The sequence below is a fragment of the Bacillus cereus group sp. Bce019 genome, assembly GCF_051781745.1.
GTDB lineage: Bacteria > Bacillota > Bacilli > Bacillales > Bacillaceae_G > Bacillus_A > Bacillus_A cereus.
The window spans coordinates 115,343-173,013 of sequence record NZ_JBPWJX010000003.1 but is presented as its reverse complement, the minus strand read 5'-3'; the positions used below and the strand labels follow the sequence as shown (position 1 = coordinate 173,013).

The window sequence follows — 57,671 nt, the reverse complement described above, 5'->3', positions numbered from 1 at the left end:
CTCAAAAAGGATCAAATACTACTTTAGTGAAAAAAAGACTCAAAGCAGCTAGTATCGGCTTAGCTATGTTAGAAAGTGTTTGGAAGCAAGAAACTCATCATTATACTCAGGAAGATTTAGCAGAAGCTCGTAATGTTCTGATTGGTTTGCTTCCATCAATTGAAAAGATTTACGTTAAGTCAAAGCTTGGGAGTCCTCAAAGAACACTTTTAGAAAGAAGAATAAAATCATTGGAACTTTCTATTCAAGCAATAGATACTTATTCTAGTAAATAACTCATTTAAAGAGTCTTATTACAAAAGTGTAGCAAGGCTCTTATATCATTCTATCAAAATTTAATATCCTTACTGCCACATTGCAGCAAGGGCAAAACATCTTGATCTACCTCATAATTATTCTTAAACTTCACATCTTCAAGAACATTTCATTGTCTTTAATAAAAATCCATGCATTAAGTAATCTTCAATCGCAAAAACACTCAATTATTTAATTTACGAAAATGGAATACCGCCATGTATTGCTGTAGATTATGTTAATCAGCTAGAAGAACTAACTTTTGAAAACGATATTCCTTGGATTGAAAATCAAATTTCATCTATAAATTCTAATGCAACTCAACTTCACTTTTATATGGTAGCAGGACAACTTGAAAACAAACCTCTTTTAACGGCCAACAATCACTTGTATAGAGTTTTAAAAGATAAAGGGTATAAAACCCCTTATAAAGAGTTTCAAGACGGTCATGATAGCGTGTGAGGTTAAAAAAGTTGTTTGATGGATTGAAAGCTTTGAAATAGATAAAAACCAGACTTTAAAATAAAAAGGAGAGAAAATCTATGAAGCAGGAAGAACTCGATAAAAAACTAAAAAAACAAGAGATTTTAGTAAAAGATGAGAAAGTTTGGTCTTATACGTATGAGGATCATATTAGTTCTATCGTTAAACAAGCAGAACAGAAAGGAGCTTTTGATCATTTACCTGGTAAAGGGAAACCTCTTAATCTTGATAAAGATCTTTCGTACAATCCTGAAAAGCAACTTTATAGAACTTTAGCAAATAATCATGTTTTACCTAGGTGGATTGAGCTTTCAAAAGAAATTGATGATTTAAAAGAAAAGCTAAAAGAAAATACAAATACTGCAGAAGCAGCGGATTTAATTCGAACTATTAATAAAAAGGTATTAGAACATAATCTACTTTGTCCACCAAGCGCGCAAAAAATGAGGGTGAAAATGGATTTTTAACGATTTTCAATTAAGCTATCGCTTACTATATAATTAAGTTAGGCATTTTCAATTCATTACTAAAAGGAGGCAAATATAGTGAAGAATACGTATCAACTTCAAATTCCGAAAGAACTAGAACAGTATCGTAGTATTTTAGAAGAAAGTGTGAAACCGTATGTTAAAGTGTCTGGAACATTAGCAGAGACAACGCTTTTTGAAAGTAAGTTTGGTGGATATCCGTATTTACCTATAGATCAAGAGCATCCTAAAGACTCAAACGGACAACCTATGATGCTACTTGCGCAGTTAAACCTTGAAGAAATACCAAACATTGAACATATGCCTCAACATGGAATGTTACAGTTTTTCATAAGTGCTGAAGAAGATCTTTTTGGAGCAGATTTTGATCATCCCACAAGCCAAAAAGACTTTCGAATTGTTTATCATTCTACAATCACAGCGGATTTAACTAAGGTGATTACTGATTTTAGTTATTTAAACACTTTAGATTTAGAGAATTTTATCATACCCAAAGCAGCAAAACTAAAGTTTGAGTTGGCATATCAACCAGTAACACCAAGAGATTATCGATTTGAAATGATTTTTAATGATAACATTGATTGGGAAGAAATTGTTGATGAAGAAAATAATACAGAATTAGGCGAACTGTATGATGATTTATGTAAGGATCAAGGACATAAAATTGGTGGTTATCCATTTTTCACACAGACAGATCCAAGGGAATGGGAAGAAAAATACCAGCAACATGACATATTATTGATGCAAATCGATACAGACGATTCATTAAATATTATGTGGGGCGATTCTGGGGTTGCTAATTTCTTTATACGTAAGGAAGATTTGTTAAATCTAGATTTTTCCAATGTCATTTACAATTGGGATTGTTACTAGAAGATATAAATAAAATAATAGCAAACAAAAAATCTTCCTGAAGGTGAGGAGGATTTTTTTATGTTAAAAATAAGCGTTATGTTAACTAGAATAAAAAACAATGAGTGTAATGAAAGTCAAGCCTAAATAACAGAAATAACAACAAATAATGTAAAGTTGTAAAACATGTGCAAATAGCAATTAATTCATTAAGTAAAACATAAAATAAAATTATTAATTTATATTTTGTATAGAAATAATTTTTCTGTATAAAAATTTCTTGCCAATCAAAAATGTTTTTAATTCGTTAAATCTTAAGCGATTATTGATTAAGATTTGCTGTGATGAATTTATAACAAATAAAAACGATAAAAACTGAAGAAATTTGTTTAGATAAGATTTAATGTAAATCTCACCAAAAATCTCCGTTTCGTCTCATTGAGTATAGTTTACTTGGGTTTTGATACCTGGTATTGCTTTGTTTCTATAACTGCCTATAATATATATTATGTCTACTAGAAAAAAGTAATAAACTTATTATAGATTAGTTCCATTTGGTATACTTCCCTTTTCTTTATTTATTAGTGAATAGTTCGTTGATGCAGGATTAGTGTAAATAATCATTAATAAAACATAATAAAAAGCAACTTGTTTAATTATTAAATTTAAACAAGTTGCTTTGAATTTGACTAAACTATATTTATAATTTGTTTGCTTTAGCAATTACTTTGATTTCAATTAATAATTCATCGTGAATTTTAATTTTATAATTGAACTTGTTTGTGAATTATTCGATTATCATTACAATTATTCTTTTTCTTGAAAAATATTGTATTTACGCTTTAAATGTAAACCTTTATCTTTATAAATCCACCGTGAAAATTTATTAACATTATTTTTACCACTTAGGTAAATACGATATTGTTTTTCTTTGTCAACAAAACTTAATTGGAATTTATTATTCTCAAGGATATCTTTAAAAGAATTCATAAAATTATATGATCCACCAACAAAACTAACAAAGTATTTGTGAGAGTTAACATGACCATCCCCATCAAAATACCCACGAACAAAATGATGCAAATATTCTTCTGGTACAAAAGGAAATTCAATGTTAAATGATTTACATGGCATAATTCCGTGTATGTTCATAAGGTCGTCTTTTATTGTTTTGCTATTAATATTTAGCATATATACGCCTGTTTTTTTGTTTTGATAAAGTGGCTGGTTTGTTTTTAGTTCTTTTTTTATATCTTCTAAAATATAACTTTCTTTTTGAGATATACTGACACATTGATTTTCTTTCTGTATAACACCATCTGCTGCTATAAACCCTAAAATATAAGCCATATTGTTTGACCACGTTTTAAAATAATCTTCTGTTATGTCATACTTTCTCTTCCAACTCCCTATAGCGCGTCTTGGTACGTTATTGTCTGATAAAACCATACGAATATACCTTGCAGACACATTAGCAAGCATGGCGATTTCTGAGGTGCTCTTCCCTTCAGTATACAAATGCATGATTTCAGATTTTGATAGTTTACATTTTGATTTCTTTTTTCGCTCTATGTGCACTTACATCCTCTCCTTCCTTTCTTTTATTAGAGACATATTTTCTTCTATAACATACAACGAAACGTATGTTCTTTGTTGCGTATAAGAAGGAATTTACTAAATAAAAACAATTTACATGTACTTAATATTTGTTTTAGCTGCCACTGTGCAATTTGTACTTTATAGATACAAATAATGAATTTGACGAATTTATGAAATACAAGGCAATTTAGATGAAAGGTAAAATAATATAGTTTAAACTACAAATAGCTACAATAACAACATACGTAAATTGTTAATCGTAAAAAGGAGAACGAATGAATAAGAAATATACAAATCAAATTCATACTGATATGAGTTTTAAACCGAAAGATATTATAAGTTTAATGACGGATTACTTTAAAATAAAATCAAAGCTGCGTCCTATAAAGGATTTGCCTATCGTTTTATCAAATAAAGATAATGAATCGTTAGAGAGTGTTACATGGTTTGGCCATTCTGCTTCTCTTTTGAAAATAGAAGGTAAAAAACTATTATTAGACCCTATGTTTGGAGATGCCTCTTCCCCATTCCCTTTGTTTAATAGTAAACGCTATAGTGGTACTTTTTCTTTAGAACGTGATGACCTTCAAGAAATTGATGCGATTATCATTTCTCATAATCACTATGATCATTTGAATTACAAAAGTATTATGCAGTTAAAAGATCGCGCAAAGCACTTTTATGTTCCAACTGGAGTTGCACAATACCTTATTAAATGGGGTGTTTCACCTAGTAAAATTAGTGAGCATAATTGGTGGGACGAAATTACATTTGATAATATTAAGTTAGTTTGTGCTCCTGCAAGGCATTTCTCGGGACGTGGTATGACAGATAGAGATCGTTCATTATGGTGTTCATGGCTTATTCTTGGTCAAGAGACTAAAATTTTCTTTAGTGGTGATAGCGGTTATGCCCCTCACTTTAAGGAAATTGGTGATAAATACGGTCCATTCGATCTTACATTAATGGAATGCGGGCAATATGATCCGAGGTGGTCTGCTATTCATATGTTGCCTGAAGAAACGGTACAAGCTCATATTGATGTTAAAGGAGAATTACTTCTTCCGATTCATTGGGGTGCCTTTACGTTAGCATTACACGAATGGAGTGACCCGATAGAACGTGTTACGAAAGAAGCTAACCGTTTAGGAGTTAAAATTACAACGCCTCAAATTGGTGAATCTATTACGTTAAAATCTACAAATTATCCTTCATCCGCTTGGTGGAAGGAAATTTAATTTTAAAATATAAAAAGAGCGAATCCTCTTATAAAGAATTCGCTCTTTTTTCTGTATTTAAACTTATTTCACAATATTGGATTTCCCACTATCTAAAACTCTATTTGCTGGTACACTGGACATTTCAACCACTGTATTCATACTCTTATCAGTCAGTTCAATGAGTTCGGTTTCATGTTTTATTTTATTTAAATCCCACACCATCCCATGAAATTCATTATGCTGACCACTTACCTGTATAATGCTTTTTGTTTTATTTGAAGGCTGTATTTGAAGATTTGTAAATTGATTCCCACTAATTTCATTTGGCGTAGTTACTTGACTATCCATATAAATCATATTTACACAGTCTTCTAAAGAAAAGTTCATAAAACGATTGGCATTTATCCAAGCTTGTCCGGTGCTCGGTTTTTTTGCTACTAATTTTAGTCCGGTTTCCATTCCTACAATTTTAATGTTTTCGAAGTTAACAAACGAAATTTCATTTTCTTTTCCAGCAGAGTATAAAGAAATTCCGGTACCTTTATTCGTTTCCGTCCAATTGATAATATTTATATCTTTTATTTGTGTTTTGTTCCAAGTGTTATAATATTTATTTTTACCGTCTAAATAAATAACTTCAGAGTTAAATTTAGGATCGTCAATAGCTATATACGCTCCTTCAATGGATGCGTTGTTCTCCAGTTCTAGAACTCTAAAGTTTCCCTCAACTACAAATTGGGATCCATAACCAAATAATAATTTCACACCTTTTTTAACAATGATTGGTGACGTAATTTTATACTTCTTATCATCAAGTAATACCGTTTTAATTTTACTAGATTCTGCTTTATTAATAGCAGATTGTATTTTTATTGAATCATTTTCCCCTTTAAAGTTTTCTACATACAAGTTAGTACTTTTAGCTGCATAGTCTTTTTTGTTGTATTGATAAAAAGCAAAAATAATTAAAACTATACCAATGAGTAAAACAATTATTTTCTTCATCATACTCACCCCATATCGATTAATCTATGGCTTTTATATTGAGGTTATTATTTTACTTTGTATTTCAGATTACCATTGCTGCTTTGTCTATGAATTATATTATGTAGGAATTAGTAAACTGTTTGCTTTACTAATACATCATTCTTATAATGTATTGATTTATGATTTCATAAAACAAAAGTCTGCTTGTACATAATGTAATTCCTTCCTCTATCCCTAATAAGCTCTTACTGGTGATATAAGATGTACTGCTGCAGATTGTTCTCCTGCTTCAATCAATATCGGTCTCATAGAACCGCCAAAGCTTAAAGTAATCGTTTCTTCTTTTATTGCTCGTAAAGCATCAACCATAAAACGCCCATCGAAAGATATATTTAATTGTTTTTCACCTTGAATTGCATCTATTTGTTGCGTTTCGGATATTTTCCCAATTTGAGAAGCATTTGAAGAAATTTTAATTGTGGATTCGTTTATGATTTCTAAGTTAACATTGTTATTGGCCCATTCACTTGCTAATAAACTTGATCGGTCTACACCTTGTAATATCTTTTTTCTATCTACGTTAATAATCGTTTTAAAATCATTTGGAATAAGGTTAGAAATATTAGGATATTTCCCTTCAATTAGTCTTGAATATAATGTAGTTGTTCCGAACGTAAATATAATATGACTCTCCGAAAGGTAGATATATACGAATTCCGAATTGCTGTTCATTAATTTTAGAAGTTCATTAATGGTTGCGCTTGGTACAATACAATTTGCTTTTACATCTGAGGAAAGTAGCGTTTCACGTATCGCTAGTCTATGTGAGTCAGTTGCAGCACAAATTAACTTATTATTAGATAACTCTATATGCACCCCAGTAAGAACAGGTCTAGATTCATTTTTTGCTACTGCAAAAAATGTTTGTTTAAATACTTCAATCAATTGCTCTGTCTCTACTTTGATTTCTGCATGATTGTCTATAAGTGGTACATTCGGAAACTCATCTGCAGGAAATCCATTTAAACTTAATGTGATTTCTTCTGATTGTATCTTAATAATTTGCTCATTCTTACTTTTTATTGCTATATCACTTGGCATTTTCTTTATTATTTCAATGAAATACTTTGCAGGTACAACAATAGTTCCTGCCTTTAAAATAGTTGCAATCTTTTCGTCTTCAATTAAAACAGGAATGAATTTTTCAATAAAAATATTCGAGTTACTTGCAATTAAAGTAATTCCAGATTGATCTGCAGTTATTTTTATACCAGATAATATAGGAATTAAAGATTTTGTTGATATTGCTTTGTTGACTTCTGAAAGTGCTTGAGTGAATTGTTTGTGATTAACGATAAACTCCATTTTTTCCCCGCCTTACATGAGATAATATTTTTATGAAGATTGATGAACGATTGTTCCGTTAAAAAAATAAGGTACTGTTTCTTTCTTTTGTAATAAATCTAGTAAATGTTCTGGTATGCGTAAATATGGAGCTGCTATATGTAATTCCATCCAAGTAATCTCTTCAATTTCTTTTGGCCTTGATATATTTGTTTCCCCGCCGATTATTTCACCTGAAAAATTAAAGAATATTGCATGGTGTCCTCTCTCTTCGAAAAAAGCTTCGCTAATGTAACAAATACCATTTACAGTTATATGTAGACCGGTTTCTTCTTTCACTTCTCGAATGACTGCCTCCTCTAACGTTTCTCCTAATTTAACTGCACCACCTGGTAGTGTGTAATAAGAACCATTCTTCCCTTTGTTTTTTACCATTAAGATCTTTTCATTTGTTTTATCGTATAAAAGCGCATATGTAACATTTACTTTTTTCATCTAAGTCCACCTTCAATAACGAGAATTTTCTGTCTTTGTTACATTCTACCATTTAATCGTTTTAAAATATAAAAAAATTAATAGAGTATTTCATTTATCTATCCTTAGTAAAGGTAATAATCGATCCCCCTTCATTTCTAAATAAAAAGAACGTATTTTGAAAGTAATTATTCAACGTACGCTCTTTATGATTTGATTGATTCATTTTGGGATTCTATATATTTTCTAACCTTTTTTCCAAATAGTATCGATTATGCCCTTTAGGGTGATTTTCACTTACTCCAATTACTTTATATCCATGTTTTTTATAAAAAGCAGGTGCCTGAAAGCTAAAAGTATCTAAATTGATTAGGCTACACTCTTTTTCAATTGCAAATTCTTCAATACATTTTATTAACTTGGTTCCATAACCTTCGTGTCTATATTCTTCTGTTTTACTATTTTCATTTTAAATATCACGCTCCTTTTAAAGTATCTATTCAATTTAATAATCGTAATATCCTGTCTAACTTAATTGTCGTAGTGCACGGTTTCATTTCACTAAAACTTAAAAAAGCCGTACTACATTTTATTTGTAGTATGGCTTTTTACCACGTTTGATTCTTTTTACTTAAAAATTCCGTTAGTTTGAACGTATAAGTACAATAATTCAATTGTATTACTGCGAAAAAGAATGAACATTCCTAAACCAATTAGAACGATTGGAACGCTAATATGACAATTTCTCTCAAGTACTTTAGCTAAAATAGGAGCTCTTAACAATGTGTAGCTAATAGAACACCATATTGCTATCATGCAAAAAAAGATAATTAATGTAACGATATTTGCTTCCAAGGATTGACTAGTGAACATTGGTATATAAATTGAGATATTATCAGCTCCATTAGCTAATGTAATCGCAGCTACTTTAAATAATGAACTAGAAGCTTTATCAATGACTTTATTACTTTTGTTAGAACGAAGCGAGAATAGTCCTTTAACACCCATATAAATTGGCACGAATCCTAATACCCCAATCCACGAAACAGGAATGAAAAAAGAGCTTAAAGACCCAACGATACTTAGAAAAATAATCATACTAAACCCCACATATTGTCCAATAGCAATATAAAGTTTTTTTCTCATAGCTTTTTCGCGGACAGCTCTATCTTCTTTCCTAAGTACTTCTGTTCTTACTTGTGAAAATAAAACAAGCAGTATAAAAATATCATCAATATTTGTTGTAGCGAATGCCACAACAGAAGAAATTATGGTTGTAATCAATATAAGCCAACTACTTTCATTGTAAACTTATAAGAAAATAATGATCTATGAATGAAGTGCACGTTCCATCACAAAGTTGGTTAACTGTAATTTTCTATATGTTTTTTAACAACATGTTAGTTCCTTTATAAAACAATATGAATATTCTACGCATCTGCTACTTAGTTCATCAAGAAATAAACAACTTTATTACTTCTCAAATCATTTCATTTTAAATTAAATAACTCTATTCTCTACACAAAAAAGAGCCCTATATTAGGACTCTTTTTTGTATTAAGCTACTTTCCGATGTAAATGTTTTAGTTCATTTTTCTTCTCTGCATTTGGTGGACGGATTAATATTGAAATAATGAAGGAAATAACACTTAAAACACCGATTATAATGAAAGTTGGTTGAAATCCCCCGAGTATCGCTCCAATAAATGATCCTGCAAGCGCACCAAATCCGAAACCTTGATAGACAATCCCGTAATTTGTACTATGGTTTTTTAATCCAAAGAAATCTCCGACAATAGCTGGGAATATGGTTATATTACCACCGAAGCAAAAGGCGACACTTGCTACACAAGCAAAATAGATTCCATAATTTAGCGGAATAAAACTTAAAGTAAAGACTGACAAACCTATGATAATAAACGTTGCAGAGACAATTTTCATTCGGCCGATTTTATCTGATAACGTCCCAAGAATGATTCTACCTACTGTATTAAAGATTGCAATCATAGCAACGGCGTTTGCAGCGGTTGCTGCGCTAAGTCCGACGAGTTGTACACCGATATCTTTTACCATACTGATTAAATACAAGCCACCCATACACGAGGTGAATAACATAAAAAATAGCAGATATACTTGTTTCGTTCGCATCATTTCACGCGGAGTATAGTCATTGTGTAATGTTTCAGTTACAGCATTACTTACAATTGCCTCACGTAAGAAGAACGATCCAATTAACACTAAAAGTAACACGATAATACCCCAATATAAGAATGCTTGTGATACACCAAGGTTATCGATAAGATTTCCGTTTATATATCTAAAGATTAAGCTGCCCATTCCATACGCTGATACAGATATACCTGAAATAAGCCCTTTCCGATCTGGAAACCATTTAATTAAATTAGATAGTGATGTAATATAAGCTGTTCCATCCGCATAACCGACAACGACACCAGCTAATAAATATAATAGTGGTAAGGAAGAAACTTGTGAACTAAGTATTAAGCCGAGTCCTAAAACAATTCCTGCAGTAGCAATAAGTTTCCGAAGTCCTAATTTTTTCTGTAACTTTGCTGCAAATAAAGTTGAGAATGATAAAGAAAAACTTGTTATAGAGAAAGTTATCGCTACTGAATTGAGATTCCATCCAAACTTACTTACAAGGGGTTGATTAAATAAACTCCATGTATAAATTGTTCCAAGGCCAATTTGAACAATTATTGTACCTAGAACAATTAGTAACGGATTTATAGAAGTTTGTTTCATACTAACTGTCCCCTTCTTTTATCTTGACATGAATTTTCACAGTTAGTATATCCATCGTAAATTGCAAGATACTGTACGGAAAATGGTAATTAAGTTCATATACACAAAAAGACACTTCATAAAGAAGTGTCTTTTGCAGGTTATATCAGATGTTTCTAAAGAAAGCTTTGTTAAGATAAGCCATTTTCAAATGCTTATGTATATATGTTATCAAATAATTTCTCATATGTGATGAGACTTAAGACGTATTTTTCATTCATCATATAGTCGGATGAAAAATTAATATTCGATTTCATCAAAATCTTTCGGCTGCGGTACAGTTTGCATATTAGCTGCATCTTTTGGATCGCTATAAATCGCATTTTGCTCTGTATTTACATCTTTTATATTTTGTTTTTTATTTTTGTTCACTTTATCTTTCACTTTCAATCACTCCTTTTTGTTATAGGAGTAATTATGCCCTATTACCGTTACTAAATGTATCAGCGACTAAATTACTAAATTCACGTAAATAATATAAGTAATTATCACCGCCGTAGTTATATCTTTTGTTATACATTTTTGCAACAACTACATTATATTCAGGTATTACTAAAATAGTCGGTCCAGTAATCCCTAATATTTGATACGACCCTTTTGGAACACGTTCACCAAGTTCGCTTAATTGTGCAGGCTCATTTTGGATGAACCAAAACAATCCATTTTGTGGTAGCTCTTTGTTTATATATGTTGGACTCTGCAAACTCGTAGCGATTTTTATAACTTCTTTTGGAACAATTTGTTTATCATCTATCATACCTTGATTTAAATGAAGATTGCCCCAATGCGCAAATTCTCTAGCTGAGACAAATAATTTTTTTCAGTACCGTCATCTACCGTACCAATTTCACGAATTGCGTCTTCATTTGGATTATTAACAACGTCAACTAAATTTTCATCTCGCTGAACTCTCCAACCTGTTTCTTGAAAATTAGCAGGTTTAAACACACGCTCCTTTAACAATTCAGGAAAACTTTTGTTATATAGCTGATAAATAAGACGTGTCATCATTTTTACATTAATATCTCTATACGCCCATGATTGTCCCGGTTCAAATTCACGAAAAAATGTCCTGTCATTCGTTTCTTCTAATCCGTGCGAATGTGTTACTAAATGTCTTATCGTCGTTTTACCAAGCAATGCAGGATCAAAGTCTTTAAAATATTTTATCGCTTCATCATCAATAGAGTTTATTTTCCCCTCGTAAAGCGCATACGCTATCATTAATCCTAAATAACTTTTTCTAGCAGAAGCAACGTTAAATTGTGAAGATGCTGTTACTTTCTTACTTGTAGATGTATTTGAGTGATAACCACTATAATGCTCTAGTACGATTTTATTATCTTTTATAATACAAAGTGCTGTAGCAGAACTATGATTTTTTTCTTTTATATCCTCTACCCAAGAAATCAACTTATCATATGTATACAAATAAATCCCCCTTAATACACATAAACATTACAGCTTGAAAGAAAAGTGCAAAATAGTTTTCACACCTTTCTTTCAAGTAAAATAGCTTTGATGTTCTATACTTAAATGATCCACCAGTTCCAGCAATTAAAGCAACCGAAACATCCTGCACAACCTATACACCCGCCGCAACGACCTGCACATCCACCGCATCTACCGCCACATCCACCGCAACGTCCACCACAACCTCCGCATCCGCCGCAACGACGTGCATCGTCTTGAATATAGTAGTATGGATATTGACTTTGTTGTTGATCCCAATACACAATATTGCCAGTTTGATAATCATTAAGGTTTAATGATTGTAGTTCTTGTTGAAACTGATTCATTATGAAACCCTCCATTTATAAATGTAAATTTCGTCCAAATATTAAAGTTAATAAATTCTTGTAAACAAAGTAGAAACAAGACTATAGACTAAATGCGTACATCAACAAAATATGAACTTACACTAGGTGATGTACCTTGTTTTTTAGCCTATTTTCTTTATATTCATTTGATGGACGTATTTACTATAAATAAAGTGATTTAAAAATTACTAATCCAACAATTTAGTAGTTCATCATTTACCTTTCTTTTTAGTAATTCCTTCACTAAAGGCATTGGCATGATTTCATAATGATTTAAGGCTTCTTTATTATAATCTATCCAGTGAAATGCTAAATGAGACTCGCTAGATTTCGGTGTTAAGTCCGTATGTAAATCTTGTGACTCTACTTCAAAAATGTGGTTAATTTCATGATGAAGCACTTCTTTATCTTGCCATTGATTTTCTATGACGCCTAAAAATTGTTGTATAATACAGTTTACTCCAAGTTCTTCTCTTAACTCTCTTTTTAATGCATTCTCTGCTGATTCTCCAATTTCAACATGGCCACCAGGTAAAAAATAATGATGGTCAATATATTCAGCAACTAATAATTTTTCATCTTTTATCATGAGTGCTCGTACAATATGATGAAATTTACTTTTCAATTGGTATTCCTCCTAGTTATTCAATGTATAGTTGCTCAAAATAGTCATTTAGTATTGGTATAATATAAATCATAGGTGTTTCATACGGATGAATATCATTAATAACTTCAAGAGCATCTTTTACAAGTTCTCGTTTACACTTTATTTCAACTTTACATTCTTGCCCTTCGCATATTCGCCCAATTTCTCCATTAAAAGGAGATGCCTCGTCTAAAGGTCTCCAATATCCTTTCACTGAACTATAGGAAAGACAATGGTCATATTCGCCCGTTTTACATGCTCCAATTTTATTTAATTCATCCCTTAATGTTTCAATATATTCTTCAGGAATGAACACTTCAATTTTCACTTCAGTAAATTGCATATTTCATTTCACACCTTTACTTCCTAATAGTTAAACAAATAAACGATATACTTGCTCACCATCATACTCCTGTCCTAATGATATGAAACCATATCGTTCATATAATCTCTTTGCAGAGATATTATCTTTATGTACGGTTAATCTAATTTCTTTACACGCCTTAAACGTATTTTTTATTAAGTATATACTTTCTTGTAATGCCGCTTTTCCATAACCGTTACCTTGCTGCTTTCGATCGATAATAAATCCGTTTATCCAATACATATCAGTTGTTTCTTTTACAACAGCATGCATAACAAAACCAACCATTAGATCACCATTGTATATCGCAAATGGTAGGTACTCTACAGCGTCCCCATCTGGTTTTATATATACTTTAGCAAGTGAAACTGCTACAGATGGAACAAATTTCGTCTGATTATCTTTAACTTGTAACTTTAAAGCATCTTCCCAATTCTCTCTCGTAACAACCTTTAACTGGATATTCAATATGGTAAGCTCCTTTATATAGAGGATGTATGTTTATATTCAACGTAGCGAAATAATTCCCTTTTTCGACAACAACTTAATACTTTTTCCAAGAAATACTCTCCCCTCACCAAAACATAGAGTCATCAATAACTATGTATATGAAAAAAGCAAGTATATCTATGCGAATTTTAGAATGGATAATGTTTTACAAAATATTAAAAAGGAACTAGCGTATGCTAATTCCTTTCTTAAGTAACCATTCTCAATTTTAATTAATTATCGTATCCTTCATAAATTGCATCATTTATTTGATTTTGTATTTTTTTATCATCAGGTACAGGTTTCCACCAATTTCCTGTAATAAATAACATAGTTAATAAATTATAACTATCACTAAAATAGCTTTCTCTCTTATTCTTCATCCAATCCCAACCACTATTTACCCACTTTTGATTATTGCTATTTGTTATACTTGCAGCAATAAATGGCGAAACGAATACAGCAGTTGAATAACTACCAATATTGGATCCGTTTAATTGATAACCATCCACAATTTTAGAAGGATTTCCATTCGTTTTATTTTGAATCCATGAAGATACTTTATCAGAAATGACTTTACTTCGCTTCTCGCCGTACATCGCATAGTCCATTACAATTCTTAAAGGTACTCGACTAGCATTATAATAATATGCATTTGTATATTCTGACTCATTTAAGAAGTCTTTAGGTGCGGGTTGTGGTGGGTTTTTTACAACAAAATCTGAAATAAGTCCTGTATTTGGAGAGTACTTATTACTAAATTGCGTATAAACATCGTACAAATTATTAATAACAGTAAGCCAAGTTTTATCACCTGTAAATTCATAGAATGCTCTAAGGTGTGACATCATCCAATCAGATGGTCTCGTATCAAGCGAACTTTTAGAATCCCAATCTCCTAAATTTAGTCGGTTATTATTTGTAACATTACTAGCTTTAATACCTTTTGTAATCATGTCTTGTGCTTCTTTCAAATAATTAACTGTTCCATTAGATCCCCACTGCTTATGAGCAAGAAGAAGAGAATACGCAATATCTAAATCTCCATCAGTAGCAGAATCAAAATGACCTTGTGCTTTTTTACTATCTGCGACAACCCATCCCATTAAATTAGGATTTTGAGAACTTTTAAAAGTTCTTGCTGTTTTAAATAAACCGTCATAGATTTTTTGAGCATTCGAATCATAACCAGCCATTAATACTGTAATTATCATCCCATACCCTTGACCTTCTGAAGTTCCAAGTGGCTTAAACCCATCCGCATCCCCCGTAATCTCTCCTTTTACGTAATAACCACCAGGTAAAGAAGATAAATCATTTTTCAAATATTTCTTTTTCCAATTATCGTAGTAACTTCTTACAGAAGCATTTAAACTTTCCTGTGTAACATGATTCGGTTTTATAACACCTGCATAATTAACTTGCTGGGGAAATGGTTTCATCTCCTTTGCAGCAGCTACTTGTTGATTAACTACGGGAATAGAATTTTGTATTGAATTGTCTGTTACACTTGCTGCGAAACTAGAATTAGAAAAACTAGCTAGTCCGATTCCTACAATAGAAATACATGTGAAAATATTTCTTTTTCCATTCATTATGTTGTCAGCTCCTTTTAAAATGCTTACTACATAAAATGTAACATACAATATTTAACTACAATACAAAATATTATATTTATCAACATAAGAAAGAAACTATATAAAAAAGTATCATAAAATTATTATTGAATTACATTATACGGATTGATTATTTGCTAAATTCCTATGTTTTTCTTTTCTTAATACTGGTATATGAGCAATCACAATTCCAAGTATAGTAATTCCTCCGCCAATTATCGAAACTAAAGTTGGCACTTCTCCTAACCATATCCAAGCAATGAAACACGCAGTTATTGGCGTTAAATATAGAGAACTTGTTGCTTCAGAAGCACCAGCACGAGATATAATATAAGCCAATGCAATATACGGGAGTACTGTTGGAAAGACACCTAAATATATAACGCTCAAGTTAACTTCAAGAGGAGCTGCTAGTATTTCTTGATAAACTCCGGGTAAGAAAATAAGCATACATACAGTACTAGACAAAATTGTATATATGGTAAATGGTAAGAAGCCGTATTTTTTTAAGTAAGATGTTTGGAAAACGAAAAATAGACTTTCTGAAATCGCCGCTAATAATATAAATAATCCCCCGCTATTCAATTGAATAGCATCGCCTTGGCTAAATGAAATTAAGGCAATTCCTGCAAAACTCATTACACCACCGATCCAGCCATTTAATTTCATTTTTTCATTCAAAAAAACAGAAGCAAGAATTGCCGTCACTATTGGAGTGACTGAAATAATTAAACTTGCAGATCCAGCATTTACTGTTTTTTCGCCGTAATTTAATGCGATGTGATAAATAGTAAACCCTAAAGCACCAAATATAAAAATTGCTGGGATATCCTTTAAATCCGGTAATCGTAGTTTGTATATAAATGAAAATAACAAAAGTATAAATGAGGCGATTAATAAGCGTAGTAAAGTAAGGTGTTCAGGCGTATAAGATTCAAGCCCCAGACGAATTGCTGGAAAAGCAGTTCCCCATATAAGAATTGTAAAAGCATGAGCACATATAATGCGTAAATCCCATTTTTTATTATGCATGTTTTCTCTCCCTCCTTAATAAACCAACCATTTTTAAATTACCAATTATTTCTTTTCATCATATTTAATAGTTGATACAATGTCTTCAACCAGTTATTTATCGGAAAAACCAACCACTTTGAATCTTTTAAATTAACGAAGGAGTTTTTTATATGACAACCGATAAAAAAGTGCCCAAATATCGGCAGATAATAGACTATATGAAAGAAAAAATTGAAAACGGAGAATGGCCAATTGGAAGTAAAATCCCTAGTCAGCGGCAGTTAGCAAAATTATTTCATGTAAATCGAAGTACTGTAATAAATGCGCTAGATGAACTTATGGCAGATGGTTTAATTCAAGGACAAATCGGAGCAGGAACAATTGTAACAAATAATACATGGTCATTATTAGCAACTAATCCCCCGCCCGATTGGAGTGAATATGTAAAGGCCGGTATTCATAAACCAAGTAAGTTAATGGTGCGAGAAATAAATGAAGCAGAAGCAAATAAAACGCTTATCCATCTTAGTAAAGGTGAACTTGCACCTCATCTTTTCCCGCTCGAAACTATGCAATCTATAATTAAAAACGTCAGTGAGGAATTAGATTATTTCGGATACGAAGAACAAAAAGGTTTTTATCCGTTACGTGAAGCAATAAGCAAATACGTAAAATCATTTGGAATACATGCATCACCGGGTTCTATATTAATAGTCTCTGGTGCACTCCAAGCATTACAATTAATATCAATTGGTCTTTTACATAGAAAATCAACTGTTTTACTTGAACAACCTTCTTACTTATATTCACTTCATGTTTTTCAATCAGCAAATATAAATTTATCCGGTATATCAATGGATCATCACGGTATTTTACCTAACGACTTATTAAAACGAATTAAATATAGTCAAAAGAATAATATTTTATATTCAATCCCTTGTTTTCAAAATCCAACGGGGATATTGATGTCCAAAGAGCGAAGAAAAGAAATATTAAAAATATGTGAAAAAGAGAAATTGCCTATCATCGAGGATGATATTTACCGAGAGTTATGGCTTGATGAATCACCTCCAGCTCCTTTAAAGTCGATGGATAAACATGGACATGTATTATATATTGGTAGTCTCTCTAAAACACTTAGCCCAGGACTTAGAATTGGATGGATAATCGGACCAGAACCTGTTATTGATAGATTGTCAGATATAAAAATGCAAACAGACTATGGATCCAGCTCTTTATCTCAAAGAGTAGCTGCTGAATGGATAAATGAAGGTTTTTATGAAGCACATGTAGCAAACGTAAGAATGCACCTGAAAGAACGAAAACAAATAATGATACGAGCTTTAAATAAATATTGTGCAGATATTGCATCATGGGATATTCCTAGTGGTGGATTTTTTATATGGCTAAAGGTTGTACATAACATTCCGATGAAAAAACTATTTTCAGAGGCACTACCAAAAGGAATTCTTTTAAATCCGGGACGTATTTATGAAGAAGAATCAGATCAGTACATTCGTTTATCATATGGATATGCTACTCCAGAACAAATGACTAACGGAATTAAATTGCTCAGTGAATTAATTCGGAAGTTAACGGCATAAAAAAAATCCTCTTTTGTTTTTGGAGGATTTTTTTTATGTATCTTATTTACCACAATTTCATTTCCTGCCCTAATAAAATAAGTTCTTCATAAGGATCTCCGTCAATATTTAATACTTGAGCAAAAGCAGGTTCTGTTTTTAAACCTTGTTCCTTTAAGTGAATAACTTCTTCCCTTATATGGGGATGCTGCATTAATAACATGTGCTCCACTATCATATGTCTATATGCATTTTGATTACGCACTGGCTTAGGTTGAGCAAATAATTCAAATTCAAAACCTTCGAATTCAAAATTCACCTTTATCGATTCAGTACCTTTAATTTTTTTCTTTTTAATGTTGAACCCTCCATAAGAACCATATAAAGATCTCATTTCCTGCTCAAAAACATCAAAGTTATATACTTCCATTACAATATCTAAGTCAGATTGAGGAGTATCAATTCTTATCGGGATTGTCCCGCAAAGAACGGGATTATATAAAGCTAAATCCTCCATTATATTTAGGCTATTCAAAACATCATATATTTTTTGTTGCTTGTCATTGCCCGATTGTAAATATGTAATAGATGTAAACATAGAAGTCTCTCCTTCATTTAACATAATAATCAGCTCACTAAATTTGAGAAAATAGTTCAATCATTGGATTTTGTTCTAGGAGTACCTTTATTTCAATATATTAAGCCGAACTAACTATATTTTTCAACTTTTCTCCTATACTGCAATACTATAAAAATAAAAAAAGGAGGAATTATTATGAGCATTTTTAACATTCTTTTAACCATACACATCCTATTTGGAACAATATGCTTAATCACTGGTATTGTAGCGATGGTTGCCCAAAAGAAGAAAGGAAAACATACCGAATGGGGCGAAATATATCATGCATCCTATGTTGTCATTACCCTTACGGCAATAATATTATCCATTATCAACTGGGATAAAATCGCATATTTATTTTATGTAGCAATCTTCTCTTATTCATTTGCGATTTATGGATACCTTGCACGAAAAAAACGTTGGAAAAATTGGCTCCATCACCACATTAGAGGTATGTTAGGTTCTTATATAGGTGCAGTCACCGCACTTTTAGTAAATGTCGGCATCCATATTCCCATTATAAATTTACTTCCGCCAATATGGTTTTGGTTTTTACCCACCTTAATTGGTATCCCCCTTGTAGCCAGTGTATCAAAAAAATATAAAAAGCGTAGTTGAAATTAATTACATTTTGATTACTTTCTGATTATTAGAATGAAAAATTATACTCTATGTATCACGAATGATATCATGATTGCTCGCCCTATGAATATTTAAAATAAAATGCCGCCCAACAGGACGGCTCTTATTTTCACTTTACAAACGTAACATATTCACCAGAAACCCATTGATTTCCACCAACATTATACCAACCATCTTTATATCCAAATGATTGATATTTTTCACCTTGATACACGTTTTTCACAATGCCGTAATTTGTTCCTGGGCCGGTACGAACACGCAATACATCAGCGATTATAGTAACTACACCTACACCCTCGTTTGATGATTGTGAAGGTGTTGGTACATTTCCTCCCGTATAACGAATATATGATGGATCGTTATAAATCCACTGATCGCCACCGAGATTTAACCAGCCATTTGATTGTCCAAATACTTTGCAGGACTCTCCTTTCCCTAATTGACGAATAACGCCATATCCAGTACCAGGTCCTTTTCGTAAATTTACATTACTACCGTTAATATAAGCAATCCCTACACTATCATTCGACGGGGGAGGAGTCACTACGTTTTGAGCACCTTTTCCAAAAGTATCCGTTCCATATCCTTTGTAGTTATATTGCAAATGCGGGCTATCCATAAATCCTTTCCAGTCACCGCCCCATTCAAAGCCAATTTGTTTAGCATAACGAATTGCTGATGCCCACGGTTCTTTATTATAGCCATTCCAATCTTCTGTACCATTCGACTGAATTGGAACAAAATCTAATGCCTGTCCTACTAAATGATATGAGCGCATCGTTTGTGATGCTCCTTTACGAACATATTCACGTTGTTGCTCGACCGTACGGATTGTTTCATAAATTAATACTTCAATTCCATTGTCGATACAGTACTGATACCACTTAAAAGCTGCAGCTTTCGTATTATCCGCTAATTTATTCAGATTACTTACATTTCTATTGTGGTATTTCAATATGCAACATCTCCTTTTCTATTATCCTATGCAAAATTCATCTCATGGGTTGTACATATACCTAGAACGATACGAAGTACAAATACATAAGAAGCCAATTCATCTAAAAAGGTTTTCACTTCTAGCTTCAAACTTTGTAAACTGAAATGGAAGCAATAAAAAAACCACAACCTAAGTCTTTCAGTTGCGGTTTTTGGTATTTTCTTTTTATATGCTACATGCCTTCTTGCATTGATAATCCTAGTATACAGGTTGTGTAAATTTTCCCTTTATGAATAACACTACTTATTCATGATTTTTCAAATCCAATATTGAATGTAAATGATCCGGATAATTAGTAAACATTCCATCGACTCCCCATGCAAGCAACTTTTTCATATCATTTTCATTATCTACTGTAAATGGATGAACTTCTAATCCGCTTTTCTTTATTTTCTTTACATAATCTAAATCAATATATTTGTAATTCATACCAAGACCTATGCAGTACATTTTATACTTTTCTATCTCTAATTTTGTTAATTGAACCACTTTTTTATAAGGTAATAATTGTACTATGGATATATTACTATTTAAGCTATGAATCTTTTGTAGACTTTCTTCACTAAACGATTGAATAATAACTTTATCATGTATTTCGTAGTGATTAATAATTTCTAATAATTTTTCTTCCATTCCTGGATATTCATCAGGTGATTTTGTTTCGATATAATAGTTCGCGTTATGCCCAAACGTTTCAAGAATTTCTGTTAATGTTGGGACTTTAACATTTTCAAATTCTTTCTTTGCTAAGTTCGGATATTTTTCATTGAAAAAAGAGCCAGCATTTAGTTGCTTTATTTCTTCTAATGTATGCTCTTTCACCAGCCCAGTACCATTCGTTGTACGGTTTAATGTTTCATCATGCATAGCCACTAAATGTCCATCTTTTGTCATTTGGAGATCAATTTCTATATAATCCCCATTCATTTGTTGTCCTAATTGATATGCTGCTATTGTATGTTCAGGTGCGTACGCAGAAGCGCCTCTATGTGCGATATTTTTTATATGATTTGATTGGCTAATAGCTTTAGTATACTTATGTTCATTTATTTTCTGAAAAACAAAGATACTTATTACTATAAAGGCACAAATTATTGTAACGAGATATATCTTTTTCATAACGATTTATAAGCTCCTATATAAAGACGATTTAACTTGAATGATTTACTTAATTAAATGTCGATTTTCGAATACAGTCATTTTGCCGATAGCTTGAAATCCCGATTTTTTATAAATATTGATTCCATCGGATGAAGCTTGTAATACACAATACGTATTTTTAAATTTTTGTGCTTCTTGCAGAAGAAAATTGAACATAATAGATCCGAATCCTCGTCCTCTCATTTCTTCTTTCGTTGCGATGTCATAAATACCAATACTATCTTTTGAACATATCAATGAACCAACAGTTACGACTTCGCCTTCATAAAATCCTAAAAGTAGTTTCATATTCTCACTGTTCCATAAATCAAGAGTAGAAATTTGATTATAGAATGCTTGTACATGTATACCTTCCTCTGATGTGCCGAATAGATTAGCTAAAGTTTCTCCAAATTTTTTTATTAGTCCAGGTGATGATGCTTGTTGAATTGTAAAACTTACTGGCATGTTTATTGTTGGAGAAATTGTTTTTAAATCTGCTACCATCGCAATATTTTGCTCCGTTTCTTTTAAACCGATTTTATTTAACCCGCTTTTTATATCCCGCTCTTGCTCCTCATCCCATAACCAAACACTCATTGGAAATTTCTTTTGATTATAGTATTCTACCTCCTTATGTAATTTCTCGACCCCTTCCGTTAAATTATTGTTCAGTAGAGTAATGATATTGAATGTATCGGCAGGTAATCCACAATCAACAGCAATATAATCTTTCGTTTCTTTTATACTCATTCCGGGCACAAATTGCGCAACATATGAAGTTTTAAATGCAAAGTTTTCTAGTAGTAATTGTTTATAATTCATCAATAGTTCTCCTTTTCATAAAAAGTAATACTCGAATCTCTCTATATTAAATATAACATATTAGAAATTTACCTTTTTTTATAAAAAGTACCTCTTTAAATTGTGCTCTATAGTTTAAAATAATTAAAAATGATATAACGTTGTCGGAATGAAAAAAGTGGTATATAATAAATATTAACATTACTAGTAATTATTTTAGGTATTCCTAGAATAAAGGAGCGATACATATGAAAATTACTATTTATTTCGGAAGTCATGAAGATCAAGATGTTCGTACTATGGACTGTCATTTAGATGTAGAAGATACAGAAGAGATTGTTTCTGTATCATAATATAAATAGTTAGGGTAAACCCTATTCCCTACAGCGTTTAAGGCACCTTTTATAAGGTGTCTTTTTTGTTATATTTTCATCAAAAACCCTTTACTTTATAGCGTTTTAATAGTAAAATATAAATATACGAACAAATGTTCTTTTTTATTTCAAACGTACATGAAGGGATGATTTTAACAATGGCTCCATTAAAGCGCAGAGGAAGAAAAAAGCAAGCACCTATTATTTCAAATACAGGCTTTATCGGCTCTGTCTTTATTGATACATTGGAGTTACAAAAGAAATCCTATTATTTCGCTCGTAAAAAACTTCAAATTGTTCATCACGTATTAGATGGTCTCTCTGGAGCAACAAGCGCTTTGTTTAAAGAACATAACATTTCAGCATACATGTCATGTGTATATTTACATAAACAAAAGAAAATTGGTTTTGTTCTTTCAACGAAACCATTTGAACAAAGTGATGGCGTTGCTTATTTTGTAAATTATTTAATCGAAAAGAATTTTTACGGCGGCCATGACGAAGATGTAGAATATCAAGAAGTATTTAATACAGGTTTTATCGGTGTAGTATTCGCTGATTTATCTAGTATAGATCGCTTTAATTTCGAGTTTGAAATGGGTATGCTAACGAAATTAATGAAAGATATGATTATCCCGGTTAAAGAACTCTTTTTACGCCATAATGTACCGGCTTACATCTCCACTTCTCACTTAGAAGAACAAAACAAATTAGGTTTCGTTCTCTCTGTAAAGCCATATGACGAACGCGCTGAAGCAGATTTATATTTTGAAGCATATTTAAAAGAACGCGGATTATTTATTGGTGATGAAGAAGATGATATTGATAAGATTGTCATTAGAAAAACCGCTGAATTACGATAGAAAAGCGCAGGATGCTGATCCTGCGCTTTTTAAGTTACGTTAAACACTATAATCTTTTGAATGAATTTCTAAATTAAACTTATTTGCTAAAATTTTATTTAAAGTAAAAAATACAATCCCCCCTGCAATGGGAAGCGTGTAGGCTGGAATGAAATTTAATAATAGTCCTGATATTGCAAGTACTATTGGTTGCATTATTTTACCTAAGCTTAATCCAATACTAAGAACTCTTCCTCTATATTCTTCAGGAATCTCATTTTGCATGAAATACATTAAAGGAATATCAATTTGTGCTATCATAAATCCTAAAAAGAACATAATCATGCAATACGTAGTAACATATACCAAATTATTTACTACAATAGATTTAAATAAAACAGGTATCCCTGAAACTATCATAAAAATTGCCAACATAAAACTTATTTTTTCCAATAGATAAGAATAAGAATAACAATCAGTTATCTTTTTCACTAATATTGCACCAACTATCATACCTATCGGAAAAGTCCCTTGAATCATACCAAATTGCTTAGAATTAAGATTGAGAACTGTGTTAATAATGTATGGCAACGGAACGGTTACAGCAAAGCCTAAAAAGAAATTAAGGGAAATTAAAATACTAAAAGTATTTTTTAAGCTTTTCCGCTCCAATAAGTAAGAGTATCCCTCCTTTATATCTTCAATAAAATTAATTTCTCTAATTGAACATTCCTCATTTATGTTTTGCTCGCACAATTTAAAGTTTATAAACAATATGGATATAGCCGAAAGGATAAATGAAATACCGTTAATAATTATAAAAGTTTTCATATCAAAGACTGCAAAAACAATGCCCCCTAACATAGGCCCTAAAATTAAAGATATAGAATCGATAATTTTACTTATAGAATTAATACTCATTAACCGTTCTTTAGTAACCATATTCGGTTTTACGGCCTCTAATCCTATTCCAAAAAACGTTGTAAATATGGTCATAAGAAAGGTAGTAGTATAAATAATGAATAAGTTTAATCCATAATAGTTGCTTAATATATAAACAGTTATTAATAAGCACCCGCTTAATACATCCATGCAAACGACGAGTTTCTTTTTATCAACCTTATCAGCAATGACACCGGCAAATGGATTCATAACAATCATTGGAATCGTTCCTAAAATAAGCGTAATCGCGAAATTTAAAGCAGATCCGGTTATTTGTAATACATACAATCCTAATGCGAAACTATAAATAGAGCTACCAAATAGTGATACTGTTTTTGCAATTGAATATAAACAAATATTTCTTAGTTCTTGGTTTCTATTTTTATTTTCTATATGTAATCGTAAACTTCCCATCATTTCCCCCACTGCATAACTTTGTATTACGTACATTGTAAGTTCTTGGGTCAGCCCAATAGCAATATGTACGATTTGAAAAGTTTTAAGGGAAAATAAATAAAAGATGGAGTTAACCCCATCTTTTTCCGAAAAATGAATATGTATAAATTTCTTCTCCTTGAACAAAGAAATCCTCGTACTTTCCGCCTCGTTTTAAATAATTTGAAGTACTTTCATCAATCGATTGAAACTGTAAATTTTGGATTTCTTTCGTTACTTTTGCAGATGTAAAATTCTCTCGGAGTCTAGGTGCAATTTGGCTATTTATGCTGAATTTATTAAATAAAATAAATGAACTTAATAAATAACAATTAGGTTTAAAAAGGTAATTTAATTCGCGTAATAAAAACTCCTCATGTTCAAAACTATAATTACTTGTACCTGATTGATCAATTACAATATCAGCAGAATAATTCTGAATAGGAATGTTTAGAAAGTCAGCACAGATAAATACAATATTTCTTTTCAAATTTCTTCTCTCAATTACATCTTTTAAAAGTAAAAGTTTATTCAAATCTCGATCAACAGCAATATATAAACACTCTTGCGGTAGTTCTTCATAAATATTTCGTAAAAAGAACCCAATACCAGACCCTAAATCAAGTAGTATTTTTTCATTTAAATCTAATTGCATTAGTTTCTTTTTCGCCCATTCTCCTCCTCTTTGAACATTTTCCAAAAAAGCAGTATCCGTTTCATGGATATAATCTGAAATAGAATCTTCAAGTGATTTCCTCTTATACACCTCAAATAATTTTCCAGCTGTTAAAACTCCAGAAGTAATCGCGTATTCTTCACCACAATTACAAATTAATTTCCCCTCAACGATTTGATTTTTATTAATAATGCCATCTTCAAGAATTAAATTTCCGTTACACTTAACACATTTAAATAAATGAAGTACTTTTAAATCTACCCCTAAAATTGAACTCGAAATTTCAGTTTCTATAGATAAATTATTTAACGTGTTCTTTAATTTATCTTTTCGTTCCTTTAAGGTTTTTATCTCTTGTTCAATCTTTTCATATTTTACTTTAAATAAAGATTGATAAAAAATATCCTTTTCATAGTCTAAGGATTTCCCTAAATTTTTATAAAGAAACAGTTCTTTAATTTCATTCAAGCTAAACCCTATCCATTTGTACTCTAATATAAGTTCTATATTCTTTTGACAATACTCGTCAAAAAAATAGTGACTTCCTTTTTTCTCAGGAATAACGAGTCCGAGATCCATATAATGTCTAATCGTATCTACACTTACATTATTTACTTCTGCAAACTTACTGATTTTCATCCTAATCACTACCATTTATATATTTGTTTATACATACTTCTTTATTATTTTAAAAAATCCTTTCATCTCCCTATATAAAATTGTTTATATTATGAAAAAGATGTAATTAATTTTAGAGTTCCGCCACATATCCATCAAGCTAAGCTTATATAAGTTTAGCTACTCTTTTTAATCTTGAATTTTAAAAAAGAGTAGTAGGTAGTACGGTTATGCCTATATATCTAAAAAACTTAAAATTAAACTATGAGTTCATGGATAAATTAAAAACTGTGGCGTAAGTACGACAGTTTTTTTCCTTTTTCATTGGGTTGGAATATGTAAGGTTACGTACTTTAACTGTAGAGGACTAGTACTACCCGTTCATATTAATTTCATAGACGTTTAGGATAGTGTTTTATGGGAAGTGTTCTTGCTATGAAATCGGGATTGTAAATATAGATGGACGTGATTCAAGTCAAAGAAAAGGCACTCCTAAGAGTGCCTTTTCTTTGACTATTTTATATGTGCGAACGCTTTCAAAATTATTGGATATAAATTGATGTACGCATTGTATTAAATGGTGCATTTATAGATGTTTTTTGGTACTCAAAAGTTCCTTGTTGGTGTCCAGAAGCATCCCATTTATAATACCAGCCAACGATTGGTCTTCCGCCAATTATAGTGGAATCAATACTTTTTACATTAGAACCATTCATTTTAGTGAATGGATTTTGACCGTATCCCATCTCTTTCGTTGTAATATATAAGTATTTTCCCCCGTGGTTACGTGTTGTGCTAAAGCTGTTTTGATTAATTGTTTCTACTCCGCCCAGCTCAGACTCTACTTGTACGACGTTTAGTGAAGTGAGTGGTGCTGCAGGTCCAGCTGAAGCTTCTGTTGCCATGCCTAAGCCGACGAATGCTGTGATTGCTAACGATGAAATCCCTAGTGCTGCTTTTTTAAACATAAAAAACATCCCCTTCCATCTATCGTTTTCTCTTTCATTGTCAATATAATCCTAATAATCTTATATGTAAATAGATTGTAGCTGTATAAATATTAGTGCAAATATTCTATTATATGTTTCTACAATTCTATTATTCAATATGAATGATTTACAGTGCAAAACGGAATACACATTACAAATTGATACTATTATTTTCATTATTAGCTAGCGTATACCGAATTTAAACCATAGGAACCATTATCGTTATTTTTTTGTTCATAAACATATACCTATATTTCCTATTAGTATATAATAATGTTACACAAAACTGATGTCAGTACACATAGAAACAATAAAAGAGAGCATATTTTAAAAGATTTATTAAAACATGCTCTCTTTTTATTAATTTGAATGAATCGTTTGTAAATAAACTAAGTTTTGAAAAACTATCCTATATAGTGTGAATCGGGTATAGACATTAAATAATAGAATAGGGCACCTAATACTCCACAAGTAAAAATAGTAAATCCCATATTGCTTATGCCTTTAATTTTTGACCATAATCCAATTAATCCTGCTATTAACCCACTTAAAGGGAATAGTGAAAAATTGGAAACGGGTGTAAGTAGAAATTCCGCATTAATCCCTGTCCCCCAACAAACAATAGGTAACACGACAAGGGTAAGACAAAGTAATCCCATTACACTTACAAGTAATTTAAGATATTTAATACCTGCAATTATTAAATAGATTCCACCTATAAATCCACATAACCAGTAAATTGGCATAAAGTAAATCCAAAGAAAATGCAAGATGATCATATATAATTTCCTCCTATTTATTTTCGCTCATTGTAGTTCTGGTTATTTGATGTTCTGAATTCGTTGCTAATTTATTAAGTTGATTTAGCGTTTCTTCTAAATCAAACGAATTAAACCAACGGTAATCCTGTCTGTCTAGAATACGATAATGCTGACTAATCAGATTTTGTTGTAAGCGAAAGTTCCCTTTTTCTTGAATCTGTTTCCACCAGACTTTTCCTCCCAATGTTTTTTCTTTGAAGTTGCTAGTGCTATTGTGGGCCATTGTTTCGATTACTACTAATGGATCATCCCCAAAAGTATTCTGTAAAACTTCACTATCTCTAAACAATGCACAAATAGCAACAGTGTTGGTCCAACCTGCATTCGTTCTACCTTTCTCAATTTGAACAAGCGTTTTTTTTGATATGCCGAGAACTTCAGCCATTTTATCTTGTGTATATCTTTTTTCAGTGCGTATTAACTTTATTTTCTTTGAAATAAGTTCAATTGCATGCTCCTTATTCACTTTCTCTCCCCCTTAAAAAGTAACTAATGTATTATTTAGTGTAATTTTACACTTTAATCAATTCATTTTCAACTAAATGAAGGTAGCTTAACCATCGATTTCTAACCTCGATGGAGATATGTCGAGATCCCATTTTGTTTTAATTAAATAAAAAAACCCGTGAATAATTCACGGGTTTTACTTTAATAACTAATTGCTATTGTTCCTTCACCTGCATGAACCGCAAATGAAATTGGTAATGGATATAATTTGAAATCCATTTCAGGGAATGCTTGTCTAATATCTGCAATCCATTCTTCAGCTCCAGCTTTATCGTTAGCATGGAACATGTGAAGTACTTTTGGTAATTCTTTTTCAAGTTCATTTTTAATATATTCTCGACATTTTTGGATTTTACGAACTTTCTTTTCAAGTAAAAGCTCTCCACCTTTTACTTCTAATATTAAGTTCACACTTAATAAACTTCCAAGTAAAAATTGAATGCCCTTTACACGGCCACTTGCATATAGACCTTTTAAACTCTTTGGAAATACATGAAAAGGTCTTCTTTTTTCATCTACTAATGTTTTGTGTATATCTTGTAAAGTCATACCATCATTGTATAACGATTTCGCTTTTCTAATTAGTTCATCCATTGGATAACTTGTTGTTTCACTGTCTAATACCGTCAACGGAAAACCTGCCATTTCTGCAGCTAACTTCATATTTTGATAGGTTCCACTTACTTTTCCGCTAATAGCAACTGCAAATCCTTCTTCATATTCTTCTTTGCATTTCGTAAATAACTCTACCATTTCCCCAATATTAGGTTGTGAAGTAGTGACTGTTTTACCTTCGTTTAACGCATTATAAACACGTTCACGTACACCTTCTTCACAATCTTTGTACGACATTCCATCAATAATAACTTCGATTGGGATAACAAAGTTATCTCCTTCTGTTTTAAAATTCGCAGTTGTACTATCAGTAACCCAAGCAACACGCTTCATGTTGTTCCTCCCTTAATTCAATTCCTCTTTTCTAATTTTTCTATATATTTATGTTATGAAAAGAGAATATCCCTGTAATAGTAACAGGACTTTATTGTTTTGGCTATAGTAGATGCATATTAAATGTGACTATTTCTTGTCTATTTCACAAATAAAAAAGAAAATCAAGGAATTTGCTCGATTTTCTTCTTATCATATACTATTTAAAAGTTTCATTATCTAAAATCACAACATAATCATTCGTTAATCGGCCAGCTTCTTTTGTATAACTAACAAGCCTTTGTATATTATCACAGCAAATTTTTGCTCCCCATACGAGTAACGGTACGCCAATAAAATCAATATGGAACCTTCTAGAAAACAGCCCACCGAAAGTCATTGGTAAAGGTACGGTTGGTGATGTGTTAGAAAATATAATCTTTTCATGGCTTTGATAATGTTTTTGCAAGATTTCTCCTAAATGCTTCATCGCTGGTACAACAACTTTTGATGCGCCACATCCAATCGTATATACAGGATGACCATGTTCATCGATTCCATGAAAAATAATTTTCCCCATATCTTCTGTTTTCAATTTATTAAAGTAATCTACATTCAAAATTTCTTCTTTCGTTAACTTACGATCCGTTGGTAGTTTATTTAAATGATACGCTGCAGCTAGTGAGGTAGTATGTGTTCCACCAAAATCTGTGTAAATGTATATCATATTATCATCCCTTGTTGTAAAAGTTCAATGTTAATTAGTATTACCGTTCACAGTGTCGTTAAACACAGGATGAATTTATTTTCAATGTCATTTATTAATAAATTCCAGATTACTACCATTATATAGTAATGTTTTTCAATTTTAAAATCCATATAAACATATGTAATTGTGCAGAATTACAAAAACCCCTTATTTAATAAATAAAGGGTTCCTCGTTAACTAAAATATTTTTCAGAACAGAAACAATCATAAACCCGTTTAAATTATTTTCGTATCTCTTCTTTTATATCCATATAATTAAAAAGCTCTTTCTATTTCTGTCATTAATTTTTCAGGTCCTGCCTCTTTATTCGATGGAATAACTAAAGTGATTCCTAATTCTGGATATATGGCCGAGCGAAAACTGACGCCTGGATCATATCCCATTACATGATATTTGAATACCTTGTTTTCTCGTGTTTCAATCCATATTCCATATCCGTAAGACTGTTTATCATTTACATGAATGTGGGGAGTTAAAAGTAACTTTGTATATTCCTTTCCTAAAATTTCATTATTAAATAGTGCCGCCCAAAATTTCAACATGTCTGGTGCAGTAACATATGCACCTCCATCAGCCCCTCCTTTTATTGGTATAGAGTAAGCGTTTGTTCTCCAATTTTGGTTGGTTTCGTCCTTTATATATCCTAGAGCTGTATGTCTTGGTAATTTATCTAACGAAAAATAGCCAGAATCATTCATGCCAATCGAATTAAAAATGTTTGTTTCTATATACTCCGTAAATTTAAGTCCCGTCTGTTCTTCTATTATTAATCCAAGTATGATAAAACCTGCGTTGTTGTAGTGAAACTTACTCCCAGGTGCAAACATCATATTACTGTTTTGGAATAATGGTAAAAAGTCTTTTAAGCTCTTTAATAGATACATAGGTGTTTGTTTCCAAAGATCCTCGAAGTTATCTATAATACTTTCATCAAAATAATCTGGTATACCAGAGCTATGCGTTAGTAGTTGATGTATTGTAATATCTTCATCGAAGTTTGGAAGTTTTATCTCTAGACAATCTTTTAATTTTGTATGAAAAGAAATAACACCTTTTTCAACAAGTTGACAGATGCCAATTGCAGTGAAGATTTTACATCCTGAGGCAATGCCAAATCTTGTTTGTATCGTATTGTTTATACATTCACTTTGGTTTGCGTAACCCAATGCTGTTTCATAGACTAAATCTTTTTCTTTTTTTACTAAAACTACTCCAGAGAAATCTATTTTCTTTTGTATTTCTTTTACAATTTTATCAATTTCATCTTTTGTTTTTATCACGACAACCACCCTTATCTTTCGGTATTGTTCTTTCCTCTTATTAATTTTTCCATATAAAGAGGAAAGAACCCTCTTATTAAATACGATAAATTGTTAATGAGAACACAAAGTTCATTTCGAATGTATTCCGCTATTTGTGGGCAGTAGGACCCCCATCTCAAAATTCAGCGAAAGCAAAGAAGTTAAGTGGGGACCCTGCTGCCCGTAAAAGTCCGATTGGTGAGGGCTGATAATCAGTGGGGGATGCCCCCCTGATTAAAGTTTCACTTTATTGATTCAGTAGAATACAACTTAGATTGTGATGGGAATAAAGTAAACACACACAAGACGATAGTAATAAATAACATGATCAATGAACCTACAATAACTACAAGTTGTATAGAAATGAACTGAGTCGTAACACCAGATAATATTGTAATAAAGATTGTTACTAACGCAATAACAAGTCCATATATACTTCCGATCCGTCCCATTATATGAACGGGAACGTTATTTTGGTAAAACGTATAAAATCCTGTATTTGCATATGCCATAGAGAAAGATAAAATAAAGAATCCAATAGCAGCTATTAAAAATATATTTGAAAAAGCATAAATTAAATAACCAATTGCGATGAATAATGATCCTATTCCAATTAGAAATGAAGGTGCTAATTTCTTTGACAAAATTGTATTTGTTATTGCACCTAAAATAAATCCTGCACCAGCTATACTAACTAGAAAACCATATTCACTATCTGTTAGTAGTAATACCTCTTTCGCAAACGATAGTTCAAGTGAATCAGTAGCGGTTGCTAATACGAACATACTTTGAAATAAGAAATACACACATACGACATACACATGTTTTCTACTAAAATTTATAACAGTGGTCCAATCTTTTTTTAATACTGTAAGAGATAATGTATTACTTGTTGTATCCGAAGCTTCTTTCTTATCAAGATTAGGTAAAAGTAATGTAATGAATCCTGATAAGAGAAATGCTATAGCATTCATATATATAGCAAACTCTGGTGTACTCGCTATTAATAAAGCCCCCGCTATCGCTGGGGCAATTAAAAATGCACCAGATCCTATTAAACTGCGTAATGAGTTGAAACGTTGTCTTTGCTCTACTGAAATTAATTTCGTCATATACGTCATTGCAGTTGGCTCATAAATTGCACTGGCCATACTTATAAAGAATACAAATACATAAACAACCCAAAGTGACGGAAGTAAAGGTAAAATAGCGATAAATAACGCACGATATATATCGAGGTGAATCATTAACTTCCGTTTATTTAAACGATCAATCATACTCCCAGACCAAGCGTTTGTAAATAAAGTGGCTAATGGTTTTATTACATATAAAGTAGCAACAGCTAAGGCTGAGCCGCCCATATGATAGACAAGTACATTCAATGCTATTAAGTAAATCCATGCTCCTAAATTCGCAATACCAACACCGGACAGTAGTAATAAAGGATATTTCCAATCTTTAAGAAAGTTTTTCATTTTTGGCCCCCGCTTTCCAAATTGTTTTAAAACAATAAAAAAATCCCACCCCCAAGACTTTTAATCTTAGGGACGAGATTTATCATCGCGGTGCCACCCTAGTTTGTTAATATGTCACCATATTAACCTTATCAGGTACTGCATTCTAACTCATGCTTATACCATAGCTCTATAACGGGAGCTCCCGTTACACCACCCCCTTTATAACAGGTTCCGGTGTACTGCTCAGAGGCTTGATTCAATAAAGAATTTTTACTCCTTTTCAGCTAAATGGAGCTCTCTGTGAAAAATTCATTTTATTTACTATTCTCTTCACTGCATTTGATTTTTCCATATTATCACAATTACTTTTGACTGTAAATAAAAAATAATCAGACATTTAATGACATGTCGCTCGTAATTTATTTATTGTTTTTTCTAAAAATTACGGTGCGTGAAATTACTTACAGCTCTAAAGAAAGAGCCATTTGCACATAGCTCCTTCCAAATACCTGAATTAATTCGTATTCGCCTCTGTTAACGGTTGTAATGGCGGTTCTAATTCTAGTTCTAGTGTATCTCCTTCTTGTAAATCTTGTCCTTTTTCAATACTTTGGCTCGTTACATAACCCGTACCAGAAGTTTTCAAATCTAATTTCAAAAGCTTAGAGAAATACATAACATCACGCATGGACCAACCTTTTACATTTGGCATTTGTGCGTTATTCCCTAATAAAAATATACGATCACCTTCACTCATTACCTCGCCAGACTGTGGATATTGTTTTATTATTTTTCCTTCTCCTAAAATTACCGGCTGTAGCTTCTCTTTTTCTACACTTTGCTCTATTGTATCCATCGATTGATTTACATAATTTTGTACTTTTATTTGAGATTGTTTCGCTGCATCAGCTATTTGTTTTTCTGTATACGGTTTCACCTTTAAATATTCAAGGCTGTTTTTTATAACAGGTTTAAATATTTCAGCAAGAGGCTGAGCTCCATACTCATCTCCTTTTAACTTTGGCTGCTTAATAGCTAAGTATACGATTAACTCCGGATCATCAATTGGAGCCATTCCTAAAAAGGAGAAAATATAATTCTCTTTCCCTTCCATATATCGACCGTTTTCAGGATTCGGTATTTGTGCTGTTCCTGTCTTACCTCCAATTGGATAACCATCCACTTTATACATTGTACCAGTTCCTTTTGAAGATGTTATAACACGCTCCATTAAGCTTCTAACTTTGTCCGCTGTTTCTTTTTTTATCGGATTCCCAATTTCTTTCGGTTGATTTTCCATAATAACTTGTTTGTTTGTTGGATTTACAACTTTATCAACGATATATGGTTGCATCATTTTCCCGTCATTTGCTATAGCAGTAGCCGCTTGGATTAATTGAATCGGAGTTACTGTAGAACCTTGACCGAAAGAAGTTGTAACCTGCTGAATTTGCGTATTTAATAATAAAGTATTTTTACTTTCTCCAGGTAAATCTATTCCTGTTTTTTGATTGAATCCAAATTTATTCATATATTGCTTAAATTTATTTGGTTTCAGTAACTGATCTTCTAAAATAGAAAAAGCTACGTTTGATGACCTTTCAAAACCTTCATCAAATGTAATTGATCCCCATCCAAATCCACCATTATGGTCTTTTATATCAGATGAACCAACGGAATATTTTCCAGATTGAAAATATTCTTTTCCGTTATATACACCTTCATTGATGGCAGCTGCTAACGTAAAAACTTTCATTGTTGAGCCTGGTTCATATGCATTTGCAATCGGATCATTTAAAAAGTATTCGATATCACCTACATTAGGATTGTAACTAGGTTTACTAGACATCGCTAAAACCTTTCCTGTTTTTGGATCAGCAATAATTCCAATTAACATAGACGGATCATAATGCTCTTGTGCTTTGTTCATCGCTTCTTCTAAAAAGCTATTAATTTGTTTATCAAGTGTTAAATATACGTTATTTCCATTTTTAGCAGGTTCTACTTTACCTATATCATTTGTAAGCGGAATCCCTCTTCGTGTACCCACATATTCTATATTCCCGTTTGTAGAGCGCAAATATTTATCCAAACTCTTTTCAAGCCCAAACTTTCCTTCCGTATTCCCTTTATCATCTGGTCTAGCAAAACCAAGTATATAGGATGCAAAGTCTTCATTCGGATACACTCTTGCTTTTTCCGACATAAAAGATACACCTGGTATTTTTAAATCATTAATTTTTTCTTTCTTTTCCCTAGATAAGTTCCGACCAATTTTCCCAATTTCAACTTGCGTACGCCCTTCATGAAAGTTTTTTAATACTTCTTCTTTATCAATTTCAAGCGCATCGGCTAATTGTTTTGCGGTTTCATCTTTATTTTTCACTTTATCTTTTCCTTTTAAATTCACAACAACTCGATACGTTGTAGAATCTTGTACTAACACCTTTCCCGTTTGGTCATAGATAGTGCCACGATTCGCTTCTAAAACACCTTTTTTATTATGTTGTTCATTCGCGAGATCCTTTACATTCACATTATGCACGACTCCTACTGCCTGAATATAGAATATACGCAAAATCATAATAAGAAACAAAACAATAAAAGCAATCATCATATATCGAGCGCCTTTATTCGTTTGGAGTTTTTGCATACTTATCTCCTCTCTTTTGGAATGGATTCGTACGAAGATCCGTTTTAAAATTTGTAGTTTTTGTTTGCGATACTATATGTTTCGAAGTTTTCTTTTTAATTCCTTTAAAACAATGCAAAACTAACTGTTGTTATTTTGTATCATTATTTTATATATTTTAAATACGGTGCGTGAAATTTCAGAATATTAATTAGTACAACTTGATTACAGAGCACTCTAAACTCTTTTCGTATTTCCTATAAAAAAATTCCCCTCTGGATGTCCAAAGGGGAACTTTTTATAGGAAAATTATGCGATATGGTTATATTTCGCTAAGAAAGGAATTCGTCTCGCTACTAATGCATACATTTTGAATACAAGTTTCGCTATTGGTTCAAACATACGTGTACTTTGCATTACTAAAGCACTCGTAATAAGTGTTAAGAATGCTGCACCAAGTATATCTAAAGGATAATGAACACCTACATACATACGTGATATACCGACTAGTACTGCCCATAATAGCGCGATATATTTCAGTTTTTCTCCTCTAAAAATAAATACGAAGGCGATTGAAAATACAAGTACAGAATGATCACTAACGAATGATGAATCTGCTGCATGTGGTACTAATTGATGTACATCATGTGATACGAACGGACGCGGATGGTAATATACCGCGTGTATAAGAACAGTTACTAATAATGCAATAATAACCGAAAGCGTCGTATATAAAACTGTATATTGTTTTCTAATTGCCTTTTCTTTCTTTCCATTATTAAACCATAAGATAAACATAAATAGAACGGCTACGTATGCAGCGCTATTTGTAATAGCAATCATTAACGTATCTAATAGTTTGGATGAATCAGCAAAATTATTAAACCACTGAAATACTGTGTAATTCATTAAACTCTCTCCTTACATACAAGTGTTCTTGATTTACACAGTATACAATACCATTATGAAAATAGGCTTAAACTTTTTTCATCTAATTCTCATTTTACTATTACTCATGTGACAATTATAAAACAAATTTTATACGCTATTTATGTATAAAGCCGGTAAGCCTTTATAATAAGGCGGTTCGTATTTTTTTCATATTTGAAATACATAACATGTTCATTTAAATATACTAATTGCAAAATCATATTTTTTAATTCATTTGAAGTGCAATATTTCCAAATTGTTCTCCATGTTCCATACGGCTAAGTGCTCGAATTGCCTCTTCTAACGAGTAAACTTTATCAATAATTGGTTTAATTTGATGTTTTTCTATAAACTTTATCATCTCATTAAATTCCTCACGGCTACCCATGGATGTTCCCATAATATCAATTTGATTGTAAAATAGCGCGCGTAATGGTAATTCAATTTTATCTCCTGAGCTTGCACCAAAATTCACGATTCTTCCGTTTGGTTTTAATACATCAAAATATTTCAAAAAAGTTGCTGGACCAATACTATCTATTATTAAATCAACTTTTTCACCTTGTAAGCTCTCTTCCCAATTTCCAGTACTATGAAAAGAAATATCTGCACCATATTTCTTAGCAAGTTCCCTTTTATTCTCTACCCTTGAAGTAACACTCACTTTTGCGCCGATTGCTTTCGCGAATAACATGGCAAATGTAGCAACACCACCGCCTATTCCCGGAATTAAAACGTGTTCGCCGCACTTCAATCTACCTTTTGTAAAAAGCGCTCTATATGCAGTTAATGCAGATAAAGATAAAACACCTGATTCTTCCCAAGTAAGATATGACGGCTTTTCTACTACATTTTCTGCTGGTACAATTACATATTCAGCAAACGTTCCATCTTTCGGTCCACCTAGCACTTCTGGTAACTCCGGTACTTCAGTAGCATGTTCCCATTCAATACTAGGATTAATAATAACTTCTGTATGTAGTGTAATATTTGAAACTCCTTCTCCTATTTCTGTAACAATTCCTGAGCCATCTGACCCTATTACTAATGGTAGATCCATTTCTTTTCTATTATTTATAATAAATAAATCCCTATGATTTAACCCTGCAGCTTTTAACTTTACTTTTACTTCACCTGCATTAGGACTTATCTCAGGTGAAAATTTATATTCTAATCCCTCTAATCCTTTTTTATATTGATGTACAATAGCTTTCATTGCTTAATTCCCCCTTAATATTTCCAATGTACTAGAAATATCAAAATAAATAAAATAGTTTGCCTCCAATAATTAGAAATTATATATTTAGTCATGAAAAAACAAAAAATCCCACTCCCTATAAAAAGTATAGGAAGAGGTTTCAAAACTAGTTAGATAAGAATCTATAAATTCATTGAGTTCTAGCCAATTCTAATATTTTTCGAATAAACGGCGCTTTTGCCTTTGTATATGAAACACGATCAAAAGCATATGTAATAGCAAGCATCTCTTTTAATTCTCTATATTCTTTACGTGCCCATTCATTGCTTATTAGAAAGTCACGAAATAAAATATTGTTTCTCCACTCGTCACTATTATAAATATAAACATGCAAATGATGAGTACCTGCTCTCCACTTTCCTTTTCTAAAAAAACGCCAATTCGTTGCATCTTTTGGAACATACTCATATTCAATTTCCGATAGAACTTCAATCCACTTTTCAGTTATTTGCAATTCTGTTACGCCAATCATCATATCAATAAGAGGTTTAGCTCCTAATCCTTCTACTGCTGTGCTTCCTATATGTTCAACAGCAATTATTTCTTGTCCTAACAAGGAACAGAATTTCTCTTTTTCTTTTATATACTCTTCAACCCATTCTTTTTGATACGGTTTAATAACAATTTGTTGATCCATTGTATTCACCTCTCTATAAATATTTATCATTATATTTATAAAATTTTATATTGTTAGCATAGGATTTCCATAAAATATGTCGAATAGTGGAATGTACAACTTAATTATATTAAATGTGAGGTAATCTATGAAAGATAATTCCGTCGAAATTCAGTTGAATAACGTAACATTCCAATTAAAAGAATATCATAATTTTGATTGGCTTATTAAATTAGGGACCGTATTTGCAGTTTTTGACCAGCAAGATTCAGGGAATATAAGTTTTGGTGTAGAAAAAGATGGACATAAGAAATTTATCAAATACGCAGGAGCACAAACAATTGCATATGAAGGAACAACGGGTGATGCTATTAAAAGGCTAAAAAATTCAGTTACTATCTATGAAGATTTAAAGCATGAATCGCTCATAAGACTAATTGATCATTTTCCAGTTCAATCTGGATATGTATTAATTTTCGATTGGTTTGATGGTGAATGTCTTCATTCGCATTGGAGTTTCCCACCTCCTGAAAAATATAAAAATCCAAACTCACCATTTTATAAATTTAGGCATTTATCTGCTATAGAACGAATTTATTCCTTACATTCCATTTTTTCTTTCCATACTTATGTAGAAAAGAAAAACTATGTAGCAATAGATTTTTATGACGGTAGTATTTTATATAATTTTAATACAAACGAAACAAAAATTTGTGATATAGATTTATACAGTAAGAAACCTTACATAAATAAAATGGGCCGGCTATGGGGTTCCTCTCGTTTTATGTCACCAGAGGAATTTGAACTAAACGCAACAATTGATGAAAGAACAAATGTATTTAATATGGGAGCAATGGCTTTCTCACTTTTAGGTGGTGAAAAAGATCGTTCTTTTATAAAATGGGAAGCAAGTAAGGAATTATATGAGGTAGCGTATCGTGCTGTAAGTGACAATCGGGCAGAACGGTATGCATCAGTTATAGAATTCTACGAAGCGTGGTTAAAAGCGGCTAATGCAGAAAGGATATAATCCTAAATTATTAAAAGAAATATAGAGTTTATACTATACTTGTTTTGTTTTCTTTGCTATTGCAAACTTCAAAAAAGCTGCAAGTAGGAGGAGGAGCGGTATGCCCTGAATAAAGAGAAATCATCCAAAAAAATCAAGCGTAGTACTATATGGAGAGTCTGTTGCCATCACACCTATAAATAAAGCCATTGGACTTGTGAGTAGATTTATCCCTAAACAGATCATTATCAATGATAGATTTTTAGCCTTAATTTTTGATGAACCAGACAAGAAAAATAAGAATATCGCAGTACCAAATATAAGAAACAGTGTTACATAAAAACTTACCATAATATCCCTCCATGAATCTAATTGTACCATTAGCAAGGACAAATTTGAGTAAATAGGATATTTATGTAAGTCAGATTTAGTGTCTCTTTATCAGTGGCAAGAAAAAAGTGGATCCCTACTCTCTCACAAGGAATCCACTCTTTCTATTTCTACAACTCTATTTTTATACGTTCCTCTTCTTGTCCTTACGCGAACTGCCATCACTAGATCATTAACATAATTATCTTTAGCGGAAGTTAAAGGTTTTTATTTTCTTGCTCAATTAAAGCACCTGTTAGTTAAAGATTATGGATAATTAATTTGAAAGTGTTTTATCTAAATACACCTTTTCTTTTGGAAAGCCAATCTTCTAAGGCATCTTCGTGTAGTTTTGTGAATAATTTTGGTATTTTGTCTATTGGGAAGTATTTTAAATCCAAAGTCTCAATACCATCTACAGTAAGTTCTCCACCAATTGGCTTACATTGAAAACAATGAGTGATGGTCTGAGCTTTATCTCCGTTCGGAAACTCACCAGAATATTTAGAGTAGACACCTATAAGATGTTCAACCTCAACATTTAATCCTGTCTCCTCAAATATTTCTCGTTTAGCGGTTTCTTCAAGAGATTCTCCAAGTTCCATAGCACCACCTGGAAGACCCCATTCATTTCTATCTCCCCGTTTTTGTAAAAGAATTTCATTTCGTTCGTTATAAACAATACCTCCAGCAAAATTAAGAAATATTAAATCATGCCCTACTTTTCCCCGGATATAACGAATGTAGTCCTTATTTGTAGTCATAAATTCCCTCCTAATTTATATATAAAATACAAATTAATTATATATAAAGATAGAAGAAAATGGTAACAAAAATGATAAAATTCCTTATTCTCATAAGGAATTTCCCTTTACTTTTTATCAATCTATGCGTTTAACCATTTCTATTCTAATACCTTCATTTCCTAAATCCCCTTTCAAAATAAAGAGAACACCATTTCTTAAAACATTTTTATCGCAGCTCTAAAAATTGGTGTCCTCTAGTTTTCTAGCCGGACTATATTCTATTTTCAAGCCCATTTCTATCCCCCATGAATAAAACTCAACGTTCTGTTTATACTACAACTACATCTAGAGACACATTACTGTTTAGAGCGGCTAGGTTTTGTTAGCTGCTCTTTTGTGTTTTACACAAATAAAATCAGTAACTCAGCATATAACTAGATTATTACCTCTGTATCGAGCAGTTAGGCTGGGCTAACTGCTCTTTTATTTATGGTAAAATGAAACTTTATAACAGAATTACTTTCGTATAACATTTCCAATCTCGCTTACACTATAACTTTAAGTTACACATCTATTACTTATAGGACCTAATTTTCTTTTGTGTAACAATTGGTTAACTCATAAAGTTAACCAATTTGTTGTGTTAAATATTTTTTATTTCTCAATACTTAATACCTGAAATTAATTCTCATTTATTGGTACTAAACTATTGACATTGATTTTCCTCATATGCAATTTTTGAAAAGGCCTTTTCTCTCACATCAAGCTCTTTTATTTATTAAAAAAAGATTATTTTATATAGATTACTATAAGCATCCATAAAGCCAAAGCACCAATGATAGCGAGTACTATACGTGTAGATAGTATCCTTACTTCAAAGTCTGTTTTTGGGGAGGGTTCAGGATATGCAATTATGTAAATTCCCTTTAATAATGCAAACCATGCAATAACCGTTAGGAATCCCTTCCAGTTGAATACCCATACATTATGTAGAATTACAGTACCTAATCCTAGGAAAATCGATAGAAAACCATACATAATACCAAACCCTCTGTCTTCAACCACTAATTTTTTCAAGTCACGTAGCACCGATGGACGGACGAAAAGTATTCCCGATACGATAACCGTCATCCATCCCCCAGAACAGCCCTAAAAAAGTACTAGTTTCCATTATTATTTCACTCTCCTCAATTATATTTATATTTCAGATATTCCTTCCTTTAGAAAAATTCCAGTACTTTTATATGTAGGTTAAAGTCTACTCTTTTTTAATACAAATATTCCGTATTCAATGCCCATCCTTAATCACCCCATTTCTCTACAAAATGAAATTTTTATTAATTTTTCATGTTTAAATAAATTTCTTTTACATTGTGATACAAAGATTATCAACTTATAGAATTCCTCTTAAACGCTTCACTTATATAGATGTATTTTTAAAAGAAATAAGTTTCATTACTTACCCTTGCATTAACACAACAATTCATTTGTTAACTTTCAGAAAATATCAACTTGTATTACAGTATCTGCTATCGCGCTTAGCGTAGAAACTGTTACTTTTAACGAGATACTATCCCCTGCTTGGAATGTTGTTGAAATATTATTAGTTATATTAGAAGTCTGGGCACCAGTTAATGAAACTACAAGAGGTGTATCCACACCATTTTTTCGAATAGTCCAAGTATCAATATTTGTCCCTCCAGGGCCAACTCGAGCACGTACCGATAGTGATTTTATAACAGATTTTTGACTTAATCGGATAAATACTTCTGTATTTGAAACAGCTGCTGTTCCTGGTCTATAAAAACGAGTCCCTCCAGTTGGTAGACCTGACGGGTCTGCCCAAATAATTGTAGTAGGCTGTAAAACCGTAGAAAAGCCCAAATTATTAGCGTTAGAATTTATAAGATTCGCTGAACTTAAAATCAATGTTCCAGCTGATTGTGATATATCCGCTGTAGTGCCTTGAATCGACGCTAAACGCAAACTTAATTGTGCTCCTATTCGATTTACTTCTGCCCCAATATAAGATCCTGCTCCAACTGAACTAGTAGTGGTTAAATTAACATCACGGCAATGAAAATTATGTGAATTTGTATTAACCAATATGGCTCTTTTATTCCCTAAACCGGCTGATTTTACTGTTATGGTTGTTGCTCTTACAGTACTTATACTTTCATCTGGAATTCCTGTTCCAAAAGAATGAATTCCATAAACATTTGAAGTTCCACTTGTTGATGCTGTAGAATTATCCACAGTTATAACTGCTGTTCTTAATCTAGAAGTTTGTGATGTTGTTCCAGGAAAAGCAATCCCTGTTAAATCCACATGGATAGAAGAGGTTCCTAATACCGTAATATCTTCTACTCTTGTATTTTCTCCCATTGTGAGTACAGTAGTATTTGATGTTGCATTCTGTTGACGAATTATTACTGTCCATAGACTAATTCCTCGTAATGAATTTCCATTAGGGATAACTACCTTTTCGTCATAAATTCCAGGAAACACAAAAATTGTAATCCCTGTAGCTCCTGTAGTATTAATCGCTGTAATCGCACCATTAATTGTTTTAAAAGGATTCCCTCCAATAAATGCTGTTGAATCATTTCCTGATTTCATGACCACCGCTGTATTTGTTCTTGATATTAGCAGCTCTTGTAAACTCATTTACTATTATTTCCCCCTTTCATCCTTTATTTCGTTTTTTGCCCATTAATATCTTATGAGCCGGGAAACAAATTAGATGCAAATAAAATTTTCATATTAGACCTCGCCTAACAGCATAACAGTTAAATAATTATGAGCTTGCTTTCTACTGGTCACTTTCTTTCTATTATCCGTTATTTTATAAAAGAGGATTGTCTTAGGAAGTACGCTCAAATGTTGAGCGCACTCCTGTATGGTTTTAGTACATATTAGCCATTTAGATTTCCCTTATAAATGGCATACTCCTTTAACTCCATTGCTCAACTTCCCCTTTACTCTAAAATAATGTTTTTATTTAGCTCATTAATCTAGCTACTTTATCATTTATTGCGTACAAAATAACGTTTTCATTTAAATCCATCTTTTTTGACCGTAGCTTTACTAATATTTTTGCGCTAATGAAACACCTGTACGGATATTAAAAAGATTATCTTAGAGCACATATAAACATGTACTCTTTTTTCTTGTTATAAAATAAAGATTTTTGTATAAAACTACACCTATCTAAGAAACATACATACAATATGATGTGAACCTTTTTTCAAAAAAAAGACTTGGTTATAAAGCACCTTCCTCCCAAAGCGCTCTTTTTATTTGTAAATAAACATTTTGCTCAAATATACTCAAGACATATGTATTTACTAGGATAAGCATTATACTAGAGCAAGAATTATTTTATCCATGTTTATAAGGAGGGATTTTTATTAAGACAACTTTAATTTCCCATTTTTACAATGAAGAGTATCTACTTCCATGGTGGCTAATGCACCACACAAAACTATTTGATCACGGTATTCTTATTAATCGAGGATCTACTGATCGTTCAGTAGAAATATGTAAACTATTTGCGCCTCATTGGGAAATCCGAGATTCAAAAGTATTAGAGTTTGATGCTATATTAGTTGATAAAGAGATAATGGAAATAGAAAAAGAAATTAAGGGGTGGAAAATGGTTTTAAATACCACTGAATTTCTTTGCTGTTTTGATAAGGAAGCCTTTTTCTCATCTCTTGTCACTTTAAGGAAAAACATGTATGCTATTAGGACTATTCTGATGGTAGATGACCCTACTCATGGTTATTCCAATCCGAGATACGGAATTCCCCTTGTCAAACAGCGTTATCATGGGAGAATACTCCATCCTACTCCACCTGCCCCTTACTACGGAGGTAGACTAATCCACAATTATTCGCATGGTAACTATATAGCTGGAAGGCATTGGTCAAATCATTCATTTATCGTTTACATGTACCCTGCTTTCGTTTTAAAATTCTTTTACAGTCCATGGAACACAGCTATGAAAAATCGAAAATTACAAATCGGTCCAACCCTTTCTAAACATAGCATACAGAAGGGCTTAGGTACGCATCACCTAGTTACACTAGCTGAATTAGAAACAAAATATAAATTCTTTGCAAGTACAACTGTTGACCTTCGATTAATCCCAGAATATCAAGTTTTATTCCCAGATTTATGTTTCCCTAACCATTAATACATCTAAAAAGAACATTTTGGAACTCCCTATGCAACCCTTGCTTTTGAGTGAGAACCAACTCTTATTAAAATAGAGTTTTTGTTAAAATTTCACTTCAATCTTATTCATTTATGGTATAATCTGTATTATTTATTTTTCCAATAAAGGCTAAATTAATGAGGGAATACTTTGGAATCACTTCATTTTTATTAACTTTAATCGTATTTTTTGGTTTATTATCTATGCTTTCAAACATTTATATACTCTTTTTAATACCTGTCTCAATTGTTTTAGCTGTTTTTGCTCCAAAAGGTTCATCACAAAAAAGTCACTATAGCTAGTTTAATAATTTCCTGTATTATTTACGCTCTCATATTCGGCTTACTTTTTATAATTAGTTGGGGATTAGTAGAATCAAAACTAAACTAATCCCTTTCTACCAATTAAAGATTTCATTAAACCCTTTCACCTTTTAACTGGACAAGCATATGTTATTGTATGGGGGAATCCACTCATAAAAAATCTACCTTTCTTGTCAAAGAGTATGTGTATACGTGCTCTTTTTGAATGCATTTAAAGACTTCACATTCATTAGAAATGTACATACAATAATCATGATCATCTTATTATTAATCATTTAAACATCTTGGTCATGGAGCGCCTTTCTCCCAAGGCGCTCTTTAATTTTTAAATAAGGATTTTGTTAATGAACTGAATAAAATTTAATACTTTCCCTAATACTAATCAAAATACAATCTGCTTCTTACCCAGGTTGTATCAAATCAAACAGTTATTTGCATTAACTGTTCGATTTTAATTTTTGTTACATAAACTTGATGTTTTTGTCCACACTATATGTACTCCTTAAATTAATGGTTATAATGTTCTCATTGCAGTTAGCCTTTGCTAGCTGCTCTTTTTTATTTTTTTCTTTCACTTCTGAATAACATTTTTAACTCTGTTCATACTATTTTTGTAACTTAATGTTACAAACTATTTCTGTAAGCGCAACGTTTCTTTTATACAACAAGCAGTTAGTTTTATTAACTGGCTGCTTCGTTGCACAAAAGAAAAATCTACACATGTATTAAGAACATACATAAAATATCATGTGGGATTCTTTTTCAATATTAGGCTTGGTCATGGAGTACCTTAAAAAGCGCTCTTTATATTTGTTAATAAATAACCATTTTGCTCAAACATACACACGGTATATATTAATTAAGCATATATTTACATAGACAAGATATAACTTTTTTTAAACATGCACAATTTTTGTGCATGTTTTTTTATTTAACAAAATAACTATTTTATTATGTTTCCGAACTTAAGGTAATGTCCTTAAAAAAATTTCATATATATTTATCAGATACACTTTGAAATCCCAGAATATCAAATGCTTTTAAGAGTTGACTGACCACCAATATTCGACTTATCTTTAAACACTTATTAAAAATAACTTAGATACAAAAAGCTACGTTTTATATAGGATAAAAAATTATCTTACGCAAAGGAGCTTGATTATTTGTGAATTACCAAAATGATAATAACTCAAACATTCACAAACCTTGCACTTGTCCATCTCCCACGGCTAACAGTTTAAATGTTGTTCAAACTACCCCATCAATAGTCTCTGTAAATTCTGCAATTCCACTAGATACCGTTGTAAATTCTAATGGTACGGCAATCTCATTCACACCACCAACAACTGTTTTACTTGAAGGTGGAAGAACCTATTTGGCAATCTATGAAGTGCAAGTCATCATTCAACCAGGAGGTAATTCGGCAGGTATCACTATGTACCTTAATAATAATCCAATCATTGGCTCTGGTACTTCTCTGGGATATACTGCAGGATTCACTTCTGTATCAGCACCCGCTATTTTCACTACACCTTTAGGTATAACAAGTACTCTTACTGTTAATGTAGGACCATATTCTAATACATTAAATACGTTAGGCTTAACTCTTGCTGTTGTAGCATTAACATAACAAATTCTAAAACTCTCTAAAATAAATTTCTTTGTTCTTTAACTGCGGTTTTGGGTTAGCCCTAAGAACTCGCTATAACTACATATAAAAAAGAATATTATCTGGATCGATAGTACTGGGTGACTCGGCTGACACAATTACCGAGTCACTTATTTTTCTATAGTAAAATAACTATATCATTTGAAATTTGCACATATCCTAGAAACATATATAAAATAAATTACTGCTACATTTTCACTTGATCTGAGTCTTAGTCAAAGAGCGCTTTCCCGGACGCTTTTTTCTGTTCAAATAAGAATTTTATTTGAATTTTATAAAACCTCTCTTTATCCAGATAGGTTTAAAATTATCTATTTAGCATATATAATACTTTTAAACAATTTAAATTCTATACATAAGTAATGGAGGCTTTAAAATGGGGAGTGTCCCAAATTTAACAACACAACAATCAATCTCAAAAAAACAAATTAATCCTAATAAGAATCAACAAACGAATAAAAAGCTACGACGTCGTCTGTTATTAGCACTTGCTTTTATGCTACCTATGGTTATTTCCGTTCAAATATGCATTTACAAACAAGAAGATATGATTCAAGAAAAACAAATTACACTTAATAAAGAAAAGAAAAAATTGTCTGAATTAGAACTTATAGGACGTTATTTTGAAAACGATGTTAAAACTTTAACAGAGAGTGAAGAAGGTATTTTAAAGTTCGCAAGGAAACTATATGGATTCTCCAGATTTAATGAAACTTTATTTCAAATAACTGAATAACTTTTCAATACATAAACGATTGTGATGAATCAAGGAGTGAGTTAATAATCATCACTTTTTATCAAAATTCTATCAAATAACTATTTTATTAAAACTTTTCACCTTTTAACTGGACAAGCATATATTATTGTATGGAGTCATCCACTCATAGAAATCTACCTTTCTTGTCCAAGAGCACGCTTATATGCGTGCTCTTTTTGAATGTATATAAAGACTGCACATACATTGTTAAATTAATTGACTAACGTACTTGCGGTATAAATGTTTGCATTATGTTCAAATAATTTCAGGTTATGTTCATTATGATTAAATCCGATGCCGCTCCCTAATGAAGCTATAAAATAGAATCCATCTATATATTCCATTAAAATGAATTCTTTTTCACTAGGACCTTTATTATTCCAATGCTTAAAGCAACTTGTTTCATTTGCAAGCTCTCCAATTTTAAGTTGTAAAGCAAGGATTACATTGTAAAATGAATTTTCCCCTTCCTATTTAGCAAACTCCTAATCCTATCGGACGATTTTTAATTAAATCCTGGTCGGCTTGATCTATTACAAGGAGGGAAACCTCCGCTTGGTTACTTTTGGATTAGTTTATATCTTACTATTAAAAACTCATGCTCCAAGATGGTTAGCTAGTGTTTTAGCAACCACATGTTGTACTTATGCAGCTATTATCAAACGTTTTCAATTTTATTTCCATGAACACAGCAAAAAAGAGGCCTTATGGCTCTGTTTTTATTCCTTAATAACAATCTAAATATGGTAAAATATATCCATCTCTCATATGTACAACAATGTAATTTTCATAGCAGTAAAATTACAACAAGACTTATACACCATTGCTCAAAATAAAATGAAGGAGTGTTTTAAGCGGAAGGACATATTCGAAAAAGAGGAAATAAGTACCGTATCTTTATTAATATTGGTCGTGATCCAGAGATAGGAAAAAGAAGCCGAAAAAGATTAAGGAGTTAAATGAAGGGGCTTTTGTGGAGCCTACTAAGCTTAGTTTAAAAGACTATATGGTTCAGTGGTTAGAAATTAAAAGGGTCATTATAGAAAAGAATACCTATGTTTCTTATAATAGCAATATAACCCACCATGTTATACCTAGTATAGGAATAATTGCACTTCATAAATTAAATGTTATGCACATTCAAAAATGCTATAAATTAACACTAGATAATGGTATCTCAAATAATTGCATCGAATACTAAAAACAGCTTTAAATCTAGCAGTAAAACAAAATATTATTTCTAGAAATCCTGCTGATTTTGTTGAGTTACCAAAAAAGAAAAAAGCTCCATCCAGACTTGGACGGAGGAAGAACCAGTAAAAAATTTTTGGTAAAAGTATCTTTGGCTAGCTAATGTTTGCATTTTATAACCAAAAGCCAAATAAATCTTCTATTAACAAGGTTTATTCACCTTAACACATGTTATCATGTATAATACATATGAAAAGGAAATTCAGAATAACGAGGCAAATATTATGGACTTTGTTTATATTAATCAAAACGTGTTAAATAATCTTCTATACATTTTATGTAGTATATTTGTTTTTTATTTCATATATGATAGCCGGCACTATTTAAAGAAATATAAAATACTACTGATTACCCTTTGTTCTAGTATTCCGCTTATTTTATGTATGCGATACCCTATCTATATGGATGAAAGTTGTATTCATGATTTAAGACAAATTCCGGTCATAATAGGTACGCTTTATGGTGGATTCCCTGTCGGTATCATATTGTTTACAATTTTATTAATTACAAGATTTATATTTTATGGATTTAATATGCTAACAGTCGTTGTTTACGGAATAATGTTCATCGTTACAGCACTCGCATCTTCAAAATTTAATACATATAATAGAAAACTTAAAGTAGCTTTTTCCATGTTTTTAACCTTTTTCCTAGCAATATTTACAACTTTAATTGTATTAACTTTATCAGATTTTGAAGTAAATAATTTGTATATTATTTATTTCATGGTATTACCGACTACTTTAATGTTATTTATTGTTTATATAAATGAAGTTATAAAAGATGCTGTATTAATGCGCTCTAAATTAATTAAAATGGAAAAAATGGAGATTGTTAGCCAACTCGCTGCAAGTATATCGCACGAAGTAAGGAATCCCTTAACGGTTGTAAAAGGATTTACACAGCTTTTAAAAACACAAAATTTAACTCCTGAATCAAGAGACGAATATATTAAACATATACTTGAAGAGTTAAATCGTGCCCAAGAAATTATCGATGATTACTTAACGTTTGCCAAACCTGCTCCAGAAAAATTAGATCAAATTTCAGTAAAACAAGAGTTAAATCGAGTTATTAATATGATATTGCCATTGTGTAATATGAATACGATACATATTACACAAGATTTTTCTGAGGCAACCATTGTTGGTAATAAACAGCACTTTCAACAATGTTTTTTAAACTTAATAAAAAACAGTATTGAAGCAATGCCTAATGGTGGTACCTTAAATATTTCCTCATCTATCAATAATAGTAAAGTTGAAATACGAATTGAAGATAGCGGAGTTGGAATGTCACAGGAGCAAATACATCGATTCGGTGAACCGTATTTTAGTACAAAAACAAAAGGAACTGGTTTAGGTACAATGGTTGCTGTTAAGATTATTGAGACGATGCATGGAAGTTTAAAAATCCGAAGTATCGTTAGTAAAGGAACGACTTTAATGATTACGTTCCCGAAATATAGTAAGAATACGCATTAACACAAATAAAAAAGGAGCATAGTTGCTCCTTTTTTATTTGTTTCGATACATAAGTATCTTCAATGTTTTTTTAGTTTACATTTGTGAAGACTAATTAAAAATTAGTATCCTCCGCCCCAGCAGCTGCATCCTACAATTATTAATAGAATGAATAACACAACTAGTAAAGCGAAACCTCCACCAAAACCACAAGAACCACCGTAACTCATATTTTCTCCTCCTTTTGGTTTGAAAACTAATAGGTAGTTGATCATTTTAACTGGTTCGTATTATACATTATGTATATATCCCTTTTTTGAGCATGTCTACATAAAAATAAGTAAAAGCACTCGTTTAAAGAGTGTTTTAAAATGGATACCAAAAGTTTTGAAATACGTTTAATTTTAAATATACCGCAACAATAAATATGAAAATACCGGCAAATAAAGCGATGAAATCTTCACGTTTCGCCTTACTTGTATAAAACCATGTACGTTTATCCTTCTTTCCAAATCCTCTTAAATCCATTGCATTTGAAACCGTATCTATTCTTTCTAGAGAATGAATGATTAGTGGCCAGAAAATTAAAACACGGTTCTTCATACGAACCCATAAATTTGCTTCTCCTTTTTCAAAAGCCACTCCTCTCGCTTCTTGCGCGTGTTTAATAATTTTATACTCAGACTGGATGTCAGGAATATAACGTAGTGCAATATTTATTGCATAAGTAATCTTATAATGAATACCAAGTTTACTTAAGCTACTTACAAATTCGCTTGGATCTGTCGTGTAAATAAAAAGAAGTGTAAATGGTAATAACGTAAAATACTTTAATGAAAGTGTAGCTGCATAAAATAATGTTTCATATGTAATCGTTGCATATCCAACATGTAAAAACGAGGTATATGATTCAGTTAATTCAGATCCATGAGTTGGTGTAATAAATAAAATCATGACAGAGTTTAATAAACTAAATGTAAATATGACACTAAAAACAATTAAAATTTTACGAAATGGAATTTTAGCAATGCTGAGCCCGATACACCCAATAATAAATAATATTAGCAACACCCGAAAATCAAAAAACAAAAAAGTAAGCGTCATACAAAAAATAAATAAAAACAATTTCACTACCCCATCCATACGATGAAAATATGTACTATGCACCCTCCTCCCTCCTATTACTGTCTAAATAAAGCTCCATAAATTTTTCTGGACATGAAATCCCACTAAATTTAACAAGCTTGGTTAAAGAACTCTCTCTTAAGTTGGCTCTTTGTAACGTTTCTTGATTGCCTAATACATCAAACACTGTATTATCCGCAATAATTTTCCCTTCATGTAGAACTACTGCACGGTCTGTATATTCTAGCGCGAGATTCATATCGTGAGTGATAAAAACAAATGAAATTCCCTTTTTAGCTAGGTTTTTAATAAACGACATAAATTGTTTATAATGATAATAATCTTGTCCCGCTGTCGGTTCATCTAATATGATAAGCTTAGGATTTGTTGTTAATACAGATGCGATTGTTAATCTCTTTTTTTGCCCATAGCTTAGTGCTTGAATTGGCCAATTACGAAATGGATATAAACCACAAATTTTTAAAATTCCTTCTACTTTATTCTTAATTTCTTCCTTAGAAAAATTATGTAATGTTAATGTAAATGAAACTTCTTCAAAAACAGTAGGCTGTGTAATCATATGATTTGGATTTTGCATCACGTAAGATATGATTTCCCCACGTTTACGAATAGACCAAGAACTAATATCTTCACCTTTTAACAAGATTTTCCCATTTTTCATTTTGTTTATGCCTATAAGACTATGAGCTAATGTTGATTTCCCTGCTCCATTATGTCCTAACAGTGCCACAATTTCTCCTTCATATATTAAAAGGTTTACATTTTCTAATACTTTTTGTTTATTAGAGTATGAAAATGATAAATTCTCCACTTTAAGTAATTCCTTGTTTTTAGTATTCCCTTTTAATATGACTTGTTTCTCCATCCACTCTTTTATAACGTTGCTTACCTTTTCTTTTTGAAGGTTTTCCATTGGATATATTACGTCATTATTACGATCAAAATGTAATCTCTTTAATGCTTCGATGTAAATAGGCTCTCTTAAGCCGATACTTGGTAATATATTTGACGCTAAGATTTCTTTTGGTGTTCCTATCGCAATGACTTTACCTTCATCAATTAATATAACTTTGTCTAAATCCAGGTTTAAAATTTCTTCTATTCTATGTTCGATAATAACAATCGTTTTATTATATTGTTCATGTATATCTTTCATAAGTTTTATCGTATGTAAGGCGCTTAGTGGATCTAAATTAGCTAACGGTTCATCGAACAATAATATATCCGCATTTGTTGTTAATAAACCCGCTAGAGAAACTGTTTGCTTTTGACCTCCTGATAATTCATGTGGACTTTGTTTATGAAACGTATGCATCTTCACCTTTCTTAATGAGTCCGAAACAATCTTTTTCATGTCATCTTGCTTTACACATTCATTTTCTAAATAAAAAGCTACATCTTCTTCTACTGTCAGACCAATAAATTGAGCATCTTGATCTTGCAAAATTGTTCCTACCTGTTTACTTTGTTCAAAAATACTTCCTTCCCTTGGGTCTTTACCGGCAATTAAAACGTTACCTGTACTATTCCCTTCGTAAGAAAATGGGATTAGCCCATTTATACAATGAGCTAATGTCGACTTCCCTGAGCCACTTCGTCCAGCAATTAGCACTTTTTCCCCAGGGTATATATGAAAGGTAATATCACTTAAAGTAGGCTGCACAGCATGCCCATATTGAAAGGTGAATTGTTCAAACGAAATAATTGGTTGCATGTTAACATCCCTACTTTTCAATTTTTAAATGTGTATGTTTCTTATTGGATTTCGCCAAACCAATTGTAAGTGGCAATCCAAGTACTAAGAAAACGATGACATCGGAAATTGTTGCTCCTAATACTTGTATAACAATTTTGTCAAATGGTTCTCCCATCACAATAATATCGAATGCCCCAGCAAATATAATAGCGATGACAATACCAACTAGCCCAGTAATTGCTAAATAAGAAATATCCTCCTTGTTAAACGACCCGTTTTTCACACTAAAGCCAACTCTTTTTTGAATAAGACCCATTGAAAAACCAATAATACCTGAACTAATAACCCAGCCCCACCAAATACCCCAGCCAGCAATCGTATCTGTTACGGTATGACCGATAAGTCCGATTAACAGTCCTGCCACTGGACCAAATAATGCTCCAAAAACAGTTACTATAGCTAATGCTGGTTTAATAAATGTATTCGGTGCAATAGAAAATCCCCAAAGTCCTAATATCCCGTATAATGCTGCTCCAATACCGATTGCTACTACTAACTTTGTTGATAATTTATTCATGACAATTCCCCTCTCGTATTAGTCAACTTTTATTACTCTATATTTAATTTAAAAATGAATTATGCATCGACACTCCCTTTCTATACAATAAAAAAATGACCTCTTACATAAGAGGTCATTTTCTTTCACGTTCAAGAATCCTCTTATCTTTCAAAAAACACATCGTGTCCTCTGCGGAATTAGCACCTTCCTATAAAATTGCATAGGGGTTGCTGAGGTTTCTTAGGGCCGTTCCCTCCACCTCTCTGGATAAGTATTAATTTGTAATTCGTATTATGGCACTAAAGAATGTAAATTTCAACACTTTTCTTACTATTTATATTTTTTATTAAACGGTGCATTTAAATCATTGTATTCTTATCGGAATTGTGAAATAATAAATTCAAAATCGTTTCGGGAGGAATGCATTATGAAAGTTATTGGTTTGATTGGAGGATTAAGTTGGGAATCTACATCATTATACTATAAACATATTAATACACTTACACTCTCTCAATACGATCAAAATGCAAAGTTAGTTTTATATAGTATGGACTTTGGTGAAGTAACTACTTTATTACAAAACCATCAATATGAAGAAGTGAAAAATGAACTAGTTACAGTTGCAAAGAAAGTTGAAAAATCTGGGGCTGAATGTTTATTAATGTGTTCAAATACTGTACATCTATTTGCTGAGGAGGTAGAACAAGCAATATCTATCCCGCTTCTTCACATTGGTGATGTAAGTGCTAAAAAAATGGTAGAACAGAATATAAAACGTATCGGACTATTAGGAACAAAACAAACGATGGAGCAAGATTTCTATAAATCACGATTAGCGAAATATAACATTGAGACAATTATCCCAAATGATGAGGAAAGAACTTTTATCCACCATGTCATATTAGATGAATTAAGTAGAGGGATCATTTCAGAAACATCTAAAGAAAAGTTATTACAAATTACAAAATCATTAATTCAAAACGGCGCTGAAGGTATATTATTAGGCTGCACTGAAATACCTTTACTCATCTCCCAAAATGATCTTACTGTTCCCGTTTTTGATACTGCTTTTTTACATGCAAATACTGCTGTACAATTTGCTGGATAAGAATACACAAGCATAAAGGTGAGAACCTCTATGCTTGTATACAGTTACGACTATTTATCCCGCTATTTGCAGACAGTAAAGCCCCACCAATTAAAGTTTTACTTTATTTAAAAGAGATTCAATAACTGCAATGGCTTCTTTTGAACCACCACATTCTAAAAAGCTATCATTAAGTTTTCTTATACCATGTTTATACTTTTCATTTGAAAGTATATCTGTTACGGCCTCTTTTAAAGAGTACACATTAACATGTTCTTTCAATAGTCTATGTGCTGCTTCCAGTTCAGTTAATCTTTGCGCTATCATAGGCTGATCTTTATCATGCGGTATTATTACAAATGGGACATTATAATGAATGGCATCGTGTACGCTATTCATACCGCCATGTGTAATGAAAACATCTGCTTCATTTAATATTTCTGATTGAGGTACGTATGGAGCAATTATAAAATTATCTGGCGCTTGCTTTATTTTTGAAATATCATTTCTATCACCAATTGCCATTACAACTATTCCATCAAAATCTGAAAAAGTATCAATACACGTATTAAAGAATGGTTCGAGTCCTTCAAGCAGTGTTCCCATTGAAATATAAATAACTTTCTTCTCTTTAAGTGATTCCAGTGGAAACTTTATATTTGTTTTACGCTTTGAAATACTCGGTCCAATAAAAATGTTATTTTCTCCGAACGATTCGCTATTAGGTTGGAAATAACGACTTGTGTATACGAGACAAACATCACCCTTATTATTCATAAATTGAAGATTATTCTTTGGTTTTACTCCAAATTTATGTTCCATCTGATTTAGTAATTTTTCAGAGATTTCCTCTGGTTGGAATGGCATATCTGCATGTGGTTGAAAAGGTAATGTCTTCAAAAATTCTGGCGGAATTAAAAATATAGGTGAGGACACTACACCTGGAACTTGTAAATACTCCTTTACTAACTCTCCTGCACCAAATATATCATAAATTACGAAATCAAAATTTATACTTTCACATAATTGTTTCGTAATTTCTAATATATATAAAGAAGTTTGAACATGCACATGAAAGAAAGCATTTAACCCAGATGAGGTTTCAGCATCAATAGAAATCTCTTTTAATAGATCCGGATGAGTATGTACAGTAGCTCCTAAATCTTCAATTCTATCCTTAAAGTTTGCCGTTGTAATATAATGTACGTTATCCCCTCGTTCAGTAAAGGCTTTTACTAAATTTAATGTAGGGTTTACATGTCCCTCTGCTGGAAAATTAACTACTAAAATATTTAGCACTTATTCCTCACTCCTTACATTTCATTGTTTTAATTAAGCATACTGTTATTTGTACAAGTAATCTTCCCCTAATAGTCCTAATATGCTTGCTACATTATATTGATAAATAATTTTCAGTCATCAACATAAAAAAAGCATCTACCTATGTAGATGCCTAACCGTGATAAGGAGTGTTCTGTGAGGTTAGAACAAGCGTTTCTGCTTGTCCTATGCTATCAATATATGATTTATTTTATAAAATGTGAATCGTTAATAGAATTATTTTATCCATTTTATATGATCAAATGGATAAAATACCATTTCTACTTTACCTATTATATTTGATTCATCAATAAGTCCAAGTGTATTCCTACTATCTTTACTATGATTACGATTATCACCTAACACAAATAATTTATGCGTAGGAACTTTTATTTCTCTAAAATTTGAAAAACGATTGGATACTTGTGACATATCTAAATGTATATACGACTCATCACGCTTTTTACCGTTAATAAATACCTCATCCTCTTTTAGTTGTATGTTATCCCCCGATAATCCAATAATTCGTTTCACATAGTAAGTAGGCTCGTCTTCTTTTTTTATAATGACAACATCTCCATGATGAAAAGACGATAAACAGACGTTTACCTTATTAACAAGTATATAATCTTTTTCATTCAAAGTAGGTTGCATCGAAATTCCTTCTACCATACAAAATAAAAAGGACTTATTAATAAAAATAACCCCTATTATAATTAATATGTAGCTACATATGTTCCTCCAATATTTTAGAATAAACAGCTTCATATATACCTCATTTCTAATCTATTCCCAGATAAAAACGCCTCTAGTTTACAGGAATGCTAGAGACGTTTCGTACATTTTAATTCTCTTTAGAGGCATCTGTTTTTGGCGCTTCACCAGTTAATCTCTTATTTTTCAAATCAAAATAAGCATCTAAAACTTCTTTTCCAATATCGGAGTTAATGCCTGATTTATCATTTTTAACCCACGGTACTACAACAGAAAATGCTACTTCTGGATCATCATATGGCGCATATCCAGCTAATGTTAAGTTATAACATTCTCTACGGTCGCCTTTCTCATTTCGCCCAATATCATTTTCTCCACCATATACAGTTTGTGCGGTCCCTGTTTTACCAGCTGGTTTATATGGTGCTTTTTGGAACGCTCTTACTCCCGTTCCATCTCCTTCTTGAAATACTCTTCTAAACCCTTCTTTTACTTGATTAATATATTCTTGTTTCATATCGATTCTATTTAAAACAACGGGTTCTATTGATTGTACTACTTTACCAACCTCATCTTTTTGAACGGTTTGTTCTCTGATCTCTTGAACAATTTGTGGTTTCATTCGATACCCTCCATTTGCGATAGTCGAAATATATTGTGCAAGCTGAAGTGGTGAATACGTATCATATTGTCCAATAGAATAATCTAATAAGAAACCAGGATGATTATCTTTTCTTCCAATTTGTCCTACTGTTTCATTTGGTAAATCAATACCAGTTTGTACGCCTAGTCCAAATTGCCTGAAATAATACCTCATTTTATCAAAATATTCTTGTTTAATATCTAGTGAACTATTTTTCACATAATCCACGCCAGCAATTTTTAATGCTATATTAAACATATAAACGTTTGAAGAAACTTGTAACGCTCTTAGATCGTCTATATCACCAAAATTTTTCCAAGACTTC

The 57,671-nt window shown here is 31.8% G+C and carries 51 protein-coding genes, 8 pseudogenes, 1 riboswitch and 1 other annotated feature (2 of these 61 running past the window's edge); of the genes and pseudogenes, 14 read left to right on the top strand and 45 right to left on the bottom strand.

Annotation, left to right across the window (positions count from 1 at the left end; translation table 11 throughout):
* From ACS2QP_RS07045 to ACS2QP_RS07035, 3 genes and pseudogenes are all read left to right on the top strand, one after another.
* Positions 1-275: the 3' portion of a hypothetical protein gene (locus tag ACS2QP_RS07045; RefSeq protein WP_438882265.1), read on the top strand. The gene continues 91 nt to the left of window position 1, outside the view; 275 of the gene's 366 nt are visible here — the last part of the coding sequence; the start codon falls outside the window, past its left edge; it ends in the stop codon at positions 273-275.
* Between the two features lie 88 nt (positions 276-363).
* Positions 364-1,244 (top strand): annotated as a pseudogene (locus ACS2QP_RS07040) (DnaJ family domain-containing protein); the annotation flags it as partial.
* A 78-nt stretch (positions 1,245-1,322) separates the two neighbouring features.
* Complete coding sequence (locus tag ACS2QP_RS07035) at positions 1,323-2,138, top strand: YwqG family protein (RefSeq protein WP_000799803.1); 816 nt, start codon at positions 1,323-1,325, stop codon at positions 2,136-2,138.
* Between the two features lie 786 nt (positions 2,139-2,924).
* Here the strand turns inward: ACS2QP_RS07035 and ACS2QP_RS07030 are convergent.
* Positions 2,925-3,695 carry an LAGLIDADG family homing endonuclease gene (locus ACS2QP_RS07030; RefSeq protein WP_000546826.1) on the bottom strand — a complete coding sequence of 257 codons (771 nt, stop codon included), beginning with the start codon at positions 3,693-3,695 and terminating at the stop codon, positions 2,925-2,927.
* A 296-nt stretch (positions 3,696-3,991) separates the two neighbouring features.
* Here ACS2QP_RS07030 and ACS2QP_RS07025 point away from each other — a divergent pair, with 296 nt between their 5' ends.
* A complete protein-coding gene (locus ACS2QP_RS07025; protein WP_001037062.1) occupies positions 3,992-4,954 on the top strand; it encodes an MBL fold metallo-hydrolase in 963 nt (320 codons plus the stop codon).
* 63 nt (positions 4,955-5,017) lie between these two features.
* On the opposite strand, the gene ACS2QP_RS07020 is transcribed toward ACS2QP_RS07025, so the two are convergent.
* The 14 genes and pseudogenes from ACS2QP_RS07020 to ACS2QP_RS06955 all read right to left on the bottom strand — a co-directional run bounded on the left by ACS2QP_RS07020 (position 5,018) and on the right by ACS2QP_RS06955 (position 16,513).
* Positions 5,018-5,941, bottom strand: coding sequence for a hypothetical protein (locus tag ACS2QP_RS07020; protein WP_366982190.1), 924 nt, complete (start codon positions 5,939-5,941; stop codon positions 5,018-5,020).
* Positions 5,942-6,157: 216 nt separating this feature from the next.
* Positions 6,158-7,288, bottom strand: coding sequence for a DNA polymerase III subunit beta (dnaN, locus tag ACS2QP_RS07015; protein WP_438882264.1), 1,131 nt, complete (start codon positions 7,286-7,288; stop codon positions 6,158-6,160).
* A 30-nt stretch (positions 7,289-7,318) separates the two neighbouring features.
* Complete coding sequence (locus tag ACS2QP_RS07010; RefSeq protein WP_078420795.1) at positions 7,319-7,762, bottom strand: NUDIX hydrolase; 444 nt, start codon at positions 7,760-7,762, stop codon at positions 7,319-7,321.
* Positions 7,763-7,976: 214 nt separating this feature from the next.
* Positions 7,977-8,195, bottom strand: a pseudogene (locus tag ACS2QP_RS07005) (GNAT family N-acetyltransferase); the annotation flags it as partial.
* Between the two features lie 173 nt (positions 8,196-8,368).
* A complete protein-coding gene (locus ACS2QP_RS07000) occupies positions 8,369-9,025 on the bottom strand; it encodes a cadmium resistance transporter (protein ID WP_153580970.1) in 657 nt (218 codons plus the stop codon).
* Positions 9,026-9,298: 273 nt separating this feature from the next.
* A complete protein-coding gene (locus ACS2QP_RS06995) occupies positions 9,299-10,507 on the bottom strand; it encodes an L-lactate MFS transporter (RefSeq protein ID WP_063536515.1) in 1,209 nt (402 codons plus the stop codon).
* A 279-nt stretch (positions 10,508-10,786) separates the two neighbouring features.
* Entirely contained in the window at positions 10,787-10,930 is a 144-nt protein-coding gene (locus tag ACS2QP_RS06990; RefSeq protein ID WP_000653680.1) for a hypothetical protein, read from the bottom strand.
* Between the two features lie 31 nt (positions 10,931-10,961).
* Positions 10,962-11,977: pseudogene (locus ACS2QP_RS06985) on the bottom strand (serine hydrolase domain-containing protein).
* A gap of 101 nt (positions 11,978-12,078) precedes the next feature.
* Complete coding sequence (locus tag ACS2QP_RS06980) at positions 12,079-12,345, bottom strand: heterocycloanthracin/sonorensin family bacteriocin (RefSeq protein WP_332283041.1); 267 nt, start codon at positions 12,343-12,345, stop codon at positions 12,079-12,081.
* A 199-nt stretch (positions 12,346-12,544) separates the two neighbouring features.
* A complete protein-coding gene (locus ACS2QP_RS06975) occupies positions 12,545-12,991 on the bottom strand; it encodes an NUDIX domain-containing protein (RefSeq protein WP_063536512.1) in 447 nt (148 codons plus the stop codon).
* Between the two features lie 16 nt (positions 12,992-13,007).
* Positions 13,008-13,355, bottom strand: coding sequence for a divalent cation tolerance protein CutA (gene cutA, locus ACS2QP_RS06970; protein WP_001160789.1), 348 nt, complete (start codon positions 13,353-13,355; stop codon positions 13,008-13,010).
* A gap of 30 nt (positions 13,356-13,385) precedes the next feature.
* Positions 13,386-13,844: a GNAT family N-acetyltransferase gene (locus tag ACS2QP_RS06965; RefSeq protein ID WP_149215270.1), complete on the bottom strand. Its 459-nt coding sequence runs from the start codon at positions 13,842-13,844 to the stop codon at positions 13,386-13,388.
* A gap of 254 nt (positions 13,845-14,098) precedes the next feature.
* Complete coding sequence (locus tag ACS2QP_RS06960) at positions 14,099-15,460, bottom strand: glycosyl hydrolase family 8 (protein ID WP_332283044.1); 1,362 nt, start codon at positions 15,458-15,460, stop codon at positions 14,099-14,101.
* Positions 15,461-15,598: 138 nt separating this feature from the next.
* The gene (locus ACS2QP_RS06955) at positions 15,599-16,513 is read right to left on the bottom strand and encodes a DMT family transporter (RefSeq protein WP_332283046.1); all 915 of its coding nucleotides are present in this window, start codon (positions 16,511-16,513) and stop codon (positions 15,599-15,601) included.
* A 152-nt stretch (positions 16,514-16,665) separates the two neighbouring features.
* Between ACS2QP_RS06955 and ACS2QP_RS06950 the strand changes: the two genes are divergently transcribed.
* Positions 16,666-18,099 carry a PLP-dependent aminotransferase family protein gene (locus tag ACS2QP_RS06950; protein WP_332283047.1) on the top strand — a complete coding sequence of 478 codons (1,434 nt, stop codon included), beginning with the start codon at positions 16,666-16,668 and terminating at the stop codon, positions 18,097-18,099.
* A gap of 46 nt (positions 18,100-18,145) precedes the next feature.
* On the opposite strand, the gene ACS2QP_RS06945 is transcribed toward ACS2QP_RS06950, so the two are convergent.
* Positions 18,146-18,676 (bottom strand): DUF4269 domain-containing protein, encoded by a 531-nt coding sequence (locus ACS2QP_RS06945; RefSeq protein WP_000495168.1) that lies wholly within the window; start codon positions 18,674-18,676, stop codon positions 18,146-18,148.
* A gap of 177 nt (positions 18,677-18,853) precedes the next feature.
* On the opposite strand from ACS2QP_RS06945, the gene ACS2QP_RS06940 reads away from it, so the two are divergent.
* A complete protein-coding gene (locus ACS2QP_RS06940; RefSeq protein ID WP_000021744.1) occupies positions 18,854-19,315 on the top strand; it encodes a DUF2306 domain-containing protein in 462 nt (153 codons plus the stop codon).
* A gap of 133 nt (positions 19,316-19,448) precedes the next feature.
* Here ACS2QP_RS06940 and ACS2QP_RS06935 read toward each other — a convergent pair whose 3' ends face one another.
* The 3 genes from ACS2QP_RS06935 to ACS2QP_RS06925 form a co-directional block, all read right to left on the bottom strand.
* On the bottom strand, positions 19,449-20,294 hold the full coding sequence (locus ACS2QP_RS06935) for an SH3 domain-containing protein (RefSeq protein WP_438882263.1): 846 nt from the start codon (positions 20,292-20,294) through the stop codon (positions 19,449-19,451).
* Between the two features lie 285 nt (positions 20,295-20,579).
* Positions 20,580-21,455, bottom strand: a complete 876-nt coding sequence (locus ACS2QP_RS06930; protein WP_063536505.1) for a glycerophosphodiester phosphodiesterase — start codon at positions 21,453-21,455, stop codon at positions 20,580-20,582.
* Between the two features lie 45 nt (positions 21,456-21,500).
* Positions 21,501-22,301, bottom strand: coding sequence for a GNAT family N-acetyltransferase (locus ACS2QP_RS06925; protein ID WP_438882262.1), 801 nt, complete (start codon positions 22,299-22,301; stop codon positions 21,501-21,503).
* Between the two features lie 511 nt (positions 22,302-22,812).
* On the opposite strand from ACS2QP_RS06925, the gene ACS2QP_RS06920 reads away from it, so the two are divergent.
* Positions 22,813-23,517 (top strand): hypothetical protein, encoded by a 705-nt coding sequence (locus tag ACS2QP_RS06920; protein WP_000035355.1) that lies wholly within the window; start codon positions 22,813-22,815, stop codon positions 23,515-23,517.
* Between the two features lie 39 nt (positions 23,518-23,556).
* On the opposite strand, the gene ACS2QP_RS06915 is transcribed toward ACS2QP_RS06920, so the two are convergent.
* The 13 genes from ACS2QP_RS06915 to ACS2QP_RS06855 form a co-directional block, all read right to left on the bottom strand.
* Complete coding sequence (locus ACS2QP_RS06915) at positions 23,557-24,852, bottom strand: MFS transporter (protein WP_438882327.1); 1,296 nt, start codon at positions 24,850-24,852, stop codon at positions 23,557-23,559.
* Positions 24,853-24,964: 112 nt separating this feature from the next.
* Positions 24,965-26,188, bottom strand: a complete 1,224-nt coding sequence (locus tag ACS2QP_RS06910) for a methyltransferase domain-containing protein (protein ID WP_438882261.1) — start codon at positions 26,186-26,188, stop codon at positions 24,965-24,967.
* Between the two features lie 521 nt (positions 26,189-26,709).
* The gene (locus ACS2QP_RS06905; protein WP_000472920.1) at positions 26,710-27,135 is read right to left on the bottom strand and encodes a DUF4879 domain-containing protein; all 426 of its coding nucleotides are present in this window, start codon (positions 27,133-27,135) and stop codon (positions 26,710-26,712) included.
* A 425-nt stretch (positions 27,136-27,560) separates the two neighbouring features.
* Positions 27,561-27,935 (bottom strand): hypothetical protein, encoded by a 375-nt coding sequence (locus ACS2QP_RS06900; protein WP_000584707.1) that lies wholly within the window; start codon positions 27,933-27,935, stop codon positions 27,561-27,563.
* 13 nt (positions 27,936-27,948) lie between these two features.
* The gene (locus ACS2QP_RS06895) at positions 27,949-28,443 is read right to left on the bottom strand and encodes a helix-turn-helix transcriptional regulator (RefSeq protein WP_001031004.1); all 495 of its coding nucleotides are present in this window, start codon (positions 28,441-28,443) and stop codon (positions 27,949-27,951) included.
* A 182-nt stretch (positions 28,444-28,625) separates the two neighbouring features.
* The gene (locus tag ACS2QP_RS06890; protein WP_438882260.1) at positions 28,626-29,432 is read right to left on the bottom strand and encodes a DegV family protein; all 807 of its coding nucleotides are present in this window, start codon (positions 29,430-29,432) and stop codon (positions 28,626-28,628) included.
* Positions 29,433-29,631: 199 nt separating this feature from the next.
* Positions 29,632-30,138, bottom strand: a complete 507-nt coding sequence (locus tag ACS2QP_RS06885) for a DUF3189 family protein (protein ID WP_000639421.1) — start codon at positions 30,136-30,138, stop codon at positions 29,632-29,634.
* A gap of 297 nt (positions 30,139-30,435) precedes the next feature.
* Positions 30,436-31,461: a serine hydrolase domain-containing protein gene (locus ACS2QP_RS06880; RefSeq protein ID WP_103622035.1), complete on the bottom strand. Its 1,026-nt coding sequence runs from the start codon at positions 31,459-31,461 to the stop codon at positions 30,436-30,438.
* A gap of 263 nt (positions 31,462-31,724) precedes the next feature.
* Complete coding sequence (locus ACS2QP_RS06875) at positions 31,725-32,957, bottom strand: MFS transporter (protein WP_438882259.1); 1,233 nt, start codon at positions 32,955-32,957, stop codon at positions 31,725-31,727.
* 65 nt (positions 32,958-33,022) lie between these two features.
* Positions 33,023-33,282 (bottom strand) — a binding site (T-box leader).
* 171 nt (positions 33,283-33,453) lie between these two features.
* Positions 33,454-35,592, bottom strand: a complete 2,139-nt coding sequence (locus tag ACS2QP_RS06870) for a penicillin-binding protein (protein WP_438882258.1) — start codon at positions 35,590-35,592, stop codon at positions 33,454-33,456.
* A gap of 288 nt (positions 35,593-35,880) precedes the next feature.
* A complete protein-coding gene (locus tag ACS2QP_RS06865) occupies positions 35,881-36,480 on the bottom strand; it encodes an undecaprenyl-diphosphatase (RefSeq protein WP_438882257.1) in 600 nt (199 codons plus the stop codon).
* 247 nt (positions 36,481-36,727) lie between these two features.
* The gene (locus ACS2QP_RS06860) at positions 36,728-37,717 is read right to left on the bottom strand and encodes a zinc-binding dehydrogenase (protein WP_438882256.1); all 990 of its coding nucleotides are present in this window, start codon (positions 37,715-37,717) and stop codon (positions 36,728-36,730) included.
* A 172-nt stretch (positions 37,718-37,889) separates the two neighbouring features.
* Complete coding sequence (locus ACS2QP_RS06855) at positions 37,890-38,396, bottom strand: GrpB family protein (RefSeq protein WP_000372696.1); 507 nt, start codon at positions 38,394-38,396, stop codon at positions 37,890-37,892.
* Between the two features lie 127 nt (positions 38,397-38,523).
* On the opposite strand from ACS2QP_RS06855, the gene ACS2QP_RS06850 reads away from it, so the two are divergent.
* Entirely contained in the window at positions 38,524-39,405 is an 882-nt protein-coding gene (locus ACS2QP_RS06850; protein ID WP_332283061.1) for a protein kinase domain-containing protein, read from the top strand.
* A gap of 33 nt (positions 39,406-39,438) precedes the next feature.
* Here the strand turns inward: ACS2QP_RS06850 and ACS2QP_RS06845 are convergent.
* The 4 genes and pseudogenes from ACS2QP_RS06845 to ACS2QP_RS06830 all read right to left on the bottom strand — a co-directional run bounded on the left by ACS2QP_RS06845 (position 39,439) and on the right by ACS2QP_RS06830 (position 43,166).
* A pseudogene (locus tag ACS2QP_RS06845) lies at positions 39,439-39,735 on the bottom strand (hypothetical protein).
* A gap of 311 nt (positions 39,736-40,046) precedes the next feature.
* Positions 40,047-40,517: an NUDIX hydrolase gene (locus ACS2QP_RS06840; RefSeq protein WP_438882255.1), complete on the bottom strand. Its 471-nt coding sequence runs from the start codon at positions 40,515-40,517 to the stop codon at positions 40,047-40,049.
* Positions 40,518-41,288: 771 nt separating this feature from the next.
* Positions 41,289-41,670, bottom strand: a pseudogene (locus ACS2QP_RS06835) (hypothetical protein).
* Between the two features lie 326 nt (positions 41,671-41,996).
* On the bottom strand, positions 41,997-43,166 hold the full coding sequence (locus ACS2QP_RS06830; RefSeq protein WP_000058013.1) for a hypothetical protein: 1,170 nt from the start codon (positions 43,164-43,166) through the stop codon (positions 41,997-41,999).
* An 802-nt stretch (positions 43,167-43,968) separates the two neighbouring features.
* On the opposite strand from ACS2QP_RS06830, the gene ACS2QP_RS06825 reads away from it, so the two are divergent.
* The 3 genes from ACS2QP_RS06825 (at position 43,969) to ACS2QP_RS06815 (ending at position 47,446) form a co-directional block, all read left to right on the top strand.
* Positions 43,969-44,697 carry a hypothetical protein gene (locus ACS2QP_RS06825; RefSeq protein ID WP_000546538.1) on the top strand — a complete coding sequence of 243 codons (729 nt, stop codon included), beginning with the start codon at positions 43,969-43,971 and terminating at the stop codon, positions 44,695-44,697.
* Between the two features lie 1,509 nt (positions 44,698-46,206).
* Positions 46,207-46,671, top strand: coding sequence for a hypothetical protein (locus ACS2QP_RS06820; RefSeq protein WP_001109248.1), 465 nt, complete (start codon positions 46,207-46,209; stop codon positions 46,669-46,671).
* Between the two features lie 415 nt (positions 46,672-47,086).
* On the top strand, positions 47,087-47,446 hold the full coding sequence (locus ACS2QP_RS06815; protein ID WP_332283063.1) for a septum formation initiator family protein: 360 nt from the start codon (positions 47,087-47,089) through the stop codon (positions 47,444-47,446).
* Between the two features lie 236 nt (positions 47,447-47,682).
* On the opposite strand, the pseudogene ACS2QP_RS06810 reads toward ACS2QP_RS06815, so the two are convergent.
* Together ACS2QP_RS06810 and ACS2QP_RS06805 are read right to left on the bottom strand one after the other, a co-directional pair.
* A pseudogene (locus ACS2QP_RS06810) lies at positions 47,683-47,937 on the bottom strand (dUTP diphosphatase); the annotation flags it as partial.
* Positions 47,938-47,941: 4 nt separating this feature from the next.
* Positions 47,942-48,034 (bottom strand): annotated as a pseudogene (locus tag ACS2QP_RS06805) (helix-turn-helix domain containing protein); the annotation flags it as partial.
* A gap of 299 nt (positions 48,035-48,333) precedes the next feature.
* On the opposite strand from ACS2QP_RS06805, the pseudogene ACS2QP_RS06800 reads away from it, so the two are divergent.
* A pseudogene (locus tag ACS2QP_RS06800) lies at positions 48,334-48,795 on the top strand (site-specific integrase); the annotation flags it as partial.
* A 147-nt stretch (positions 48,796-48,942) separates the two neighbouring features.
* Positions 48,943-50,202 (top strand): LytS/YhcK type 5TM receptor domain-containing protein, encoded by a 1,260-nt coding sequence (locus ACS2QP_RS06795; protein WP_332283065.1) that lies wholly within the window; start codon positions 48,943-48,945, stop codon positions 50,200-50,202.
* A gap of 101 nt (positions 50,203-50,303) precedes the next feature.
* Here ACS2QP_RS06795 and ACS2QP_RS06790 read toward each other — a convergent pair whose 3' ends face one another.
* The 4 genes from ACS2QP_RS06790 to ACS2QP_RS06775 all read right to left on the bottom strand — a co-directional run bounded on the left by ACS2QP_RS06790 (position 50,304) and on the right by ACS2QP_RS06775 (position 53,600).
* Positions 50,304-50,411, bottom strand: a complete 108-nt coding sequence (locus ACS2QP_RS06790) for a YjcZ family sporulation protein (protein ID WP_000120182.1) — start codon at positions 50,409-50,411, stop codon at positions 50,304-50,306.
* 136 nt (positions 50,412-50,547) lie between these two features.
* The gene (locus ACS2QP_RS06785) at positions 50,548-51,348 is read right to left on the bottom strand and encodes an energy-coupling factor transporter transmembrane component T family protein (RefSeq protein ID WP_332283066.1); all 801 of its coding nucleotides are present in this window, start codon (positions 51,346-51,348) and stop codon (positions 50,548-50,550) included.
* Positions 51,341-53,041: an ABC transporter ATP-binding protein gene (locus tag ACS2QP_RS06780; RefSeq protein WP_332283068.1), complete on the bottom strand. Its 1,701-nt coding sequence runs from the start codon at positions 53,039-53,041 to the stop codon at positions 51,341-51,343. The genes ACS2QP_RS06785 and ACS2QP_RS06780 overlap by 8 nt, the downstream gene beginning before the upstream one ends.
* A 10-nt stretch (positions 53,042-53,051) precedes the next feature.
* Positions 53,052-53,600 (bottom strand): ECF-type riboflavin transporter substrate-binding protein, encoded by a 549-nt coding sequence (locus ACS2QP_RS06775; protein WP_332283069.1) that lies wholly within the window; start codon positions 53,598-53,600, stop codon positions 53,052-53,054.
* A 140-nt stretch (positions 53,601-53,740) separates the two neighbouring features.
* Positions 53,741-53,856, bottom strand: a riboswitch (SAM riboswitch).
* Between the two features lie 153 nt (positions 53,857-54,009).
* Here ACS2QP_RS06775 and ACS2QP_RS06770 point away from each other — a divergent pair.
* Positions 54,010-54,690, top strand: coding sequence for an aspartate/glutamate racemase family protein (locus tag ACS2QP_RS06770; RefSeq protein WP_088338982.1), 681 nt, complete (start codon positions 54,010-54,012; stop codon positions 54,688-54,690).
* Between the two features lie 90 nt (positions 54,691-54,780).
* Here the strand turns inward: ACS2QP_RS06770 and ACS2QP_RS06765 are convergent, their stop codons facing one another.
* From ACS2QP_RS06765 to ACS2QP_RS06755, 3 genes are all read right to left on the bottom strand, one after another.
* The gene (locus ACS2QP_RS06765; RefSeq protein ID WP_332283072.1) at positions 54,781-55,968 is read right to left on the bottom strand and encodes a macrolide family glycosyltransferase; all 1,188 of its coding nucleotides are present in this window, start codon (positions 55,966-55,968) and stop codon (positions 54,781-54,783) included.
* A gap of 258 nt (positions 55,969-56,226) precedes the next feature.
* Positions 56,227-56,757, bottom strand: a complete 531-nt coding sequence (lepB, locus tag ACS2QP_RS06760; protein ID WP_063536485.1) for a signal peptidase I — start codon at positions 56,755-56,757, stop codon at positions 56,227-56,229.
* A gap of 76 nt (positions 56,758-56,833) precedes the next feature.
* A protein-coding gene (locus tag ACS2QP_RS06755) for a peptidoglycan D,D-transpeptidase FtsI family protein (RefSeq protein ID WP_088338980.1) crosses the window boundary here: on the bottom strand, positions 56,834-57,671 show its 3' end. 1,289 nt of this gene lie beyond the right edge of the window; 838 of the gene's 2,127 nt are visible here — the last part of the coding sequence; its start codon lies beyond the right edge, outside the window — the gene reads right to left on this strand; its stop codon occupies positions 56,834-56,836.

What these genes read in the sequence shown, in the direction of transcription:
- ACS2QP_RS07025 (WP_001037062.1), top strand. Translation starts at nt 3,992, where the DNA reads ATGAATAAGAAATATACAAATCAAATTCATACTGATATGAGTTTTAAA.
- ACS2QP_RS07020 (WP_366982190.1), bottom strand. Translation starts at nt 5,941, where the DNA reads ATGAAGAAAATAATTGTTTTACTCATTGGTATAGTTTTAATTATTTTT.
- dnaN (WP_438882264.1), bottom strand. Translation starts at nt 7,288, where the DNA reads ATGGAGTTTATCGTTAATCACAAACAATTCACTCAAGCACTTTCAGAA.
- ACS2QP_RS07010 (WP_078420795.1), bottom strand. Translation starts at nt 7,762, where the DNA reads ATGAAAAAAGTAAATGTTACATATGCGCTTTTATACGATAAAACAAAT.
- ACS2QP_RS06995 (WP_063536515.1), bottom strand. Translation starts at nt 10,507, where the DNA reads ATGAAACAAACTTCTATAAATCCGTTACTAATTGTTCTAGGTACAATA.
- ACS2QP_RS06980 (WP_332283041.1), bottom strand. Translation starts at nt 12,345, where the DNA reads ATGAATCAGTTTCAACAAGAACTACAATCATTAAACCTTAATGATTAT.
- cutA (WP_001160789.1), bottom strand. Translation starts at nt 13,355, where the DNA reads ATGCAATTTACTGAAGTGAAAATTGAAGTGTTCATTCCTGAAGAATAT.
- ACS2QP_RS06960 (WP_332283044.1), bottom strand. Translation starts at nt 15,460, where the DNA reads ATGAATGGAAAAAGAAATATTTTCACATGTATTTCTATTGTAGGAATC.
- ACS2QP_RS06955 (WP_332283046.1), bottom strand. Translation starts at nt 16,513, where the DNA reads ATGCATAATAAAAAATGGGATTTACGCATTATATGTGCTCATGCTTTT.
- ACS2QP_RS06950 (WP_332283047.1), top strand. Translation starts at nt 16,666, where the DNA reads ATGACAACCGATAAAAAAGTGCCCAAATATCGGCAGATAATAGACTAT.
- ACS2QP_RS06945 (WP_000495168.1), bottom strand. Translation starts at nt 18,676, where the DNA reads ATGTTTACATCTATTACATATTTACAATCGGGCAATGACAAGCAACAA.
- ACS2QP_RS06940 (WP_000021744.1), top strand. Translation starts at nt 18,854, where the DNA reads ATGAGCATTTTTAACATTCTTTTAACCATACACATCCTATTTGGAACA.
- ACS2QP_RS06930 (WP_063536505.1), bottom strand. Translation starts at nt 21,455, where the DNA reads ATGAAAAAGATATATCTCGTTACAATAATTTGTGCCTTTATAGTAATA.
- ACS2QP_RS06925 (WP_438882262.1), bottom strand. Translation starts at nt 22,301, where the DNA reads ATGAATTATAAACAATTACTACTAGAAAACTTTGCATTTAAAACTTCA.
- ACS2QP_RS06920 (WP_000035355.1), top strand. Translation starts at nt 22,813, where the DNA reads ATGGCTCCATTAAAGCGCAGAGGAAGAAAAAAGCAAGCACCTATTATT.
- ACS2QP_RS06915 (WP_438882327.1), bottom strand. Translation starts at nt 24,852, where the DNA reads ATGGGAAGTTTACGATTACATATAGAAAATAAAAATAGAAACCAAGAA.
- ACS2QP_RS06910 (WP_438882261.1), bottom strand. Translation starts at nt 26,188, where the DNA reads ATGAAAATCAGTAAGTTTGCAGAAGTAAATAATGTAAGTGTAGATACG.
- ACS2QP_RS06905 (WP_000472920.1), bottom strand. Translation starts at nt 27,135, where the DNA reads ATGTTTAAAAAAGCAGCACTAGGGATTTCATCGTTAGCAATCACAGCA.
- ACS2QP_RS06900 (WP_000584707.1), bottom strand. Translation starts at nt 27,935, where the DNA reads ATGATCATCTTGCATTTTCTTTGGATTTACTTTATGCCAATTTACTGG.
- ACS2QP_RS06890 (WP_438882260.1), bottom strand. Translation starts at nt 29,432, where the DNA reads ATGAAGCGTGTTGCTTGGGTTACTGATAGTACAACTGCGAATTTTAAA.
- ACS2QP_RS06885 (WP_000639421.1), bottom strand. Translation starts at nt 30,138, where the DNA reads ATGATATACATTTACACAGATTTTGGTGGAACACATACTACCTCACTA.
- ACS2QP_RS06875 (WP_438882259.1), bottom strand. Translation starts at nt 32,957, where the DNA reads ATGAAAAACTTTCTTAAAGATTGGAAATATCCTTTATTACTACTGTCC.
- ACS2QP_RS06870 (WP_438882258.1), bottom strand. Translation starts at nt 35,592, where the DNA reads ATGCAAAAACTCCAAACGAATAAAGGCGCTCGATATATGATGATTGCT.
- ACS2QP_RS06865 (WP_438882257.1), bottom strand. Translation starts at nt 36,480, where the DNA reads ATGAATTACACAGTATTTCAGTGGTTTAATAATTTTGCTGATTCATCC.
- ACS2QP_RS06860 (WP_438882256.1), bottom strand. Translation starts at nt 37,717, where the DNA reads ATGAAAGCTATTGTACATCAATATAAAAAAGGATTAGAGGGATTAGAA.
- ACS2QP_RS06855 (WP_000372696.1), bottom strand. Translation starts at nt 38,396, where the DNA reads ATGGATCAACAAATTGTTATTAAACCGTATCAAAAAGAATGGGTTGAA.
- ACS2QP_RS06850 (WP_332283061.1), top strand. Translation starts at nt 38,524, where the DNA reads ATGAAAGATAATTCCGTCGAAATTCAGTTGAATAACGTAACATTCCAA.
- ACS2QP_RS06840 (WP_438882255.1), bottom strand. Translation starts at nt 40,517, where the DNA reads ATGACTACAAATAAGGACTACATTCGTTATATCCGGGGAAAAGTAGGG.
- ACS2QP_RS06830 (WP_000058013.1), bottom strand. Translation starts at nt 43,166, where the DNA reads ATGAGTTTACAAGAGCTGCTAATATCAAGAACAAATACAGCGGTGGTC.
- ACS2QP_RS06825 (WP_000546538.1), top strand. Translation starts at nt 43,969, where the DNA reads ATGCACCACACAAAACTATTTGATCACGGTATTCTTATTAATCGAGGA.
- ACS2QP_RS06815 (WP_332283063.1), top strand. Translation starts at nt 47,087, where the DNA reads ATGGGGAGTGTCCCAAATTTAACAACACAACAATCAATCTCAAAAAAA.
- ACS2QP_RS06795 (WP_332283065.1), top strand. Translation starts at nt 48,943, where the DNA reads ATGGACTTTGTTTATATTAATCAAAACGTGTTAAATAATCTTCTATAC.
- ACS2QP_RS06790 (WP_000120182.1), bottom strand. Translation starts at nt 50,411, where the DNA reads ATGAGTTACGGTGGTTCTTGTGGTTTTGGTGGAGGTTTCGCTTTACTA.
- ACS2QP_RS06780 (WP_332283068.1), bottom strand. Translation starts at nt 53,041, where the DNA reads ATGCAACCAATTATTTCGTTTGAACAATTCACCTTTCAATATGGGCAT.
- ACS2QP_RS06775 (WP_332283069.1), bottom strand. Translation starts at nt 53,600, where the DNA reads ATGAATAAATTATCAACAAAGTTAGTAGTAGCAATCGGTATTGGAGCA.
- ACS2QP_RS06770 (WP_088338982.1), top strand. Translation starts at nt 54,010, where the DNA reads ATGAAAGTTATTGGTTTGATTGGAGGATTAAGTTGGGAATCTACATCA.
- lepB (WP_063536485.1), bottom strand. Translation starts at nt 56,757, where the DNA reads ATGAAGCTGTTTATTCTAAAATATTGGAGGAACATATGTAGCTACATA.